This window comes from Mesorhizobium sp. B2-5-4 (assembly GCF_006441095.1).
Lineage (GTDB): Bacteria > Pseudomonadota > Alphaproteobacteria > Rhizobiales > Rhizobiaceae > Mesorhizobium > Mesorhizobium salmacidum.
This window is the reverse complement of the sequence record NZ_VFUR01000011.1, coordinates 1-56,227: the sequence shown is the minus strand read 5'-3', so window position 1 is coordinate 56,227 and position 56,227 is coordinate 1. Positions and strand designations below refer to the sequence as shown.

The window sequence follows — 56,227 nt, the reverse complement described above, 5'->3', positions numbered from 1 at the left end:
AGGGCCCGGCGGTTGCCAGGCTCCGCGGCAATACCGGGCGGCCGGTGGTCTTCGTCGACGACCAACCGGCCAATCTGGCGTCGGTGCGGGAATCTGTCGCCGACGCAAATCTTTTCCATCTGATGGCCGACAATTCGCTGCGCGCGTTCCTGCCGTCGGTCCCGGACGATGTCATCGTCGTCCAGGATTGGCACCAAGCCGCGCCGAAGATCGCGACCGCGCTGGGATTTCAGGCGCTTTGACGCACTCCCGCGCGGAAAACCGCTTTACACTTTTCCTGGAATTGGTCGAGGGCTGAAACCTCAAGGATTGAGCTTAGCCCCTGCCCCGCCGTTAGCGCTGCCGCTATTGTCGCCGCCGCCGCTCTCGTCGTCCGAGCCGTCACCGTCGACACTGTCGTCCACCGCTGGGTCAGCAGGCTTCAGCATGACGCCGTTGACGGCGACCGAGCCGTCGGCCTTGGTGTTGATGATCCATTCCAGCTTGCCGTCCGGCAGCGTCTTGGCAAAACCCTTCGCCATGAGAGCGACAGGCACGTACTGCCCGACCTCCGGCTCCGCCTTCGCTGCTTCCTGCAGATGTTCCATGATCTTGTCAAAGCCGGCGACGTCGACAGTGAGATTTGCGTCAGGTTTCTGGCCGAAGCTTGTCATCTCGCCTTCCAGCGCGATTTCCATGTCCTTGTTCTTCACGGTGCTGTGGCCGATGACGACCTTCGGCGTCTTGGCAAGGAAGTCGGCTTTGAGCTGGTCGCCGAACTCGGCCGGCAGCGGCGGATTCTGATTGAGGTCAAAGGCTTCGATCGCCTTCTTCGCCATGCTGTCGAGATCGATGTTGGCGCCGCCGAAGTTCAGGTCGATATCGGTGGGCAGCAGCGCCACGCTCCAGCTCGGCAAGAGCTGCTGCGGCACGGCCAGCCCCGAAGCCTTGATGCCATAGCTGACCTTGCCGTTCTGGGCGACCCCGTCGGAACCGAACGCTATGCCGAACTGGGTTGCCCCGAACGTGCCGATCGGGCTGTCGACCGCGAAATCCTTGAAGCCATAGGTTCCGTCGATACGCTCCCACACGGGAAGTGCTGCAAGCAGAAGCGACTTGAGCTGCGCCTGGTTCGCCTTCAGCGTCTTCTCGTCCTGATTGGCCACGGCAAACGCCAGGAGGTCGAGCAGAGGCTTGGTCTGCACACCCTTGCCGCCGGCGTTCACAGAAAATTCCGGCGACTTCACGGTAACGGGAAAATTCAGCCCGCTCTCGGGATCATTGAATTTTATCGCTTCGACGAAGTTCGAAATCTTTTGCGACGTCGTGAAATCGACGCCGCCATTGGCCGCCTTGGTCGCGGAAAGCGTCACGGTGCCGGCACCAGCGCTCGCCTCCATCTGCTGCTTGCTATCCTGCGACGACATCGTCATCCCGGCAATTGAGCTCGTGGCGCTGGTGAAGGCTGCCAGCTTGGGGTCATAAACGCCGCTGCCCTTGCCGTCCTTGATCGAAAACCGCGTGCTTTGCTTTCCCTGGGGGCCGTTGAATTCAAAGGACGCGCTCTGCGAAAAATCCATCGAGACATCCCAGGACCCATCACTGCGCGGCTTGACCAGCAGGGCGTAGGGCGCAAAGTCGAATTTCATCAGCTTCTGGTCGGGAAAGCTGCTGGCAAGCGCCTTGAAATCGAACACGATCTTGTAGGCGTCGCCTTCGGCCGAAACCTTCAGGATACCCTTATCGAGCGCCTGTTTGCCGACATAGCGGGATAGGTCATCGGACAATTGCTTGGCGCCCTGGCTGTCGACGGTCTGGCCGAAAGCAGGCGCACTGAGCAGCAGCGCGGTAAAGGCAATTGGCAACATACGGTTCACGGGAATTCTCCGTTCGGTCGAAGGCAAAATTCGTTTCGTATCTCTGGTAGGGAAATACCATCACGACTGCAAGACGATGACGGCCAGGCATTCGGCTTCAACACCAACCGCGAATGGTTCGTCGACCAGCCGCGCAATCTGGCACCGCTGCAGAATAAAGGACTCAGTTTCGTCCCGCTCCCTTATTTCCTCATGAGCAAAATCACTTTGCCGTAGAAAATACTATGCAACTGCAAGCTGAAGTTTTCCTACAATGTCAGCCGCATCAGCGGCCGGCCGGCCTTGCGCTCCACAAGCCTCTCGAACCCGGCCTTCTCGAAGACCCCAGATGAGCCGACAAACAGGCCGATCGAACGCGAATCGCGGGACAGGTCGATCGGGCAGGCCTCGACAAGCCGCGCGCCGTTCCTGCGGGCAAAATCGATGCCGCCTTCGACGAGGCGGTGCGTGATGCCCCTGCCGCGCGCCTTGGCGCGGATGAAAAAGCAGGAGATCGCCCAGACGGCCGGATCGGAAGCGTCGGCGGGATCGATCGGCGCCGAGCCCCTGCCCTTGTTGTTCCATTCGGGCACGTCGGCGCGTGGCCCGATCTGCATCCAGCCAACCGCCTTGCCATCCTCGAAAGACAGCAGGCCGGGCGGCGGGCCGGCCTCGATGCGCGCCTTGATGTGGTCCTTGTTGCGTTCACGGCTGCTCTCGCGCCGCGCCGCCGGCGCCAGCCGGAAATGCGTGCACCAGCAGCCATAACAGGCGCCCTGCTTGCCAAAAAGGTCCTCGAACTCAGGCCAGAGCTCAGGCGCCAGCGGCACTACCGTCGTGCTCATGCGTTCTCCCCAGGCCAGGCTTGTCGCTGGCCTTGCGCTGTCGTACCATTGCTTCTGTTCTCTATATGTTCGCAGCGATGGCGGCTCCTGTCAACAATCCCGATCACGGTTTTTGTCGTGACTGCCTGATGTTTCAGCGCGATGAAACGCGCCGCTGCGAACGCTGCGGCAGCCCTCGCCTTGCCCGCCATCCCGAGCTTTACCGGCTGCATCTGGCCCATATCGATTGCGATGCGTTCTACGCGGCGATCGAAAAGCGCGACAACCCGGCGCTCAAGGACAAGCCGTTGATCATCGGCGGCGGCAAGCGCGGCGTCGTCTCCACCGCCTGTTATATCGCACGCATCCGCGGCGTGCGCTCCGCCATGCCGATGTTCAAAGCGCTCGAGGCCTGCCCCGAGGCGGTCGTGATCGCGCCCAACATGGAAAAGTACGTGGCCGTCGGCCGCGAGGTGCGCGCCATGATGCAGGCCTTGACGCCGCTGGTCGAGCCGCTGTCGATCGATGAGGCATTCCTCGATCTCGCCGGCACCGAGCGGCTGCATGGCCTGCCGCCGGCGGTGGTGCTGGCGCGCTTCGCGCTGGCCGTGGAGAAGGAGATCGGCATCACCGTTTCATCAGGCCTGTCCTATTGCAAGTTCCTCGCCAAGATCGCGTCCGACTTCCGCAAGCCGCGCGGCTTCTCCGTCATTGGCGAGGCCGAAGCGGTCGGCTTTCTGGCAACGCAGCCGGTGACCATGATCTGGGGTGTCGGCAAGGCGTTCAACGCCACGCTCGAACAGGATGGCATCCGCACCATCGGCCAGCTTCAGAAGATGGAACGCGGCGAACTGATGCGCCGCTATGGGGTGATGGGCGAACGGCTCTACCGGCTTTCGCGCGGTGAGGATGTCCGCCGCGTCGACCCCGACCAGGACGCCAAGAGCGTATCGGCCGAAACCACTTTCGACACCGACATCGCCTCGCTGGAAGAGCTGGTCTCCGTGCTGAGGGGCCTTTCGGAGAAAGTCTCGGCGCGGCTGAAGAAGTCAGGCATTGCCGGGCGCACCGTCGTGCTGAAGCTGAAGACCCAGGATTTCAAGCTGCGCACGCGCAACCGCCAACTCGGCGACCCGACCCGGCTCGCCGACCGCATCTTTTCGACTGGCGTGGAACTTCTTCGCAAGGAGACGGACGGAACGAAATTTCGATTGCTCGGCATCGGTGTCAGCGACCTCTCCGATGACGACAAGGCCGACCCGCCGGATCTGGTCGATGTCCAGTCGCGCAAGCGCGCCATGGCCGAAGGCGCCATCGATGCGTTGCGCGACAAGTTCGGGCGCAAGGCTGTGCAAACCGGCTACACCTTCGGCAAGGGCCGCGACGCCCATCCACCGGAGCCGCTTGAAGATTGAACCCGATCAGCTGCGCCGAAGATCGATGCGGCTGGTCACAACGCTCTTGCCGGTTTGGGGATCACGGTCGACCACCGTCAAAACAATGCCGTCCGCCCCGTTTTTTTGTACGGTAAGCTGCGCGGTGCGATCGCCATTGACCTCCTTGGCCCAGCGAATGGCGAGGTTTATCGCATTGCCGGAACGGCTTCCGTTCAGCTGCGCCGGTCCGGTTCGCGATCCCACATAGACGCCGCTGTATTTGCCGCCGCTGACCTTCAGACGAGCGCTGATGGCGCGTGTCACCACGATCAGGCCGCGGCAGTTGCCGTCGAGCGACAGCGAGGTTGAGGTCGCATTCGACTTGAAGCTGCAGGAAACACTGACGTTCGGCACATCCGTGGTTACCTGAACAGTGCCCTTGCCAGCGAAATTGCCCTTGAACGACTGGAGAAATTTGGTCTCGTCGGCATGAGCCGCGCTCGCAGCAATCACCAGGCAGCCAGCAAGCGCCACTTGCGCGAATCGTCTCATGAAACCCTCCTTGTCGACACGGGAATGCGCGTTTGCACAGCACGGATACTAGGGGGCTCAACGCCCCTAGCCGTATCGGGTTCCGCCCGCAGCATGACTGCTCCCAAAACCTTCGCCGCGACTGGCCCAGAAGAATACATGGACTAGCGATTGCTCCGACAGCCACGGCCTGCGACATAGCGGACATGGCACCCACCCCGTCGATCCCCAAGGCCGCGTTCTGGATGGCGCTGTCGATCACGTCGTTCCTGGCTATGTCCGTCGCCGGCCGCGCCACCACGGCCGAACTCAATGTCTTCCAGGTGCTGGAACTGCGTTCGGTCATCGGCTTCTTCATTCTGCTGCCGCTGGTGATGGCGACAGGTGGGCTTGCCGCGATGCGCACGCAGCGGCCGCTGGCCCATATCGCGCGCAATGTCGTCCACTATAGCGGCCAGGCTGCCTGGCTCTACGCGTTGACGCTCATTCCGCTGGCGGTGCTGATCTCGATCGAATTCACCACGCCGATCTGGACGGCGATCCTGGCGGTCACGTTTCTCGGCGAAAGGCTGAGCCGGCCACGGCTCGCGGCGATCGTGCTTGGGCTGATCGGCGTGGTCGTCGTCGTGCGTCCAGGCGTCGGCTCGGCCGATGCGGGCCATCTGGTCGTGCTGGGCGCGGCGGTCTGTTTCGGCGTTTCGCTGGTGCTGGTCAAGTCGCTGACGCGCACGGACAGCGTCGTGCGGATCATCTTCTGGATGCTGGTCATCCAGTCCGTGGTCGGCCTTGTTCCGGCTCTCTACGAATGGCGCAACCCTTCGCTTGCACTCTGGCCTTGGATCATCCTGATCGGTTTCACCGGCATGTCGTCCCATTTCTGCCTCGCCCGCGCCCTGGCCTATGCCGACGCGACCGTGATCTCGCCGATGGATTTCCTGCGCGTACCGCTGTCGGCATTGATCGGCTGGCTGCTCTATCAGGAGCAGATCGACGCGTTCACCGCCGGCGGCGCATTGCTGATCCTGATGGGCAATTTGCTCAACTTGCAGCGCAAAGCTGTAAAGCCGGCCGAGGTCGCGGCGTCATAGCACTGCCGGTCAGTTCCCTTCGTCTGGAATATTGAGGACATGGCCGCATGCCTTGCAGTGCACGGCGTCCGGCTCATGCCGCCGCAACCCGCATTGCGGACAGGGAAAGAACACCTTGGCCGGCCGAAAGATCGCCTGCGCCAGCCTGACGAACAGCGATATGCCGATGATCATGGTCACGATCGCCGTCAGCTTGCCGGCGATGCCCGGCAGCACGATGTCGCCGAAGCCGGTTGTCGTCACGGTCGCGACGGTGAAGTAAAGCGCGTCGATGTAGTTTTCCAGTCCGGCACCGTTGCGGAAAAAGAACGTGTAAACGAAGCCCGTGATGACAAAGAGAAAGGTCAACAGGTTGATGACCGCGTGGCTTGCCTCGCGCCAGGGCCGCAGGCCACGCATCTCGAAATGCCGCCAGATCGAACCGCTGCGCGACAGCGACCACAGCCGCAGAATTCGCAGAAAGCCGAGACTTGCGAGCGCCGCCGGCATCAGCAGCGTCAGAAGGATGAAGGCATCCACCCAGAAGGTCGGCTGCTTCATCAGGCGCAGCATGTCGTTGGAGGCCAGCAGCCTGGCAATCAGATCGGCGGCGACCAGAGCCGCCACGGCATAGTCCAGCCACAGAAACGAGGCCGACTGCTGGATGACCGGCGTGGCGATGAAAAAGGCGATGATGGCGAGGTCGATGATGACGGCCACCAGCTGGAACCGGAACGCGGCCGGCGAGCGCCCATGATAGAGCCTGCGCAGCATGTCGCGTAGACGCGCCGTCGCGGAAAGATCCTGCGATGCGCGCGTCCCCTTGGCCTTCATGCCGGCATGAGCGGCAGGTGCCGGCCCGCGGGTTGCCGCCTGGCAAGCGCGCAGATCACACCAGCTCCACTTCGACCACGCCCGGCACGGCGCGCATCGCCGAGGCGATCTGCGGCGAGACACGGTAGCCGCCATTCAGGGCAATCTCGACCTCGCCCTGCGCCTCTTCCTTGATCACGATAATGCTGACCTGGCTTTCCCCGCGCTGGGTTAGCTGGGATTGGATGATCGAGGCAGGCCCCTCGTTCCTGACGAAAATGCGCAGAGCTTTCTGGATGCGGCTTGCTTCGTCCTCCAGCGATTGGACGGAGTTGATGCGCAGGTTGACACCCTCGGGCCTGTCCTCCGCCGCGACAGTGATGACAACCGAGCGGCCCGCTTCGAGGAGATCGCGATACTGGGCCAATCCTTCTGAAAACAACACGGCCTCGTACTGGCCGGAGGTGTCGGAAAAGGCAACCACGCCCATCTTGTTGCCGGTGCGCGTCTTGCGCTCCTGCTTGCTGGTGACGGTGCCGGCAAGCCGGCCGGCGGAAGCGCCGCGCTTGACGGCAGCGGAGAACTCCCCCCAGTTCTGCACCCGCATCTTCTGCAGCGCCGCCTTGTACTCGTCGAGCGGATGCGCCGAGAGATAGAAGCCGACGACCTGGAATTCGCGGTGCAGGCGGTCGGCGGCGAGCCACGGATCGGTCGCCGGCAAATTGAGCGCCTGCGACTGGGCGCCGAGCGAGGCGCCGAAGATATCGGCCTGACCCGAAACGGCGTTCTGCTGGGCGAGCGACGCAAGCCCCATCATCCGCTCGACGCCAGCCAACATCTGGGCGCGATCGTGGCCGAAGCAGTCGAGCGCACCGGCCATGATCAGGCTTTCGAAAACCCGCTTGCCGACGATCTTCGGGTCGACCCTCTCGCAGAAATCGGCCAGGCTCTTGAACGGCTTTTCGCCGCGAACGGCTACAATGTGCTCCACGGCGGCATCGCCCACGCCCTTGAGCGCGGCCATCGAGTAATAGATGCGGTTCTCGCCGACCTCGAAGGCACGGAAACTCGTCATCACCGACGGCGCCAGGACTTCGATGCCGAGGCGCAGCGCATCCTGGCGGAAGTCGGCGAGCTTGTCGGTGTTGCCCATGTCGAGCGTCATCGACGCCGCCAGGAACTCGACCGGATAATGCGCCTTGAGATAGGCGGTCTGGTAGGAGACGACGGCGTAGGCGGCGGCGTGCGACTTGTTGAAACCATAGTCGGCGAACTTGGCCAGCAGGTCGAAAATGAAGTCGGCCTGCGGCTTTGCCACGCCGCGCTCGACCGCGCCGGAGACAAAGCGTTCACGCTGCTTGTCCATCTCGGCGCGGATCTTCTTGCCCATGGCGCGGCGCAGAAGGTCGGCTTCACCAAGCGAATAGCCGGACAGCTCCTGCGCGATCTGCATCACCTGTTCCTGGTAGACGATGACGCCTTGCGTCTCCTTTACCAGATGGTCGATCTTGGGATGGATCGAGGCCATCTCCTCCTCGCCATGCTTTCTGGCGTTGTAGGTCGGGATGTTTTCCATCGGGCCCGGCCGGTAGAGCGCGACCAGCGCGATGATGTCCTCGATGCAGTCCGGCCGCATGCCGATCAGCGCCTTGCGCATGCCAGCACTTTCCACCTGGAACACGCCAACCACCTCGCCGCGCGACAGCATGGCGTAGGTCTCGGGATCGTCGAGAGGAATCGTCGCGAGGTCGATGTCGATGCCGCGGCGGCGGATCAACTTCACCGCCGTCTCCAGCACCGTCAGCGTCTTCAGGCCGAGGAAGTCGAACTTCACGAGTCCGGCCTGCTCGACATATTTCATGTTGAACTGAGTGACCGGCATATCCGAGCGCGGATCACGGTACATCGGCACCAGTTCCGACAAAGGTCGGTCGCCAATAACGATGCCGGCGGCGTGTGTGGAGGCATGGCGGTAGAGGCCCTCCAGCTTTTGCGCCATGTCCAGCAGTGTCTGGACGATCGGCTCCTTCTCGGCCTCCTCGGCAAAGCGTGGCTCGTTGGCGATGGCGTCGGCGAGTTTGACCGGATTGGCCGGGTTCTGCGGCACCATTTTCGACAGCTTGTCGACCTGGCCATAGGGCATCTGCAGCACGCGGCCGACGTCGCGCAGCACGGCGCGCGCCTGCAGCGTACCGAAGGTGATGATCTGGCCGACCTGGTCGCGGCCATATTTCTGCTGGACGTAGCGGATCACCTCTTCGCGACGATCCTGGCAGAAGTCGATGTCGAAGTCGGGCATCGACACGCGATCCGGGTTGAGAAAGCGTTCGAACAGAAGCGAGAAACGCAGCGGATCGATGTCGGTGATGGTCGTCGAATAGGCGACCAGCGACCCGGCGCCCGAACCACGCCCCGGCCCGACCGGAATGCCTTGCGCCTTGGCCCATTTGATGAAGTCGGCAACGATCAGGAAGTAGCCGGGGAATTTCATCTTCTCGATGATACCAAGCTCGAATTCGAGCCGCTCACGATACTGCTCGACCGTGTAGCCCGGTGTAGGTCCGTGCAGGGCAAGCCGTGCATCGAGCCCTTCGCGCGCCTGGCGGGCCAGCTCCTCGGCCTCGGCCTTTTCGGCCGCGTCTTTGTCGGAGGCATCGCCGCCGGTGAAACGCGGCAGGATCGGGCTGCGCGTTTTCGGATAATAGGAGCAGCGCAACGCGATCTCGACCGTGTTGTCGATCGCTTCCGGCAGGTCGGCGAACAATTTCGCCATGTCGGCCTGGCTGCGCAGGAAATTGTCCGGCGACAGCCGGCGGCGGGTGTCGACGGCGACGACCGAACCCTCGGCTATGGCGATCAACGCATCATGCGCCTCATACTCATCGCGCGAAGAGAAGAAGGCCTCGTTGGTGGCAACCAGCGGCAATTCATGGGAATAGGCGAGATCGACCGAAGATTTCTCGATCATCCGGTCGTAGCCTGAAACCCGGTCCAGCTCGACATAGAGGCGGTCGCCGAACATCGTCTTGAGAGTGACTAGTCGCGCCTCGGCAAGATCGCGGCGATCTTCCTTCAGGGCTATGCCGATCGGGCCGCGCGGCCCGCCACTGAGACAAATCAGGCCGTCACATTGGCCGTCCATCATTTCGGTGGTCAGGTGCACCGCTTCGCCGGGCGGCGTTTCGAGATAAACGCGGCTGACCAGCCGGACGAGATTGGAATAGCCGGCTTCAGTGGCCGCGAGCAGCACGACCGGCCGCATATCGGGGCCTTGCCTACGGCGGTCCCGCTGGCCATCGCTGTTCTCGCCCGAGAAGGCGAGCGCGATCTGGCAGCCGATGATCGGCTGGATGCCGTCCTTCACCGCCTTTTGCGCGAATTCCAGCGCACCAAACAGATTGTTGGTGTCGGTGACGGCGATGGCCGGCGCCTCGTCTTTCACCGCGTGGCCAACGATCTTGCCAAGCTGAAGCGCGCCCTCCAGCAGCGAATAGGCCGAGTGCACGCGCAAATGGACGAACGGCCGCGCCGGCACCTCCGGCCGCGCGGCCGCGATCGCGGCTTCGCGCTTCAGGGGATCGCGTGGAAGTCTGTCATCCGCCATGGTTTGTCGCGCTGTCCGTAAGACTTGAGTCGATGGAGATATATCGTCCGGGACCGGGCGATACCAGTCCAGCACAAACGACTACTGACCACAGGCTTCCAGCCGCTCAGGCGAACTCCATGATCACAGCGTCGACAGCCAGGCTATCGCCGGGCTTGGCGTTGAGTTTCGCCACGACCAGATCGCGCTCGGCGCGCAGCACGTTTTCCATCTTCATTGCCTCGACCACGGCCAAGGTCTCGCCGGCCTTGACCTCCTGGCCTTCGGCAACGGCTATCGACACGACAAGCCCCGGCATCGGGCAGAGCAGAAGTTTCGACGTATCCGGCGCCACTTTGTCCGGCATCAGCCGTTCCAATTCGGCGGTGCGCGGCAGCATGGCGCGCGCGGTCACCGACATGCCTTTCCAGGCGATGCGAAGGCCATTGGCGACAGGCCGGATCTGGGCCGCAACCCTGCGCTTGCCGACCGTGCCGCGCCAGATGAGGTCACCCGGCCGCCAGTCGGACGAAACGGTCAGTGCCTTGCAGCCATCGATGGACAGGTCGATTTCCATCGGGATGGAAATCATGCCTTCAATGATAGAAACCGGCAGATAATCTTCGCCGATCTTCACCACCCAATCGCGCTTGAGCGCTCCCGAATGCGGCGCCAGCCGCCCGCCCAGCCGGTCGAGACGGTCGCGGCGCAGCAGTTCCACCGCGGTGACGATCGATGCCAGAACGGCCCGTTCCTCGCTGTTTGGCACGACGGGGGCAAAACCGTCGGGATATTCCTCCGCGATGAAGCCGGTCGATATCTCCCCTTGCCGCCAGCGCGGATGCTGCATCAGAGCCGCCAGGAACGGTATGTTGTGCTCGATACCGTCGACGACAAAGCTGTCCAGCGCTTCCGACATGGCATCTATGGCCTCGAGCCGCGTCGGCGCCCAGGTGCACAGCTTGGCGAGCATCGGATCGTAGAACATCGAGATTTCCGAGCCTTCGGTGACACCGGTGTCGTTGCGGATGACGATGTCGCCGAACTGTCCTTCCTCCGGCGGCCGGTAGCGCGTCAGCCGGCCGATCGACGGCAGGAAATTGCGATAGGGATCCTCGGCGTAGAGCCGGCTTTCCACCGCCCAACCATTCAGCTTCACGTCACTCTGCTTGATGGCGAGTTTCTCGCCGGCGGCGACGCGGATCATCTGCTCGACCAGATCGATGCCGGTGACGAGCTCGGTCACCGGATGTTCGACCTGCAATCGTGTATTCATTTCAAGGAAATAGAAGTTCTTGTCCTTGTCCACGATGAATTCGACGGTGCCGGCGCTCTGGTAATCGACGGCCCTGGCCAGCGCCACCGACTGCTCGCCCATCGCCTTGCGCGTCTCGGCATCGAGGAATGGCGACGGCGCCTCTTCCGCCACCTTCTGGTTGCGGCGCTGGATCGAGCATTCGCGTTCGCCGAGATAGAGCGCATTGCCGTGCGCGTCGGCCAGCACCTGGATCTCGATATGACGCGGGTCGACGACGAACTTTTCGATGAAGACGCGATCGTCGCCGAAGGAACTCTTGGCTTCCGAGCGCGCCCGGTCAAACCCGTCGCGCACTTCCGACCTATCCCAGGCGATGCGCATGCCTTTGCCGCCACCACCGGCCGAGGCCTTGATCATCACGGGATAGCCGATTTCGCCGGCGATCTTTTCGGCATGGTCGGCATTTTCGATGATGCCAAGCCAGCCCGGAACCGTCGAAACCTCAGCGGCGTTGGCGAACTTCTTCGATTCGATCTTGTCGCCCATCGCCTTGATCGCCTTGGGCTTCGGGCCGATGAAGACGACGCCTTCCGCTTCCAGTGCTTCGCAGAACGCGGCTCGCTCGGACAGGAAGCCATAGCCCGGATGTACGGCCTGGGCGCCGGTCGCCTTGCAGGCGGCGATGATCTTTTCAGGAACGAGATAACTCTGCGCGGCGGGCGACGGCCCGATATGCACCGCCTCGTCGGCCATTTCGACATGCACGGCATCGCGATCGGCATCGGAATAGACGGCGACCGTGGCGATGCCCATCTTGCGCGCCGTCCTGATGACGCGGCAGGCGATCTCGCCACGATTGGCGATCAGGATCTTGGTGAACATGCGGGTAGAATTCCCCTCCGGCAGACGGTTCAGTTCTATGGACTATGTCGCCAGGTCTCAAGTACCGCGGTGGACGACATGACGGGCGCCCCTCCCGACGCGCCGTCGCGCTCCCTGCCGAGCCGGGCTGGTTGTCGAGCGGTGTGCTATCTGCGCCAACAAAGCCGCGATTTCGTCTCATCTGACTGTTGAAGAGCGGGCCAAAACCTGAAAGCCTGCGCAAAAACCGCCTTTGGAGGAATGCCCGATGAAAACCCGCGCCGCTGTTGCTGTCGCCGCCGGAAAGCCGCTGGAGATCATGGAGGTCGACCTCGAGGGACCGCGCGAGGGCGAGGTGCTGGTCGAGATCAAGGCGACCGGCATCTGCCACACAGACGAGTTCACGCTGTCGGGCGCCGATCCCGAAGGCATCTTCCCGGCCATTCTCGGCCATGAGGGCGCCGGCGTCGTGGTCGATGTCGGCAAGGGCGTCACCTCGGTCAAGAAGGGCGACCACGTCATCCCGCTCTACACGCCGGAATGCCGGCAGTGTCCGTCCTGCCTGTCGCGCAAGACGAACCTGTGCACCGCTATCCGTGCCACGCAAGGCCAGGGCCTGATGCCGGACGGCACGTCGCGCTTCTCGATCGGCAAGGACAAGATCTTTCATTACATGGGCTGCTCGACCTTCTCCAACTTCACCGTGCTGCCGGAGATCGCGGTCGCGAAGGTCAATCCGGACGCGCCTTTCGACAAGATCTGCTACATCGGCTGCGGCGTCACCACCGGCATCGGTGCGGTCATCAACACCGCCAAGGTAGAGCAAGGTGCGACATCAGTGGTCTTCGGCCTCGGCGGTATCGGCCTCAATGTCATCCAGGGCCTGAAGCTTGCCGGCGCCGACATGATCATCGGTGTCGACCTGAACAACGACAAGAAGGAATGGGGCGAGCGATTCGGCATGACGCATTTCGTCAATCCGAAGGAGATCGACGGCGACATCGTCCCTCACCTCGTCAACATGACCAAGCGCGGTGCCGACCAGATCGGCGGCGCCGACTACACGTTCGACTGCACCGGCAACACCAAGGTGATGCGCCAGGCGCTGGAAGCTTCGCATCGCGGTTGGGGCAAGTCGGTCGTCATCGGCGTCGCCGGCGCCGGCCAGGAGATTTCGACACGGCCGTTCCAGTTGGTCACCGGTCGCAGCTGGATGGGCACCGCCTTCGGCGGCGCACGCGGCCGCACCGACGTGCCCAGGATCGTCGACTGGTACATGGACGGCAAGATCCAGATCGACCCGATGATCACCCACACGCTGAAGCTCGAGGACATCAACAGGGGATTCGACCTCATGCATGAGGGCAAGTCGATCCGGAGTGTCGTGGTTTACTGAAGACGGCCACACGCCGCCGGCCATCCGGCCAGCGACCCCTGTGGTGAAACATGGGAGGAAAGAAAAAATGGCGGAGAAACTGCATCCGAAAATCGACAATGGGCTGCCCAGGGAAAGCGCGAGCTTTGCCGGCGGCACGCTGGTCTGCGCCTGCACCAGCAAGCCGGTCAAGGTGAAGGTCAAGGGCCAGATCGCCCACAACCACGCCTGCGGCTGCACCAAATGCTGGAAGCCCGAAGGCGCTATATTCTCGGTGGTAGCGGTTGCCGGTACCGGCGATGTCACGGTCACCGAGAACGGCGACAAGCTGAAGGTGGTCGACCCCTCAGCGCTGATCCAACGTCATGCCTGCACCCAATGCGGCGTCCACATGCATGGACCGGTCGAGCGCGATCATCCGTTCAAGGGCCTGTCCTTCATTCACCCCGAGCGCTTCGAGGAAGACGGCTGGTCGCCTCCAGGCTTCACCGCCTTTGTCTCGTCGATCATCGAATCGGGTGTCGACCCGAGCCGCATGGACGGCATTCGCGGCAGGCTGAAGACAATCGGCCTGGAGCCCTACGATTGCCTCAACCCTGGCCTGATGGATTACATTGCCACCTGGACGGCGAAGAAGTCCGGCGCCTTGCCGGCCTGATCACCATAAGATTTTCAGGCAGGGGCCGGATACATTTCCGGCCCCTGCTCGTTTCTGGAGAGACAATGCCCTCACCCGCCATCTACGTCGACGCCGACGCTTGCCCGGTCAAGGCCGAGGTAGAAAAGGTCGCCGAACGCCTTGGCGTCGTCGTCACTTACGTCTCCAATGGGGGCCTGCGTCCGTCGCGCGACCCGATGATCCGCAATGTCGTGGTCTCCAAGAGCGCCGACGCCGCCGATGACTGGATCGTCGAGAACGCCAAGCCCAACGACATCGTGGTGACGGCGGACATTCCGCTTGCCGCACGTACGGTGGCGCTCGGCGCCCATGTGCTGGGACCGACCGGGCGGCCATTCACGCCCGAGACGATCGGCATGGCGGTGGCGATGCGCGACCTCAAGCAGCACCTGCGCGAGACTGGCGAGAGCAAGGGCTACAATGCCAGCTTCGCGCCGCAGGATCGCTCCCGGTTTCTCGGCGAACTCGACCGTATCTTGCGGCGGGCGCTGAAATCCGTCACACCGGAGTAGCAACCACGCGCCATCCAGGTGGAGACCGCCATGGCCGCCGAAACCCCGATCGAGAAACCGATGCAGCGCCATATGCTGTTCGCGGTGTCGGCCTGTATCGGTGCGTTTGCGCTGCTTGTGGCGTTGCTCCTGCACGCCCCGCTCGCCTATTCGATCGGCGCCAACGCATTTTTTGCTGCTTACGTCGTTCTTGTCGTCAGTCAGATGCCCAAGTTCACCGGCAAATATCTCAGCAAGAACGCACGCGCCACCGACCAGCCGGTTCTGGTCATCTTCGCGGTGACCCTCACTGTTGTCGGCGTTGCGCTTATCTCGCTGTTCCTGCTGATCAATCGGAAGGATGGGGATCACCCGATCGAACTCGGATTCGCACTGCTGTCGATCCCGCTCGGCTGGTTTACCATCCATGCCATGGCGGCGCTCCATTATGCCCATGTCTACTGGATGGACGGCGACGCGGTCGACATCGGCACCAACAAGAAGATCCCGGTCGGTGGCCTGCTGTTCCCGGGCGACAGACGCCCGGAGGGCTGGGATTTCCTCTACTTCTCGACCGTCATCGGCATGACGGCACAGACCGCCGACACCAACATCTCGACGACGCATATGCGTTGTGTCGTGCTTGTCCACTCGATCCTGTCGTTCTTCTTCAACACGGTCATCGTCGCCGCGGCCGTCAATCTCGCCGTCAGCCTGGGCGGTCCGTCCGTAATAAATCCGTGATCGGATGAAACATCGGTTTGGATCGCGACGTATCAAGAGGACAATGAACACGTAGGACAAGCCGCAAGGCCGGGAGACCAGACAAGATGGAATCGGTTGCCAGAAGCCAATCCGAAATTGGACCGGGTCTCCCCGCTTCAAAAGAGAAACCATTGATCTACCGGCAGTCGAGCTGGACGCGGCTGACACACTGGCTCTGGGCCATCTCCTTGTTTTTCATGCTGCTTTCCGGCCTGCAGATTTTCAATGCCCGGCCTCAGCTCTACATCGGCAAGCAATCCGGCTTCGCCTACAACAACACCGTTTTCGCCATAGGCGCCGAAAACACCAATGCCGGGCCGCGCGGTTACACCGAAATCTTCGGGCACCGTTTCGACACGACAGGCGTACTCGGCTGGTCGGGTCCGGCAGGTAACGAGACGGCGCGCGGTTTCCCATCCTGGGCGACGATCCCCTCCTACTATGATCTCGGCACCGCCCGCGTTATCCATTTCTTCTTTGCCTGGATACTGACGACGACATTGATCGTCTGGCTGGTCGCCAGCCTGATCAACGGCCACATCCGCCGCGATCTGGCGCCGCGCCTGGATGACCTCAAACGCTTGCCGCGGGACATCGCCAATCACGCCAGGCTGAAATTCCACCACACGCGCGAATACAACACGCTGCAGAAAATGGCCTATGGCGGCGTTATGTTCGTGCTCTTGCCGCTGATGATCATCACCGGCCTCGCCATGTCGCCGAGCATGAATTCGGTGCTGCCGTTCCTCAATGAATTGCTCGGCGGACGGCAGACCGCCCGCACCATCCATTTCACCGTCATGGTTCTGCTGGTCGCCTTCTTCATCATTCACATCCTGATGATTGTGGCCGCCGGGCCAATCAACGAACTGCGTTCGATCATCACCGGCTGGTACCGCACCGATCCTCCCGTGCATGACGACAAAACGCCCGAGAGGAGTGCCTGAAATGACGAAATTTCAGATCAGCCGCCGGAAATTCCTGACCGCAGCCAGCCTCGGCGCTTCCGGCGTCATGCTGTCGGGCTGTGACGCCTTCGACAGTCAGCTCAGCATCGGCAGCGGCCTGCGCAGTTTCCTCGAAAATGCCAACGGCCTGACCCACAGGGCACAGCGGTTGCTCGGCGGCGGCAATTCGCTGGCGCCGGAATTCACCGAGGCAGATATCCGCCAGTCGCAACGGCCGAACGGCGTGACCGCGCCCGATGACGACACCTACAAGAACCTGCTCGCCAACAACTTCTCCGACTGGCGTCTGGAGGTTTCAGGCCTCGTGGAAAAGCCGCTGTCGCTTACCCGCGAGCAACTGATGAACATGCCGAGCCGCTCCCAGATCACCCGTCACGACTGCGTCGAAGGCTGGAGTTGCATCGCCAAGTGGACCGGCACGCCGCTGGCGCTGGTGCTCGACCAGGCGGTGGTCAAGCCGCAGGCGCGCTATGTCATGTTCCATTGCCTCGACACGATCGACCGCAGCCTGTCGGGCGACGTCAAATACTACGGCACCATCGACCTGATCGATGCCCGCCATCCGCAAACGATCCTCGCCTATGGCGTGAACGGCAAGCCGCTGCCGGTCGAGAACGGCGCGCCGCTGCGTGTCCGCGTCGAGCGCCAGCTCGGCTACAAGATGCCGAAATATCTCTACAAGATCGAACTGGTCGACGGCTTCGCCAATGTCGGCGGTGGCCGCGGCGGCTATTGGGAGGACAATGGCTACGACTGGTATGGCGGCATCTGATGGTCCCCGCATACAGGCCGAGCACGACCTGTCGCCCGTCGAATTGAGTTCGCTCGAGGAACGTCTCCATCGCGACAATCGGCGTGTAACGGACCGCGACGATGACCGAAGGCTGACCTTTGTCATCCGCGATGATGCGGGACACGCGATCGGAGTTGCCGCCGGCTATTCCTGGGCGGGCGCGTCCGAGCTCACGTTGATGTGGATTGACGAGGCTCACCGCGGTCGCGGCTCCATTTCAATATCATTCTTTGCAGAACGATAGCAGCGGACGGTGCGGCTTAGGCTACCTTGTCGAGCAACGGCTTCAGCGCCGGGTGGATTTCCGGCGAAGCATGCTTGATCAGGGTCAGCAATGCGCGCTCATTCTCGTACAAAGGCCGGTCCGCCCCGATATGCTCGATTAGCCATCCGGCTTCACCAGCATCGATCGTCTCGGCCCGACGGGCCAGCGCCTCGGCTGCCCTGTTCTTGGCTTCCCATTCGGTCTCTACGTCGTCAGGAGACCGGTAGGCCTCTATGATGCCGGCAAGGCCGCCGGAGACCATGCGGCTGAAAAAACCGCCGATTTCCGGATCGGCATGATCGAGGAAGGTTTCCTGGCGCAGTGCCACCTCGCGGGTCGGGGCCTCGTAACCGGCCGAGCACATGACGAAATTGGCGATCGCCTTGACGAACAGGTCATTCCAGGACGGATCGTTGTTGGCCTGGGCCGTCCACTCGTTGATCCTGAACAGCACCTCGGCCTCGGCCCGGGTGATGGCGATGTTGCCGTCGCCGCCATGGGCATGGAGGATGCGGCGCAGAAGCTCGACTTCGGCCCTGGCGATCAATCCGGGCACCAGCGCACCGCCGAGCATCAGCGGTCCCTTGCCGTCAACGACGGCGTGGGCGACCTGCTCCAGCGCATAGACGCAAAGCCGGCTCGGCGAGGATTTCGCCTCTTCCAGCACATGGACCAGCAATTCGAGTTCGGTCCGGCTGTCGACCAAGCCGTCGCGCGAAATCGTGCGGACCAGCCAGTCGGCATTCTCCTGCGAAATGTAGTCCGAGGGCTTTTCCTGATGGACGATGTAGTCGGTGACCGCCTCGACGAAGAACGGTGCCCATTCAGCGCATTTGTCCCGAGCCGTCTGGTCGAGCGCGAACAAGGCCCCGGCTTCACCCCGAGTCACCACCCCGTCGGCGAACACGTCGCGGCGCAGCATCACGACATCCTCTGAAGCGATGCGGTTCTTCGAAGTCAGCCCCGCCACCGCAGCGCTCATGATCAATTCGCCCATCTGTCGTCCCCGTCCGCCCCAACGCGTCACATTGGCCTGCTATATCAGGAGTATCTTGAAAAACCGGCAAACGGCGTGGTTAGCGAAGACTTGTCAGAACGATGTCGCTGGGAGGTGACAAGGTGTCGCCGACGGGCTATGGATGGCGCGTCGAGGGCTCAGGGTTTGAGTCCTACCTGTTTGCGGGAGAGAGCAGCGAGAGCTGCCGCCGAAGGGGAAATCGCCCGAAATCTCTCAGGCAAAAGAACCGTAGACGGGAAAGACACTCTGGAAAGTCGGGGCTTGCCCCCGCGCCGAAGGTGTAAGCGCCGCTGACAGAGTTCCGGCTGCGCGAGTCTCTCAGGCTTCAGACAGAGGGGCACGGACTGGTCGCCATTCGCGGCCGATTGCGTGCGACTCTGGAGACAACATGACGGGCGACGATAGACACCTTCCCCTCGAAGATATCCATGCAGCGGCCGGTGCGCGCTTCGGCGCCTTTGCCGGCTGGTCGATGCCGCTGACCTATCCGGCCGGCGTCATGAAGGAGCATCTTCACACCCGCGAACATGCGGGCCTGTTCGACATCTCGCACATGAAGCTGTTCGAGGTCAGCGGGCCAGACGCCATCGCGCTGCTCGACCGCGCCTGCCCGCTAGACGCCGGCGCGCTCGAAATTTCGCAATCCAAGCTGACCTTCTTCCTCAATGAGGTGGGCGGCATTCTGGATGATCTGATCGTCACCCGGCTCGGCGATACGAGGTTCATGGTGGTCGCCAACGCCGGCAACGCCGTCGCCGACGAAAAGCATTTGCGCGCGCTGGCAGCCGATTTCGATATAAAGGTCGAGCCTCTCGACCGCGTCTTCCTGGCCATCCAGGGTCCGGAAGCCTGGGCGGCACTGTCCCGCGCCGGCCTTGAGACGGGCTCGCTGCTGTTCATGCATGGCATCGAGCCGCGAAAGAACTGGTTCATGAGCCGGTCCGGTTACACCGGCGAAGACGGTTTCGAGATCGGCCTGCCGCAGGCCGATGCAAGAGAACTCGTCGCCAAGCTGCTCGAGGACGAGCGTGTGCTCTGGATCGGCCTTGCCGCGCGCGACAGCCTGCGGCTGGAGGCAGGCCTCTGCCTGCACGGTCAAGACATCACGCCGGAAACCGACCCGGCCGCGGCGGCGCTTATGTGGGCAATCCCGAAAGAGATCCGAGCCTCAGGCACCTTCATCGGCGCCGATGCCTTGCGCGCCGTCGTGGAACGAGGCCCGGCGCAAAAGCGCGTCGGGCTGAAACCTCAGGGTCGCCAGCCGGTGCGTGCCGGCGCTTCTCTGTTTGACACCGACGGCAACCCCGTCGGCCATGTCACATCGGGCGGCTTCGGCCCCTCGGCCGGCCATCCGGTCGCCATGGGCTATGTCGCCACCCCGCTGGCCAAGCCCGGAACGCGGGTCTTCGCCGACGTGCGCGGCACGAAGATCCCGATCGATGTCAGTTCCCTGCCCTTCACTCCTCATCGCTACCGCAAAGGATAGACCCCCATGGCAAAGATCTATTTCACCGCCGATCACGAATGGCTCAGCGTCGAGGGCGGCATCGCCACGGTCGGCATCACCGACTACGCGCAGGAGCAGCTCGGCGATCTCGTCTTCGTGGAACTGCCGGAAACGGGAAAGAAGCTCGCCAAGGGCGATACCGCCGTCGTGGTCGAATCCGTCAAGGCGGCCTCCGACGTCTACGCGCCGGTCGATGGCGAGATCACCGAGGCCAACAGCACGCTGTCGTCCGACCCATCGCTGGTCAACTCGGCGGCAACCGGCGCCGGTTGGCTGTGGAAGATGAAGCTCGCCGACGAAAGCCAGCTCGCCAGCCTCATGGATGAGACCGCCTACAAAGCCCATATCGCCTGACATCAGGAATTTACTGACATGACCGCAGCACCCTACCCCTTCTCGGCCCGCCACATCGGGCCCGGCCTTGCCGACGTCAGAGCCATGCTCGCCGTCCTCGGTGTTACCTCGGTCGAGACGCTGATCAGCCAGGCCGTGCCGAGATCGATCCGCCTCGACCAGCCGCTGGCCCTGCCGGACCCGGCCAGCGAAGCCGAAGCGCTCGCCGAATTGTCGACGATCATGGCAAGGAATACCGTGCTGAAGAGTTTTATCGGTGCCGGTTACCACGGCGTCCACGTGCCGCCGGTCATCCAGCGCAATCTGTTCGAGAATCCGGCCTGGTACACCGCCTACACGCCCTACCAAGCCGAGATCAGCCAGGGCCGGCTCGAAATGCTGTTCAATTTCCAGACGCTGGTCACGGAACTGACCGGCCTGCCGGTGGCATCGGCTTCATTGCTCGACGAGGCGACAGCGGTCGCCGAAGCGGTCGGCATCGCGCTACGCCACCACCGCGACAAGCGCACCAAGGTGGCACTCGCCGGCACGCCGCACCCGCAGACGCTGGATGTGGTGCGCACCCGCGCCGAGCCGCTCGGCATCGAGATCGACGGCGAGACGATCGACGACAACACCGCAGCCCTGCTCGTCTCCTGGCCGGACACTTTTGGCGTCTATGGCGACCACAAGGCGGCGATCGAAAAAGCGCGCGCCACCGGCGCCATTATCGTCTTCATCGCCGACCCGCTTGGCCTGACGCTGACCGACGCGCCGGCGAAACTCGGCGCCGATATTGCCGTCGGCCCGATGCAGCGCTTCGGCGTGCCGATGGGCTTTGGCGGCCCACACGCCGCCTATTGCGCCGTCTCCGACAAGCTGACACGGCTGATGCCCGGCCGCCTGGTCGGTCAGTCGACCGACAGCAAGGGCCGTCCCGGTTATCGCCTCGCCTTGCAGACACGCGAACAGCACATCCGCCGCGACAAGGCGACGTCCAACATCTGCACCGCGCAGGCGCTGCTTGCCAATATGGCGACCGCATACGCCATCTGGCATGGCCCGGCGGGCCTGCAGGCGATCGCCGGGCGCATCCATGCGCTGGCCAACCGCCTGGCGAGCGGCCTCAAGGCCGCGGGTGTATCGGTGCTCGGCTCCAGCCGTTTCGATACGGTGACGGTGGAGGTCAAAGGCAAGGCCGCCCGGATCGCCGCCGCCGCCGAAAAGACCGGCCGGCTGCTGCGTGTGCTCGACGCCGACCAGGTCGGCATCAGTTTCGACGAGACCTCGACCGATGCCGACCTCGATGCGATCGTGGCTCTGTTCGACGCCAAGGCTGCTTCTTCCGCCGACAGCACGGTGCCCGGCAAGCCGCGCGGCAAGGAGTTTTTGACCCAGCCGGTCTTCCATGAGAACAAGTCGGAAACCGAGATGATGCGTTTCCTGCGCCGGCTGGCCGACAAGGACCTGGCGCTCGACCGCGCCATGATCCCGCTGGGCTCCTGCACCATGAAGCTCAACGCCGCGGCGGAAATGATGCCGGTGAGCTGGCCGGAAATCGCCAATTTGCATCCCTTCGCGCCATCAGCGCATTCGGCCGGCTACCGCGCCATGATCGGCGAACTGGAGGGTTGGCTGTCGGAGATCACCGGCTTCGACGCCGTGACGTTGCAGCCCAATGCCGGCAGCCAGGGCGAATATGCCGGGCTGCTCGCCATCCGCGCCTATCACCGCTCGCGCGGTGAGGGTCATCGCACCGTCTGCCTGATCCCCTCCTCCGCGCATGGCACCAATCCGGCGAGTGCCGCGATGGCCGGCATGAGCGTCGTCGTCGTGCGCTGCCTGGAAGACGGCAACATCGACATGGACGATATGCGCGCCAAGGCCAACGAGCATTCCAGGAATCTCGCGGCGCTGATGTTCACCTATCCATCCACGCATGGGGTCTACGAGGAAGGCGCGCGCCACCTCTGCGCGCTCATCCATGAGCATGGCGGCCAGGTCTATTTCGACGGCGCCAACCTCAATGCCCTGGTCGGACTTGCCCGTCCCGGCGACATCGGCGCCGACGTTTGCCACATGAACCTGCACAAGACCTTCTGCATCCCGCATGGCGGCGGCGGACCGGGCGTTGGTCCGATCGGCGTCAGGGCGCATCTGAAACCCCATCTGCCCGGCCATGTCACCGAAGGCTCGGCGCATGCCGTGGCAGCCGCTCCCTTCGGCAGCGCTTCCATCCTGCCGATCACCTGGATGTACATCCGCATGATGGGCGCTTCCGGCCTGAAGCAGGCGACCGAGACGGCGATCGTGTCCGCCAATTACGTGGCGACGCGGCTCGCGCCGCACTTCCCGCTGCTTTACAAGGGCAGGAGCGATCGTGTCGCCCATGAATGCATTCTCGATACCCGCGTGCTCAAGGAGAGCGCCGGCATCAGCGTCGAGGACATCGCCAAGCGCCTGATCGACTATGGTTTCCATGCGCCGACCATGTCGTTTCCGGTCGCCGGCACGCTTATGGTCGAACCGACCGAGTCCGAGCCCAAGCGCGAGTTGGACCGCTTCTGCGAGGCCATGATCGCCATTGCCGGCGAGGCGGCGAAAGTGGCCAAAGGCGAATGGCCTTTGGCCGACAATCCGCTGGTCAACGCCCCGCATACATCGGCTGAGGCGCTGGCCGGTCAATGGAGCCACCCTTACTCGCGCCTCGAGGCGGCCTATCCCGCCGGCGACGCCGACACAGCGGCAAAGTACTGGCCGCCGGTATCGCGCATCGACAATGTCGCGGGAGACCGCAACCTGGTCTGCTCCTGCCCGCCGCTGTCGGACTATCTGGGTGCGGCCGAATAGCTACGCGGAGCGCAAGGCCGATTTGACCGGGTCGGCCTTGTCCATGCCTTTGCGGCTGATGACGCAATTTCGCCCCGCACGCTTGGCGGCATAGAGCATGGAGTCGGCCCTGGCCAGCACCTCGTCGAGGGTGCTGCCGTCGGCTTCGCCGAATCCAATCCCGCCGCTGACCGTGCTGCGCAAGGGACCGAGCGGGGTGGGCACGATTTCCGTGCCGAAGGCGACGCCGATCTTGCTGGCAAGATCATAGGCGCGCTCTTCCGTCATCCTCGACATGACGATCGCGAACTCCTCGCCGCCCAAGCGAAAGGCGTCAACCCCGGTCCTGGCATATTTCCTGATGACGGCGGCGAAGCGGCAAAGGACCTGATCCCCGACCGGATGTCCATAGATGTCGTTCGTCCGCTTGAAGTGATCAAGGTCAAACATGACGATCGCCATGAACGGGCCGAAGGTGCGCTCGCCATAAAGCGACGTCAGACCGCGACGGTTCATCAGTCCGGTCAACGGGTCGGTCATGGTCTCGGCCTTGAGCTCGATCTGCGCCTGCAAATGATGGAGCGAAAGCGTCAATGCGCCGAGGCCGGTCATACAGGCCACCGCCACGACCGAGTTGAGGCGTTCGGCCCAATTGTCGGGCGCGACGCCGAGCGTCCACTGCCCTTTGGTCATCAGAACCACGCCGCAGAGGGCAAACGACAGCGCACAGGTGCCGCTCAGGAACGACACCACCAGGAGGATGCGGCGATCATGACTGCCGTTGATCCAGAACATGGCTCCGATCGTCGAGAGCAGCGCGGTGACCGTCGCGTAGGTGATCACGAAACCGATACCGTCAAGGCCCATGAAGGTCACGGCCGCACAGATAGCCATGGCGGCAAATGTCGGAGCAATCGCACGCCTGTGGTCCGGCACACCGAGATATTGCATGGCCGAAATGCAGATAATCAGAAAACCCAGGCTGAGCAGCGCCAGCGCGACCTGGCAAAGCAGCGGATCTGGCTCCCTGGTATAATGCCAGAACAGGATCACATGCGCGACGAGCACGAGAATGCCGCATGCCACCGTCAGCACGAATCTGGCCCGCGGCGCGGTGGCCCAGATCGCTAACATGGTGACACTGAGACAGACGCCCGACAGCGCGGCTGCGAGGAGGAGCGAACTGAAATCCAGCATATCGGGCGGGGGCCTCTCGAGCATCGGCGGTTGCGCCGCATCCTAGGTCAGCGGCAGCCCTCGGACATGTTTTTCAGGCGATCTCTCGACCCAACCTGCGGATACGGTTTACAAAGCGTCGATGCCACCTGTCCCGAAACCGCATCCCTGGCCGGCGCGAGGATCAAACGGCATCAGCCCTTGTTGAGCAAGGCGAGATTGGCGTCGACGACGGCGGGGTCGGCCATGCCGGCCTTCGCCTCCAGCAGCAGCGCCCTGGCCTTCTTCTTGTTGCCGCGCAAAAGTTGCGAATAGCCCATGTTGTTGACGATCTGCGGTTTGCGGCCGGCGACCTTCACAAGCTGGCCATAGGCGCGGTCGGCGAAGTCGAAGCGGCCGAGTTCGTCATAGGAAGCGGCAAGCCCCATCCAAGCCTCGGCATTGTCGGCCTTCAGTTCGACGGCCTTGCGGAAATGCGCTTCGGCAAGACCATAGTTAGCATCGCGAAACTGTGCCTTGCCTTGCGCCAGGTCGGATGTGTCGACATCCTTCGCTGCCGGCCGGATCGCGGTGGTCTTGGTCGTGTCGACGTTATTGTTCGTCGTGCACCCGGTGATCATCAGGACGGCCGCCATCGTGACCACTGCCGCAAATTTTATCTGACGCATACCCTGCCCCGTCACCCGATTTGCCGGGTCGTTCTTCAGGGAAAGACACTACAGCACAGCGATTAAGCTTCGGTGCCGAAATGCGCCCAAGTTTTGGCTTCCGGCACACCAGCCATTAACCATCGCCAGCGGCGTTCTCACGGCTCCAGGGCCTTGAGCGTCGCCGGAAGCTGATAGCGGTTGCCGTCATAGCGCAGCCGGTAAGTCCGCTTCACGGACTTGCCGGGGTGGGATTGGCACTCGCCATTCTTGTCGGGAGCGGGTTCGTCGGTATTCATTCGCGCGGTCACGGTGATATCGTGATAGCCCTGATGGCTCGCCCGGCTCATCGCCAGGCTGACCTGGCTAGAATGAAAGGATCCGGCGCAATTGGAATCGCCTTCGCCGCCAAAGCCGGCCACGTCGAGGCCATCGAGCACCATCCGGAGCGCATCGCCCTCGAGTGCATAGAGTCGCAGGTCGGTTTCCCTGAAGGGATTGGCCTGCGAATGAGTTGCCATGTCGATGCGCAGGCCGAAGGCGGTGATTTTGGGCGCCAGCTGATAGCGGCCTGTATCGAATCCGATGCCGCGGATGGCGATGGCATCATCGTTCATCAGCCCGGGCTGGAGCAGGCGCTGGCGCACCTGCTGGTTGTTCCTGTCGACGACCAGAAGCTCGATATCGCCTATATGCATGTCGTCGACGGATTGGGCGCTGTCGATCAGCGGTACCGCGACCAACAGCAGTTGGTCATGGGCGGGCCAGATCTTGCAGACCAGCCTTGGCGTGTCGTAGCCCGGAGGCGTCAGGGCGATGCTGGTGTGAGGTTCGAGCGTGAACGAGGCGCCGTCAGCGCTCTTGCGGGCCTTGGGATAGGCCTGCTGCACCAAGGCGGCAGCATTGCCGCAATCGCCGGCCGCGGCCTGGGCCGGCGGCAAGCTGGCCGCGGCGAGGCCCAGCAAGAGGGTGGGCAACAGTATTCGCATGGACTTCTCGTTTATTCGCGGACTTTGCGGGTCCGATGTATCACTTCGACGGATGTTTGCATGCCTGATTACGTCGACGCGGCGCCCTTTAGTGACCCGTCATTTTGACGATGATGGGAATGACAGCGATCATCAGAACCACCGGCAGGATGCAGACCACGACCGGCACGGACATCTTTGCCGGCAAGGCATGCGCCTTCTCCTCGGCCAGCGACATGCGCTTGTGGCGCATTTCATCGGAAAACACCCTGAGCGCGCCCGACAGGCTGGTGCCTAGTTCCTTCGACTGCTGCAGGAGCGTGGCAAAGGAGCGTACCTCGTCGAGGCTGAGGCGATCGGCGAGCGCCTTCAGCGCGTCGTCGAGGCTGCGCCCCGCCCGAAGCTCGAGCGATACGAGCTGCAGGTTCTGGCTGAGCGAAGGATAGGTCCTGGCGAGTTCTTTCGAAACGCGCTCGACGCCCGCTTCCATGCTCATGCCGGCATCGGAGCAGACGATCATCAGATCCATGAAATCGGGGAAGCCGTTGCGGTATTCGCGCATCTTTTCCCGCACCTTCTGGGTCAGTACCAGGCCCGGCAGGAAATAGCCGGCAGCGCCCGACAGGATGATGAAGGTCCACCGGCTGGTCATGGTCGCGTCCGGGCTGGCCATCCACCGGTTGAGCACGAAGACGGCGAACGTCGTGCCGATCATTGCCGTGAACCGGATGAGGAAGAACATGCCGACGGCGCGCGGCTCCATGTAGCCGGCCTGGATGAGCTTCAAACGCAGGCGGGCAACATTTTCCGGGTCGCTCTTGGCGTAGAATTCCTGCGCCCTCTTCACCGCTTTTTCGCGCACGACGCCGCTGTTCTTCTTCTGCGCGGGTTCGGGCTTGGCCACCACCGGACCGTGGTCGACCTTGAGCCGGCGCATGACCTCGTTGCGGTCGCCCCTCGCCGCCACCATCGGCCAGGCGACCGCCGCGGCTCCCACGGCCAGCAACAGCATGGCGACCGGCATCAGCGACGTCGGCGCGAGGGAGGCGAGGAATTCGATGACGCCTTGCATGTCAGAACCTGAAGTTCGACATCTTGAACATGATCAGATTACCCAGCATCAGCCAGCTAACCGATCCGCCGATCATGTACCATGTCTTCGGAACGCCCCAGACGTCGCTGTAATATCCCGGCATCATGGCCATGATCGCGGTGAACAGCAGCGCCGGCACGGCCGTCAAAATGTAGGCCGACAGGCGGCCCTCGCTCGAAATGGCCCGCACCTTGCGGCGCAACTTGCCGCGTTCGCGGATCGTCGTCGACAGCCCATCGAGGATTTCGCGCAGATTGCCGCCCGAGCTGGTCTGGATCGAGACGGCGGTGACGAACAGCGGCAAATCCTCGTGGCCGACCCGGTCGAAAAGCGAGTTCAGCGCCGAGACAAGGTCGGAGCCATAGGTGACTTCGTCGGCAATGACGCCGAATTCCGTGCCGATCGGATCGGGCATCTCGCGCGACACCATGGCAATGGCCACCGGCACCGGGTGACCGGCCTTGAGGCCGCGCGTGATCAGTTCCAGTGCCTCGGGCAGTTGGATGCCGAAACGCTTGAGCCGGCGCTTGCGCATGGAGCGCATCGCCATGATCGGCAGCAGCGGCATCAGCACGACAACCAGGATGAGCCCCATCAACAGCGGCAAGCCGCGCGAGATGGCGAACAGGGCCACGGCCATCGCCACGCCGCAGGTGATCATCAGGAATTTCGAGAGCGGCATGACCATGCCCGACTGCGTGCGCAGGGCACGGAACCGGCCGGGCGAGAACAGCGACGTTCCCGCGTCGAGACCGCGCTCCTTGCGCAGCTGGATCAGCACCTGTTCCTGGCTGATCTTGTTTTCCTGCAGCTTCATACGCCGGTTGATGGCGGTTCGCTTGTCGCTACGACCGGCATAGAGCAGGTAGACCGCTTCGGCGACCATGATGCCGGTCAATGCGGCCCCGGCATAGACGACATAGATCGCGCTGAACCCATCGAACACCCCGGCTACTCCTGCGGCCGGCCGGGTTCGAAATAACGTCCGGGAAACTCGATGCCCATCGCGCGCAGATCTTCCAGAAAACGCGGTCGTATGCCGGTCGCCTCGTAGTAGCCAAGGATCTTGCCATCAGCCTCCATGCCGGTGCGCACGAAGCGGAAGATCTCCTGCATCTGGATGACATCGCCTTCCATGCCGGTCACCTCGGCGACGCTCGTCACTTTGCGCTTGCCGTCGGAAAGCCGGGTCAGTTGGACGATGATGTCGATGGCGCTTGCGATCTGGCTGCGGATCGACTGCACCGTCATTGGCATGCCGGTCATGCCAAGCATCTGCTCCAGGCGCGAAATACAATCACGTGGCGTGTTGGCGTGGATGGTCGCCATCGAGCCTTCGTGGCCGGTGTTCATCGCCTGCAGCATGTCGAAGGCTTCCTCGCCGCGGCACTCGCCGAGGATGACCCGGTCGGGACGCATGCGCAGCGCGTTCTTGACCAGGTCGCGCTGTTTGAGCTCGCCATGGCCTTCGATGTTGGCGGGGCGTGTTTCCATGCGCGCGACGTGCGGCTGCTGCAATTGAAGCTCCGCCGCGTCCTCGATGGTGATCAGCCGCTCGTCTTCCGGAATGAAGGCCGACAGTGCGTTGAGCATCGTCGTCTTGCCGGTGCCGGTACCGCCCGAAATGATTGTCGTCTTGCGGGCATGCACGGCCGCCGCCAGCACTTCGGCCATGTTCTGTGTGATGGCGCCGAATTCGACCAGCCTGTGCAGGCCAAGTTTGTTCTTGGAGAACTTGCGGATCGACACCAGCGGGCCATCGACGGCCACCGGGCGGATGGCTGCGTTGAAGCGCGAGCCGTCCAGCATGCGAGCGTCGACCATCGGCTGCGATTCGTCGACCCGGCGGCCGACGGCGGCCACGATCTTGTTGACGATTCTGAGCAGATGCGCCTCGTCTTTGAACGGGATATGGACCTGCTGCAGCTTGCCCTTCTTTTCGACGAAACAGTTCTGATGACCGTTGATCAGGATATCGTTGATGTCGGGATCCTTGAGCAGCGGCTCGAGCGGGCCGAGGCCGACCATCTCGTCGACGATATCGTCGACCAGCGCGTCGAGTTCGGCGGTGTTGATCGCCATCCGCTCCTGGCGGGTCTTTTCCGACACGAAATCATGCACTTGCCGGCGCATCTCATCCTTAGGCAAGCGCTCCAGCGCGACCAGATTGATCTCCTCGAGCAGCATCCGGTGGATGCGCACGCGGGCATCGAGCACCTTGTTGGCATTCTTTGCCGGTGCTGCTTCCGGTTTCGCTGGCAAAGCCTTTCGGCTGGTCGGGATGACGACGGCATGATGCGCGACCGGTGTTGATTCCGCCGGACGCTGCGGGCGCGCGTCACGGTTCTGCAGGGTTGAGAAACGGCTGGTCATCCAGCTTTCCTTTTCAAGAGGCCCCTACCGAAACCGAACAGTGACTTCGACTTGCTCGCCGTCGCCACTGCCTCTTCCGGGAGGATGATCTTCTTCAGGTCGTTGACGACATTGGCATTGGGATCGATCTCGTGCAGCGGCACGCCGCGATCGACCGCCTCGCGCACCAGCCGGTAGTTGTTGGAGATGCCGCCGACAAAATGCTCGCCAAGGATTTCCTGGACATCCGCCTGCTTGATGCCGTTGTCGAACATCTTCTGCTCGAAACGGTTGACGATCACGTTCGGCTTCACTTCCTTGCCCGCGGTCTCGTAGACGGCCTGGATCAGCCGCTGCGTATGGCGCAGGCACGGCACCGTCATTTCGGCAACGATGTAGAGCTTGTTGGAACCGAGCAGCACCGTTTCCGTCCACGGAAACCAGGTGCGCGGCATGTCGATGACGACATTGTCGAAATAGGCCGAAACGAGGTCCAGCATGCGCACCACGACATCGGTCTTGAACGAGCGCATTTCAGCCGGATGCGTCGGCGCCGCCAGCACGCAAAGTCCGCTGGCGTGCTTGGACAGCATCACATCGAGCAATTGCCGGTCGAGGCGCTCGGGCTGGTTCTCGATCTCGGTGATGTCGAAACGCGGCTCCAGATCGAGATATTCGGCGCAGGCACCTTGCTGGAAATTGAGGTCGACCACACAGGTCGAGGCGCCGCGCGTCACCGAATGATGCAGCTGGAACGCGGTCTGCAGCGCCAGCGTCGTGGTGCCGACGCCGCCGGCGGCGGGCATGAAGGTATAGATCTGCGATTCGGTGTTTTCCTCGCGCCCGGGCCCCTGCAACGCTCGCACGACCGAACGCACGAGGTCGGCCGTGGTGATCGGCTTGACCAGGAAGTCGGCGACCTTGAGCTGCACCAGGATGCGCACGGCGGCGGCGTTGAACTCCTGGGTGACCACGACCACCGGTGCCTTGCCCTCGAGCCGGCGCATGACGCGCTGCAGGGACTCGATTTCTTCCAGTTTCGCCGCATCCATGTCGACGATAACGACGCCGAACTCGGCTTCCTGGACCTCGCCGCGCAGCTCGGTGACGTTCTTCTCAACCGTCATGAGCTGGATGATCTCGGAGGCGGCAAAGGCGGTCTTCGTGTCCTGCGCGAAGGTCCGGTCTGTCGATACGAGCAGGATCTTCTTGGTGCTGTTTGCCATTCTCGCCGCCTGTGAGGTCGATCGCCGTCTGGATCAGTTGCCGGTGGTGGTTTGCGCTGCCTTGGCGCCGGCCGCCTGATCGGGTGTGACCGGTTCGGCGGTTCCGCGCTTGGCGGGCACGAGAAGCCTCGTGTTCTGGACCCCATACTTCCACGGGTCCACCATCTGCATGACGGTGTTGGCCGCCTGCGCCTCACCGGCGACTGACGTCACGCCTTCGCTGCGCAGATAGTCGTCGCTGGTGCAGCCGCTTGCCAAACCGGCAAGAAGCAGGGCGATGCTCGATCTCAGGACCAGACGCATGATTTCAGTCCTTCGGCAGGTCGAGGAAATGACCGACTTTAGTCGCGGAAGCGCCCCGCACGGCGCTGCCGTCAGCCAGCGCCAGCGCACGGTTGGTGTCCGACGCCTTCACCTCCTCGGTGTTGTTGAGGAAATAGTCGACGTTGCTGGCGGGCTGCGTGCCATCGGTCGGCACAGCCAATTTCTTCGACGGGTCGACCGGCTTGACCAGATAGGGTGTGACGATGATGACCAGGTCGGTCTCGCGCCGCTGATAGGATTTCGACGAGAACAGCGACCCCAGCACCGGCATCTTGCCGAGACCGGGAATGCGCGACGTGGTGATGTCGTTCTGGGATTGCAGCAGCCCGGCGATCATGAAGCTCTGGCCGTTCTTCAGGTCGACCGAGGTCTTGGCGCGGCGCACGATGAACCCCGGCACCGAAATGTTGCCGATATTGTAGGACGCCGAAGCGTCGATCGAGGAGACTTCCGGCGCGATGTCGAGGCTGACCAAGCCGTCCTTCAGCACGGTCGGCGTAAAGTCCAGGCTGACGCCGTATTTCTTGTAGCTGACGGAGATCTTGCCATTGTCCTCGGAAACCGGGATCGGGAATTCGCCGCCGGCAAGAAAGCTCGCCGTTTCGCCGGATCGGGCAATCAGGTTCGGTTCGGCCAGCCTTCGGGCAAGGCCGCGCTCCTCCAACGCCTTGATGGCGATGTCGATCGAGACGCCATTGGACAGCAGCCGGCCAATGATCTCGCCAGTCCCCGCCGCCGGCACCGAGCCCGGATCGAGAGAGACATCGCGACCGCCGAAGCCGTAGGCGAAATTGGCGCTGTATTTCGCGCCCAGGTCCTGCCCGGCCTGGCGGTTGATCTCGACGAAGCGGACATTGAGCTGGACCTGCTGCGACGAGGAGATATTGACCGAATTGATCACCTCCTCATTGCCGGAGAAGCGGGTGGCGATCTTGTTGGCCTTTTCGGCGGCGACCGCGTCATCCGCCTCGCCCGACAGCACCACGCGGCCATTGGCCGAGCCGACCTTGATCTTGGCGTCCGGCACGCTGGCACGGATGGTGCTCGCCAATTGGTCGGTGTCGAGCGTCACTTCGATATCTACGGTGCCGACGAGCTGCTTCTTCTCGTCGAACAGCGCAATGCCGGTGGTGCCGAGATTGTTGCCCAGCACATAGAAGGATTTGTCGGTCAGCGGGTTGACGTTGGCGATCTCCGGATCGCCGATGACGATCTGATAGAAGGCCGCGCTCGTCATGATCGTCTTGGGCTTGCCCTTCGCGACCTTGATCGAGGCATTCCTGGTCGACGAGACATAGACGATGTCGTTGTCCGCCCTGGCCGCGCCAACGAAGGCGAGCATGCCGCTAGCGGCCAGTGAAGCCGCCATGGCCAAGGCGCGCACGAAACGCAACAGATTCGTCATTCGATATAGGGTGTGCATCACCATGATCCCGTCCCGCCCGGTCCCCACCGGTCTTTACTTCTGGTCCCGCGAAGGGACTTGGTATTCCTCGGCCTGCGTGCCGCGCGTCACGATGACCGTCTTGAATTTCGGCTTCTCCGGCTCCTTGGCGATGGCATCGAACAAGGAGCCGGCGGCGGCCTGGGCATTGGAAGCCACGGATCCGCCGAAGGACGAGATGGTGGTGACGCCGTTCTTGCCGTCGCCGCCTTCGCTGGCGGAGCGCAGCGACAGCGACAGCGTGCCTACCGTGCGGGCAAGCGCCACTTTCTGCGCGCCTTCGGTCGTCACCTCGAGGGTCACGGAATTGGCCACCTGCGGCGTCGTCTGGCGCTCGTCGGCGCCCTGCCCGACGCTCAGCACCTTGGCGTCGGCAACGACGATCTCCGAGGTGATGGTCGAGCCGGCCGCGCCTTGCGCGTTCTTGGCGACTTCCTGGATTTCGCCGGCATCGCGGGTGAGCACGACATCGACCCGGTCGCCCGGCGTGACGAAGCCACCGACCCCAGCGATCTCGTCGGTGCGGATGGTGACCGCCCGCATTCCGGGCGTCAGCATATTGGACAGCGTCGCGCGACCGTTCGGTCCCGACAGCTTGGAGAGCAGCAACGGCTCATTGACCTCGATCGGCGACAGCACGACCCGGCCCCCTTCGCCGAGCAATCCATCGATGGTGGCAAAGGCCCCCTGCGGCAGGGACTCCTGCGGCCACGGAATTTCGCTGAGCTTGGCGCGGTCGAGCTCCATGCCATAACGCAACGGCGCATTGGCCACCACGATGGTCTTGAACTCTATTTTGGGTGCTGGAGCGGAGATCGACGCCGTTTTCTCCTGGGCATCGGCCTTGGCCTGGCTCTTGACCCAGAAATCCGCGGCAAAGATCGAGATCGCGCCGAAAACGGCGGCGATGCCGATCATCGTTATGGCCTTGCCCCTCACGCCGAAACCCCTGATGCCCGTCGTTTCTTGTTATGTTGGGCTCACGCTAGTCCGCATTGGTAAAGAATCGGGAATCTTGTGCGGTGGCATTCGACCGATTTCCGCCTGCTTGGTTATCGAATGGTTTTAGAGTAAGAGGGGTTAAATCCCCGAACGTAACAGGAACCTCCGTCGCCTGGCGCCGAAAAGCGTGGCAGTATCGACGGGTGATTCGCAGCACCGGACCCTATGGTTGGCATGGACGACAACAACGATCTCTTCGGCAATGTGGGCAAGCAGCAGCAACCGGTTCGCACGCCGGCGCGCCCGGCCGACCCGCTGGTGCAAGCGGCCGCCAGGCGCCCGGCCGCTGCCAAGGATGGCAGCGAGGGGTACAGCGCCGCCGACATCGAGGTGCTCGAAGGCCTGGAGCCGGTGCGCCGGCGGCCGGGCATGTACATTGGCGGCACAGACGACAAGGCGATGCACCATCTGTTCGCCGAGGTCATCGACAATTCGATGGACGAAGCGGTTGCCGGCCACGCCACCTTCATCGATGTCGAGCTTTCAGCCGATGGTTATCTCACTGTCACCGACAATGGCCGCGGCATCCCGGTTGATCCACATCCGAAATTCAAGAAGCCCGCGCTCGAAGTGATCATGACGACGCTGCATTCGGGCGGCAAGTTCGATTCCAAGGTCTATGAGACATCAGGTGGCCTGCACGGCGTCGGCGTTTCCGTCGTCAACGCCCTGTCGGATCATCTCGAAGTCGAAGTCGCGCGCGGCCGCCAGCTTTATCGCCAACGCTTTTCACGTGGCATTCCGATAAGCGGTCTGGAGCACCTGGGCGAGGTGCACAACCGCCGCGGCACCAGGACGCGTTTCCACCCCGACGAGCAGATTTTCGGCAAAGGCGCGGCATTCGAGCCGGCGCGTCTCTACCGCATGACGCGTTCGAAGGCCTATCTGTTCGGCGGCGTCGAAATCCGCTGGACCTGCGATCCCTCCCTGATCAAGGAAAAGGATCAGACACCGGCCAAGGCGGAATTCCATTTCCCCGGCGGCCTCAAGGATTATCTGAAAGCGTCGCTCGGCGACGAATTCCAGGTGACGCGCGAAATCTTCGCCGGCAAGAGCGATAAGCAAGGCGGCCATGGCTCGCTCGAATGGGCGGTGACCTGGTTCGGCGGCGACGGCTTCATCAATTCCTACTGCAACACCATCCCGACCGGTGAAGGCGGCACCCACGAGGCCGGCTTCCGCAACGTGCTGACGCGCGGCCTGCGCGCCTATGCCGACCTCGTCGGCAACAAACGCGCTTCGATCGTCACCTCGGAAGACGTCATGATCTCGGCCGCCGGCATGCTGTCGGTGTTCATCCGCGAGCCGGAATTCGTCGGCCAGACCAAGGACAGGCTGGCGACGATCGAAGCGATACGCATCGTCGAGACCGCGATCCGTGACCCGTTCGACCATTGGCTGGCCGACAATCCGCAGGAAGCCTCGAAGCTGCTCGACTGGGTGATCGCGCGCGCCGATGAGCGGGTGCGCCGCCGCCAGGAAAAAGAGGTGTCGCGCAAGAGCGCTGTGCGCAAGCTGCGCTTGCCGGGGAAGCTCGCCGATTGCACGCAGAACGCGGCGGCAGGTGCTGAACTCTTCATTGTCGAAGGCGATTCCGCGGGCGGCTCGGCAAAGCAGGCGCGCGACCGCGCCAGCCAGGCCGTCTTGCCGCTGCGCGGAAAAATCCTCAACGTCGCCAGCGCCGGCAATGACAAGCTGGCCGCCAACCAGCAGATATCGGACCTGATCCAGGCGCTCGGCTGCGGCACGCGGTCAAAGTACCGTGACGAGGATTTGCGCTACGACCGCGTGATCATCATGACCGACGCCGACGTCGACGGCGCCCACATCGCTTCGCTGCTGATCACCTTTTTCTACCAGGAGATGCCGGCGCTGGTACGCGGCGGCCATCTCTACCTGGCGGTGCCGCCGCTTTACTCGATCAGGCAAGGCGGCAAGGTCGCCTACGCCCGCGACGACGCGCACAAGGACGAGCTTCTGCGCACCGAATTCACCGGGCGCGGCAAGGTCGAGCTCGGCCGCTTCAAGGGCCTGGGCGAGATGATGGCTGCGCAGCTCAAGGAAACCACTATGGACCCGAGAAAGCGCACGTTGCTCAGGGTCGATGTGAACGAAATCGATTCTGCCACCAAGGACAGGGTCGATGAGCTGATGGGCACCAAGCCCGAAGCTCGCTTCCGCTTCATCCAGGAACGCGCCGAATTCGCCGAGACGGAAGTGCTGGATATCTAGCCGCTGGCGAATTTAGCTTGCGTTCCTGACATGGAGACCAGCATGTGACCTGGGCGCGGCTGAAAACCTATTTCGAGACGAGCCTGGCCGGGCTGACGCAACCGACGCGCTCCGACTGGATTTTCGCCCTGCGCACCGTTTTAGCCGGCATGATCGCGCTTCTCGCCGCCTATGCGCTGAAGCTCGACCATCCGCAATGGGCGATGATGACGGTGTTCATCGTCGCCCAGCCGGTTGCCGGCATGGTGCTGGCGAAAGGCTTTTACCGGCTGCTCGGCACACTTGCCGGGGGTATCGCGGCAATCGGCATCACCACGGCGTTCGGCACCGGCCCCTGGATTCTGGTGACGGTGCTTGCCGTCTGGATTGGCATTTGCACCTTCGTCTCGTCGCTGCTGCGCAATCCCGAGGCCTATGGCGCCGCCCTTGCCGGCTACACCGCCATGATCATCGGCCTGCCCGCTTTCGGACAGCCGCATGTGGTCGTTGACCTCGCGGTCGCGCGTTGTGCCGAGATCGTGCTCGGCATCGTTTGCGCCGGCCTCACCAGCCGGCTGATCCTGCCAAAACTGGCCAGCGACGCCATTATCTCGCGGCTGAAACGCTGCATTCTCGACCTCGCCACTTACGCCGGCGGTGCGTTCTCCGGCGGAGACCGGGCAACCCTCATCGGCCTGCACCGGAAGCTTGTCGCCGACACCCAGACGCTTGGCGAAATGCGCGCCTATGCCAGGCTCGAAGCGGCGAGCTTCGCGCCGCGCGCGCATCCGGTGCGACGCACCATCGGACAGCTGCTCTCGGCCCTTTCGGCGGCGCGCGCGCTCTATTCGCATGCCGCTCCGAAAAACGCAGCCCTCATCCCGGTGCGCTCGGAGTTGCAAGCCCTTGTCAGCGAACTGGCAGCCAAGCCGGGAGCGCTGGACGACACCTCGCCCTGGTTGGCACGACTCGACGCGATCTCGATCAGAGCACGGCAAATACCCGATGCTTCGACCGAACAGGGTGAGGACAGGGTCGGCACCATCACCCGCCTCACCATCGCGGCCGATTTTGCCGAGGCGCTGAAACAGGTGCTTCGTGGCCTCGACGCTTTGCGCGCGCCCGTCAGTCGCCGACGAGGTCCCGGCAGCCGGCAGCCGGCCTTGGTGGTGCATCGCGACTATCCCGGTGCCGCGCGCAACGCCATCCGCGCGGCCCTTGCCACGTTGCTGGTCGCGGCTTTCTGGCTGACGACGAAGTGGTCGGAAGCGGCCGGCACCGTCATCCTCGTTGCCGTCGTGTCGAGCCTGTTTGCCGCTCGCCCCGACCCCGTGCAGGTATCCTGGGGTTTCTTCAAGGGAACGCTGCTCGCTTTGCCATTCGCCTTTCTCGTCGGTCAGATCGCGCTTCCCGCTCTGCCCGGCTTCGGCTGGTTCATGCTGTTCGTCGTGCCCATCATGGTGCCGGCGGCACTCGCCATGGCCAATCCGCGCTATGTCGGGGTGGCGACGGCCTTCGCCATCAACTTCCTGGCCTTCCTCAGCCCGCACCAGGCAATGACCTATGATCCCGGCCCCTTCTTCGCCGGCTCGGCATCGATCCTGGTCGGCATCCTGCTGGCAATCGGCGTCTTCATCGTCGTGTTGCCGGCGGACCCATGGCTGGCCGCCGACCGCATCGTGCGAGCCATGCGCGAGGATCTGGCGCGGCTTTGCCTGCATGAGCGCTTGCCGAGGCGTTCGGCCTTCGAGAGCCTCGCTTATGACCGGGTCAATCAGTTGATGCCGCTGGTGCAGAATTCCGGCAGGAAGGGTGAGGCGGTGCTGGGCGGCGGCGTCGCCTCCGTCACGGTCGGCCTAGAAATCCTGCGGCTGCGCACTGCGAGCCAAAACCATGCCATCCCATCGGAAACGACGCTTTCAATCGCTAACTTCCTGAGGGGATTGGCGCGCGAGCTGCTTTTCCGTGCCTCCGGCGATCCGCAAACAGCGACCATTGCCGTCGCCCGGCAGTACGCGGCAGGCATCGCCCAGCGAGACGCCACCGGCGACATGCTGCAAGTCGCGGCGTCCCTGCGCATTATCGCCGCGGCAATGGAGGATTTCCCGGATTTCTTCGCGAGGGATAAAACCTAGGCTGCGGCGATCGCCAGCGCATGGCCGCGTGCGTTCTCGCGCAGAGCATCAAGGTGGATCGACTTGACCAGGGCGGCGAGATCGCCTTCGGCGGATTGCCCGCCCAATTCCTTGAGCATCAGCCAGCTGACTTCCTGAACACCGGCGACGCGCTTACCGTTGGCAACCTCGCGCCAGATCTTCAGCGCACGCAGGATGACCGCATGCGTGGCGGCAGCCAGGCCTGCGCTGCGAAACAGCGCCTGCAGGGCCACATCGTGCCCGCCGGCCAGTAGCGCCCTCACCCGTGCTTCGGACTGCTGGCTGAGCGCGACCAGCGCTGAGCCGAAGAAATCGACCTTGCCATGCGCGATGGTGCGGATCAGGAAGCTCGCGGTGAGGTCGCCGCGCAGCCTGAGATGCTCGATCAGCGCCGCGTGCTCTTCCTGGCGCGTGCCTTCGATCAGCGTCACCGAGGCCTTGACGCAGGCGTCCCGCATGACGCGGTCGGCTCGCGCGGCTCCCATCAATGCCAGGACCAGCGGCGATGTCTTCAATGTCTCGCCGAGCTTGACGAGCAGCATATGCCGGCAGTCGGCAGGCAGGCGCGCGTCGGATATCAGCGCCTCGCGCACCAGAGGCAGATGGCCATGGCGTTCAGCCATGCGGCGGAAGCTGAGGGAGGCAATGTCGGCGCCGGTGTTGGCCAAAAGCACGGCGCAGGCCTCCGCCTCGCCGATCTCGGCGATGGCCGCCGCCAGCGCCATAGAGACGAGCGGCCGGTCGGCGATCAGTTTCTGCGTTGCCCTCTGGCTCCCCGCCACACGGTTGATCAGATCGGCGTCGGTGAGCAGCGGCGAGCGCGCCAGCACGACCCCGGCGACTTCCGGCTGGTCGGAGGCTAGCACGCTGATGATCTGCAGCGGCGCGTGGTGGCTCATCGAGAGCGCCTCGGCCATCGCCAGCCGCACCTTTGACGAGGCGTCGTCGAGTAGCAGCGTCAGCGCCGCCTCGGCGGCGCAGCGGTCCTCGAACGGCAATTCGGAATTGACATAGGCCCGGGCCAGCGCACTGGCGGCGGCGGCGCGCTCCGACACCCTGGCCGTGCAAATCCATCTCAAAAAATGCGAAACAACCATGCCGCCTGCTTACGCCCCTTGCCAGAACGTTCCTGGCCCCGTGGTGACGGTAGGCAGAAATGGTTTACGAACGGTTCACCATGTTCATTAACTGGCTTGCGAGCCTGGAAAGCAGCGCCTATCAACCCTTTGCAGCAGAGGAGCAGGACATGGCCGGGCTTTATCTCCAGGAGTTCGTCGTCGGCCACGTCTTCCAGCACACGCTGCGCAAGACCGTCACCGAAAGCGACAACATGCTGTTCTCGGTGATGACACTGAACCCGCAACCACTGCATATCGACTTCGACTTCGCCGCCAAGAGCGAGTGGGGCAGGCCGCTGGTCAACTCGCTGTTCACGCTCGGCTTGATGATCGGCATCTCGGTCAACGACATCACCGTCGGCACCACTGTCGCCAATCTCGGCATGAAGGAAACCGTGTTTCCGCACCCGGTATTTCATGGCGACACCATCCGCGTCGAAACAACGGTGATTTCGGTGCGCGAATCCAGGTCGAAACCCGATCGCGGCATCGTCGAATTCGAGCATCGCGCCTATAATCAGCATGGCGACCTCGTCGCCAAATGCATGAGACAGGCGATGATGCTGAAGAAGGCGGCCTGATGCGTTCGCTGCTGTTCGTTCCCGGCGATTCCGAACGGAAGCTCGAAAGGGGTTTTGGCACCGGCGCTGACGTGGTCATCGTCGATCTCGAGGATTCCGTCGCGCCGCAGAACAAGGCGCCGGCGCGCGAGATCGCGGCGCGCTTCATCCTTGAACGCAGGGGGCAAACCAACTCGGCGATCTATGTCAGGGTCAACGATCTATCGACCGGACTGACGGATGACGACCTGGCGGCGCTCGTCGCAGCGAGGCCCGACGGCATCATGCTGCCCAAGTCGAACAGCGGCCAGGATGTGCAGCAGCTCGCGGCCAAGCTCAGGGTCCGGGAGGCCGAGAACGATCTGCCCGACGGTTCGATAAAAATCCTGCCGATCATCACCGAAACGCCGGCGGGTGTGCTGGCGGCGGCGACCTATGCGGGGACAAGCGCGCGGCTTGCTGGTCTCACCTGGGGCGCGGAAGACCTGTCGGCCGCGATCGGCGCGCGTGCGGCCCGCGACGATCACGGCGCCTACACCGATCTCTTCCGTCACGCCCGCCTGACGACCATCCTCGCGGCGGGGGCTGCGGAGGTCGCTGCGATCGACACCGTGTTTCCGAATTTTCGCGACATGGCGGCCTTCGCCGCGGAATGCGCCGAGGCCGAGCGTGACGGCTTCACCGGCAAAATGGCGATCCATCCCGATCAGGTGCCCGTTATCAACGCCGTCTTTACGCCCTCGGCCGAGGCGGTGAGACAGTCGGCGGCCATCGTCGCGGCGTTCGAGGCAGCCGGAAATCCTGGCGTCGTCGGCATCGACGGCAAGATGTTCGACCGACCGCACCTGCGGCTGGCCGAACGCCTTTTGGCACGCGCGAGGGCGGCCGGGACATCCGCCTGACCACTACCAGACCAGCGGAATCAGGCGATAGCGAACTTGGGCCGCATAGTCATCGTAGCCGCGCAGACCGGTGCGAAGCGTTTTCTCTTCGATGAAAGTGCGAATGGCCAGGAGAACGACGAAGACGAGCACCGATGCCAGGCCCCACCAGGAGCCAAGCAGCAGAGCCGTGCCGGCGAAGAAGAGGATAGCGCCGGCATACCTCGGATGGCGGACGTAGCTGTAAGGGCCTGTGGTGATCACGCGCTGTCCGCGCTCCTCCTGGATTTTGACGACCGGTGCCGCGAAGCTGTTTACCACCATCGTAAGGTAACGGATCCAGATACTGAGTAGCACCACCGCGGCGCCAATCACCTGCACCCAGACCGGAACCGCAGACCAGCCGAAACGGAAGTCGAATCCCATGAATATCTGCCAGCCAAGGATGGCAAGCAGAAGTATGGACAGCAGGATCTTGTCGGCCGCCGTCTGATTCTTCTGGATGGGAGAGCTCAGCCGCTCGTTCATCAGGCCGGGATCACGGCGGGCCAGCACCACGCCCAGGGTGAGACTGAGCCCCACCATCATCACCAGATAGACCCACGCCCCGGGCCAGTACAGCGTGCCGGCCGACAGGAACAGCAAGGCACCCATGACGCCGAACCAGAGGAATGTCTGCAAGATCAATTTCGAGATCATGATCGCCCTTTCACGGTATGCCTCCGCCGGCTGCCAGACAATAGACCAGTAGTCTACTATACCGACCGATGGTCTATAATTCAAGCTGACCGCTGACACCCCACTGGACGGGGATGGTGATCGCGTGCAGAAAGTTCGTCATGCCCCGTGTCATCAAACATCCCGAACTCAGGCGAGAAGAACTGCTGGACCATGCTCAGGCCTTGTTCCTGACGCGAGGCTACGACAAAGCGAGCCTCAACGATGTGATTGCGTCCGCCGGCATCTCGAAGGGGGCTTTCTATCACTACTTCGCTTCCAAGGAGGCTCTTCTGGAAGCACTGGCCGAGCGCTTCGCGAGACAAGCACTGGCCGGGGTCGAGGGCATACTCGGCGATCCCGGGCTCGACCCGCTCGCTTGCCTGAACGCGTTGCTCGCGCACTCGCGCCAGGCCAAGATAGAGACCGCACCGGAGGCCTGGACTCTTTTCGAGACGATGTTCCGGCCTGAGAACCTAGTGCTCTTCCATCGCATCAATCTGGCCGCCAACGCATCGTTTTCGCCCCTGCTGGTCAAGATCATCCGGCAAGGAGTCGAAGACGGCACCTTCACGACATTCGATCCGGAGAGCGTCGCCGACATCGTCATGCAGTTCGGCATCGCCACCCATGGCGTCATTGCGAAGGCAATCTCCGGCGGCAGCGACGCCGATATGGAGGTTGCGATCGAAACACTGGAGAAACGCGTCAGGCTCTACGGGATCGCCCTCGACCGCATACTCGGCCTCCCTGACGGAAGCATTCAGATCGGAGAGCCTGGTTATGTGCGCGCCGTCATGACAGCCCGACGGAAGGCAGAATCCAGCAAGGTGCGGTGATTTGCCAGGTCCCGAGCCTACTCCTTGCCCCAGCGCGGCCGGCGCATCGAAAAGACCTCGTTGACGCTGGCATAGTCCATGTAGCCGAGACGAGCGACATTGCCGGCCTTGGTGATGTCGAACAAGCCGTCTTTCAGGAAAGCATCGTCGATATGCACGCCGATCACCTCACCGGCAACGACGACGGCGCTTGTCGCAGATCCGTCCAGCGCCTTTGGGCGAAACACTTCCGTCACCCGGCATTCGAGCGCCGCGGGTGCCGCCGCCACGCGCGGCGGCCTGACGAGACGCGAGGGCGCCATGGCGAGATCGGCATAGACGAATTCGTTGACGCCACGCGGCGCGTCGACGGACGTATAATTCATCTTCTCCGCAAGGTCGCGGCCGACGAGATTGGCGACGAACTCGCCGCTTTCCTGGGCAAACGAGGCACTGTCCTTCTCGCCCTCGGAGGAAAACCAGACGATAAAAGGCCGGGTCGAGACCGCGTTGAAGAAAGAATAAGGTGCGAGGTTGATCTCGCCTGCCCCGTTCAGCGTCGAGATCCAGCCGATCGGACGCGGTGCCACGATCGCCTTCGAAGGATCGTGCGGCAGTCCATGCCCCTTCGCCGGTTCGTAAAACATTCAGCCCGCCCAAGGCCCGGCGTAATCGGCATAGAGTTTTGCCGAATCGGGCCGTGGCCGCTCCGGCGCCGGACCGGCATAGGAACCCATGTGGATAAAACCGACAACGCGCTCCTGCGGCGCCAGTCCAAGAATCGCCCTGCCCTCCGGCACGTCGGAATACCAGTTGCTGATCATGTTCGTGCCATAGCCCAGCGCATTGGCCGCGATCATCAGGTTCATCGCCGCCATGCCTCCGGACAGGAACATCTCCCATTGCGGGATTTTTGGGTTCTCCCTGGGGATTGACACGACACCGATCACCAGCGGCGCGCGCGAGAACCGCGCCAGTTCCTGGTTGCGACGGCCCTCGGGCAGCGGACCTTCGCGCTGCTCGGCCAAGGCCGCCAGCTTTTTACCGATCCCGATGCGGGTTTCGCCGCGATAGAGGATGAAGCGCCAGGGTTCGAGCCGTCCATGGTCGGGCACGCGTGAGGCGGCGGCAATCATCGTGGCGATATCGGCGTCGCTGGGCGCCGGCTCCTTGAGGTCGGGAATAGGCGCTGAATTTCGGGTCAGCAGGAAGTCGATGATCGGCGACGCCATGGGCGCAAGTCTCCTGGCACTCTGTTTTGAGCTGAAGCGCACCATCGGGAATTCGGGCGGCTCGGGCAAAGGCGCGCTAGCGCCGGGCTGAAGAGTCACGCATCGGACTCTTAAGCCTTGAAATTGCCACCGCCATGGGCTTCAACGCAAGGCATGTTTGAGGGGCGACTGCGTCTTTTCCTGATCCGGCTCTGCGCCGCGCTGTTCCTGCTGCCGGTCTCCATGGCTGTCGCGCAGGAAAAGGACGGCGTCAGCGACCTGAAACTTCCCGGAATTTCGAGCTATGCGACGCCGAAGAGCGAGACCCCGCTGGCGCTTGGCGGCGGTGGGGCCATCACCCTGTCGGCCCAGTTGACCACCAAAGGCACCGACATCACCCGCGGCCTCGTCTGGCGTGTCTTCAAGCCTGAAACCGTCAACGGCAAATTGCCGATGGTCGCCTCGGCGCATGGCGGCAGCGCCGTCTTCCAGCTCGAACCCGGCAGTTATCTGGTCCACGCCTCCTATGGCCGTGCCGGCGCCACCAAGCGCATCACCGTCGGCAAGGAAGCCAAGCGAGAAAGCCTGGTGCTTGATGCCGGCGGCCTGAAGCTCGACGCGGTTCTGTCCGGCGGCGTGCGCATTCCGCCGAAAAGACTGCGCTTTTCGATCTATGAGGGCACCGCCGACGCCAATGGCGATCGCGCGCTAGTCATTCCCGATGTCGAACCCAACAGCGTCGTGCGGCTCAATGCGGGCATCTACCACGTCGTCTCGACCTATGGCGCGGTCAACGCCGTCATCCGATCCGACATCCGTGTCGAGGCCGGCAAGCTGACCGAAGCCACCGTCGAGCATCACGCCGCCGAAATCACCATGAAGCTGGTGCGCGAGGCGGGTGGCGAAGCGATCGCCGACACCTCCTGGTCGCTGCTCAACGAATCCGGTGATCCGATCAAGGAAACCGTCGGCGCCTTCGCCTCGATGGTGCTGGCCGAAGGCGACTACACCATCATCGCCAAAAACCGCGACCGGATCTACCAGAAGGATTTCACGGTCGTTGGCGGGCAGAACCAGGAGATCGAGGTTCTCGCTACCGAAGCAGCGGCCATGGATCCGGAAGAAGGCGCGGACTAGCTTTCAGGCAGCCAGCTTTGTCCGCGCCGGAAGGAACGGGATGCGACGGCGCGGCAGGGCCGGAGCCAAGTCGAACACACCGCGATAAAGCCGGTCGAGCAACGCCTTGCGATCGCGCAACGGCTCCAGTTCGCTCCAGCTGAGTACATTGCCGACGCGCACCTCGATCGCCTTGCCGGACAGCCGCGCGAATTCACGGATGAGCAGCGAGGTACGCAAGGTCAGCGAGGCCTTGCCGACGAATTTAGCCACACGCCCGTCGCGCTCGGCCATGTTCATCGGACCACTGACCAGATGGAAAAGCCTGCCGTTCTGGCCGGAGAAATGCATGGGGACGACCGACGCCTTGGCTTCCTGGACGAGACGGGCCGGAAACATCTTCCATGGCAGATCGCGCGCGCGGCCAAAACCCTTGGGCGCGGTGGCGACGCCGCCAGCCGGAAACACAACGATGGTGACGCCCTCCTTCAGCAGCCGCACCGCTTCATGGCGCACCGCCATGTTGTTCTTCACCGCGTCCTTGGTCTCGGAAAAGTCGATCGGCAGCGAATAAGGCTCCATCTCGCGAATCCTGAGCAGATCCTTGTGGATCATCACTCGAAAAGGTCGCCCGAGTTGCTCTGCCAGTGACAGCACCGCGATGCCGTCGCCGATGCCGAACGGATGGTTGGCAACGATCACCAGCGGCGTGTCGGGCAATTGCGCTGGCGGCCATTGGTCGGGGCTTCGCACGCCCACATCGATGAGGTCCAGCATGCGGCTGAACACACGCTCACCGGTCGGCACAACCTGATGGCGCCAGAATTCATAGAGCGCGGCGAACCGGTCGCGGCCCGAAAGGCCTTCCACCGAATGAATGAACCAGCGCGCCAGAGCCGGCTGGTGCGGATTGGCGTAAGAAAGCTCGGGGAACGGTCGTTCGCGCGATTTCAGCTTGAGCATAAGGGCTCGTTACAACGTTGCCGTGACAGGGATATGAAAACGGCGGTGGAGCGATCCACCGCCATTCGATCGAGAACACTTCGAATCAAGCAGCGCGCTTGCGTCGGCGGTCAGGTGTGATCGCTTCTTCGGTCAGCCGTTCGATTGCTTCGGCAAGGCCAAGCGATTCCTGGTCTCGCGAACCGAGCCGGCGGATATTGACCGTCTGCTCCTCCGCCTCGCGTTTGCCGCAGACGAGGATGACCGGCACCTTGGCCAGGCTGTGCTCACGGACCTTGTAGTTGATCTTCTCGTTGCGCAGGTCGGCTTCCGCCAACAGCCCTGCGGCCTTCAGCTTCGCGACGACCTCGGTCGCGTAACTGTCGGCGTCCGAAGTGATCGTCGCCACCACCACCTGCAGCGGCGCGAACCACAGCGGGAAATGGCCGGAATAGTTCTCGATCAGTATGCCGAGGAAACGCTCCATCGAACCGCAGATGGCGCGGTGCACCATGACAGGCTGCTTCTTCTCCGAATCCGAGCCGATGTAGAATGCGCCAAAACGTTCCGGCAGGTTGAAGTCGACCTGCGTCGTGCCGCATTGCCATTCGCGGCCGATCGCATCCTTCAGCACATACTCGAACTTCGGCCCGTAGAAGGCGCCCTCGCCCGGGTTGATCGAGGTCTTGATGCGGTTGCCGGAGCGCGTCCTGATCGTCTCCAGCACGCTGCCCATGATCGCCTCGGCATGATCCCAGGCCTCGTCGGTGCCGACACGCTTTTCCGGCCGCGTCGACAATTTGACGCTGATTTCGTCGAAACCGAAATCGGCATAGGTCGACAGGATCAGGTCGTTGATACGCAAGCACTCGGAAGCCAGCTGTTCCTCGGTACAGAAGATATGCGCATCGTCCTGCGTGAAGCCGCGCACGCGCATCAGCCCGTGCAGCGCGCCCGACGGTTCATAGCGATGCACATTGCCGAATTCCGCAAGCTTTACGGGCAGATCGCGATAGGATTTCAGCCCATGCTTGAAAATCTGCACGTGACCGGGGCAGTTCATCGGCTTCAGCGCGAAGACGCGGTCATCGTCGGTTTCATCGCCTGCGACCGTCACCTTGAACATGGCGTCCCGGTACCAGCCCCAGTGGCCCGATGTCTCCCACAGGCTCTTGTCGAGCACCTGGGGTGCATTGACCTCCTGATAGCCCTGTTCGTCGAGCCGGCGGCGCATGTAGTTGACCAGGTTCTGGAACATCTTCCAGCCCTTGGCGTGCCAGAAGACGACGCCCGGCCCCTCTTCCTGGAAATGGAACAGGTCCATTTCGCGGCCAAGCTTGCGGTGGTCGCGCTTCTCGGCCTCCTCCAGCATCATCTGGTAGGCTTCGAGCTGCGCCTGGTCGGCCCAGGCCGTGCCATAGATGCGCGTCAGCATCGGATTGTTCGAGTCGCCGCGCCAATAGGCGCCGGCCACCTTCATCAGCTTGAAGGCGTTGCCGATCTGCCCGGTCGAGGCCATATGCGGACCCCGGCAAAGATCGAACCAGTCGCCCTGCGCATAGATCTTGAGATCCTGATCCTCGGGAATAGCGTCGATCAGTTCGAGCTTGTAGCGTTCGCCCTTGTCGGCGAAGACCTTTTTTGCCCTGTCGCGCGACCAGACCTCTTTGGTGAACGGCTTATTGCGCGCGATGATCTCGCGCATCTTCTTCTCGATCACCGGGAAATCGTCCGGGGTGAACGGCTCGTTGCGGGCAAAGTCGTAGTAGAATCCGTTCTCGATCACCGGCCCGATGGTCACCTGCGTTCCCGGCCATATCTCCTGAACGGCTTCCGCCAGCACGTGCGCGGTGTCATGACGGATGAGTTCCAGCGCACGCGGGTCTTCGCGGGTGATGATCTCTACCTTGCCGGATTTGCCCAGGGGATCACTGAGGTCGCGCACGGTGCCGTCGATGGCATAGGCCACGGCCTTCTTGGCCAGCGACTTCGAGATCGACTCGGCAAGCCCGGCACCGGTCATCGCTGCGTCGTAGTCGCGCACGGAGCCGTCGGGAAATGTCAGGGAAACGGAATTCAGCATATGTATCTCCTATCCAGTCCCGCAAACGAGCGCGGGTGGTAAAAATGCAGATATCAGCGGTTCGGGAGCTGCGACCTGCCAGAGTGCCGGAGGCGTCCGGCGGCGGCAGTCTTTTATGAGCAGATGCCGCCGCCGTAAAGCCCGGCTCACTAAATCAGCTGCGGCAGTTCCTTCAGGAACGCGGCCCGTGTCGCCAACCCCTTCGGCATGTCGGTCCGCTTCGTATCGACGACGAGCCGGGCGAACACGATCTGGCGGCCGTCTTTCCGCGCCCAGCCGACAAACCATCCGAGCGAGCGCTTGTCCTTACCGCCCTCGCCGAGCCGGGTGCTGCCGGTCTTGCCCTGAACGACCCAATCGCCGGCCTTGAAACTCGGGATGATGGCCCGTGTCATGTCATGCGCCTTGGCCGATACCGGCATCGTGCCGGCGAGCAGTTGCCGCAGGAAGGCAACCTGTTCAACCGGCGAGATCTCGAGCGAAGAGTTGACCCAGGAATGGGTGAGCCCGTCATTCTTGCCGGGATCGCCCGAAATGTCAGTGTTGCCGTAGTTGAACTTCGATACGTAGCCGGGAAATTTCTCAGCTCCGAGCCGACGCGTAATCTCCCGAGAATACCAGATGATGGAAACGCGTTCCCATATCACCGGATCGACGGTCTTCCGATCCCGCTTCACCGCGTTGAATTCGGGTTTGTAGTCCCAGCTTGGCGTGTGCTCGTCGCCCAGGATGCCGGCGTCGTAGCCGATCAGCGAAAGCGGCACCTTGAACGTCGAAGCCGGGCTGAAGCGCTGGTCACACACCCCTTCCTGGTAAAGCGTCTTGCCGGTTGCGGCATCGGCGATCAGCGTGCACTGCACATCCCTGAGCGGCGCTGACTGCGCGCGCATCGGAAATCCCAGCAGCCAGGCGAGCAGGAACAGGACTCCGGCAAAGATGAAAGGAAGACGGTCGACGTTGCGCATGGGATGCTCGCTCCAGGAGGGGTTCGCGAGCGGGCTTAGCGATGTCTCTTGTCTCGATTTTGTCTCAAATGCGCAGTTGTCGTGCAGGCTTGCGTTAACCCTACCGGATCGTAAACGGGCGCGGCGCGACCAGCGCCCTCATCCCTGGGCTTCGCCGCGCTTGCGGCCGATCCGCCAATATCGCCATGGCAAGAACCAGACGTAGCGGGACGCCAGCACCTCCGGCACGAGGTCGATGCCGTGCGTGCCGAATGGGCCGCAGCGCAGCACGCGGAACAACCCCATCCAGCCGCCGGCCCACAGGCCATGGCGAGCGATCGCCTCATGCGCGTATTCCGAACAGGTCGGCAGATGCCGGCAGGAATTGCCGACAAAGCCGGACAGCGTCAGCTGGTAAAGCCGCACCAGCGACGTGCCGAGCAAGCGGCCGGGCGTCTTGCGCCACGGGCCGGGCCAGTTGCGGCCGCGCCTCGACGCTCCGGCTGTATGCGCATGCCCGTGCTGGTCGCCCACTGCGATCTCCGCGTTTCCAGGTGATAGATGTGAGCTTCCGCCGAAGAACGCAATCCCGCTCGCCCTGCCGTCACGGGTGGTAACGGCGAAATGGTTGCCGGTCGGCCGGAGGTGCCCACCAGCCAGAGGGAGATCGCGGCCGCCAGCGGCGTTTCCGACGGCACCATCAAGTCGCAATTAGCGACGATCTTCGACAAGACGGGAACGGGCGACCAGCGGGAGCTTGAACTGCTGATACGCGAGTTGTCGTCACCGCTGCGCTCGCGCTGACCCTGGCCTTCATCCATCCCGCTTGCGGTTCCCCGAGCCTACTCCTCGGTCGGCATATGCAGGTACATCGACTGGATGCCGACCCTGCCCGGGCCGGTGAAGCGGTTGACGATGAAGTTCATATTGGCACCGAAGAAGCCGCTCGACAGCCGATCGATCTTGGTTTCCATCCTGACCGAGGCATCCTTGAACAGCCAGCCGCCGGGTTCGATGTCTATGGTTTCGCCTGGAGCGAGCGTCTTTTCAAACACGTTGCCATAGCCGTGCAGCCAGACGATGCCGTCACCGGTGTCGCCGCGAAACCGGTCGATAAAGAAGCCGCTTTGGCCGAACAGCATCGTCGCCAGGCCGCGTACGCGCTCGAACGTGTAGTCGACGTTGCCGGTGGCGGCCAGAAACTGGTGCTCGCGGACCTGGATCTCCTCGCCTCGCCGCAAGTGAATCGGCACGATGTGACCCGGCCCGTCACGGCTGAACGCGATGATGCCCGCTCCCGAGGCCTCGGTCACGAAGATCTGCATGCCGGCCATCATGCGCTTCAGCGCACCCTTCAGCGATTTCAGGCCGATGGTGATCGTGGAGTTTTTCCACAGCAGGATGTGGTGCTCGAAATAGACGGGCATCCGCGTCACGTCGACGGAAAGCACAGGCACCAGTTCGCCCGCTATGTGATAGGTGACGCCACCAAAGGTTTCGTCCGACACCTCAGTCGGCATCAGTTCCGGCAGAGTTGGCATGGCTCCCCCCAAAGCCGTCCTGCGCGCCGGTTTATTCCGGCTTCGCGCGGGTCGGCCTAAGCAGCTTTGGTGCCGGACGTCAGGGCCGTCAAACGAAAACAGCCCCCGGGTCGTGCGCTCGCGCGAAGGTGATCAGGTGCTCAGGCGGCAAGTACCCGTTCATAGATCAGCGCCGGGATGGCCGAGCCGGCGGAGCCGCAATTCTCGGTGCGCCCGGCCTGGACGAAGCCATTGGCCTGATAGAAGGCAACGGCGCGGGTGTTCTTCTCTTCCACTTCGAGCCGAATCCGGTGGGCCTCCGGAAAGCTCTCGATGATTTCGTCGAGGAGCATGCCCCCAATGCCTCGGCCCTGCAGCGAGGGAAGCACATAGAGCTGCCTGAGCATGACCACACCGCCGTCGCCGACGGCTTCGGCAAACGCCATGCCGCCAATGCGCTTGCCGTCATCGGCAACGAGGAACTCGCTGCTCGGCTTAGCCAGCCTCGCCTTCAATGAGGCGATGGAGTGCCATTCATTGGTGATCTCGGCGACCCGCCCGGCACCGTAAATCGCGTCATAGGTGGCATGCCAGGTCTCGACCAGCAACGCCCGTACGGCTGCGAGGTCGCGGTCTCCGGCGGTGCGGACGAACATACCTTTACTCGATACCCAGCTTGGCCTTGACGAGATCGTTGACGGCCTGCGGATTGGCCTTGCCGCCGGTCGCCTTCATCACCTGGCCGACGAACCAGCCGGCCATCGTCGGCTTGGCCCGTGCCTGTTCGACCTTGTCGGGATTGGCCGCGATCACCTCGTCGACCGCCTTCTCGATGGCCCCGGTGTCGGTGACCTGCTTCATGCCGCGGGTCTCGACCAGTTGGCGCGGATCGCCGCCCTCGTTCCAGACGATCTCGAACAGGTCCTTGGCGATCTTGCCGGAGATGGTGCCTTCCTTGATCAGGTCGATCACCGCACCGAGCTGGTCGGGCGAAACCGGAGCGGATTCAATGTCCTTGCCGGCCTTGTTGAGAGCGCCCAGCAGATCGTTGATGACCCAGTTGGCGGCGAGCTTGCCGTCGCGCCCGGCCGCCACCTTCTCGAAATAATCGGCGATCGGCTTTTCCGACACCAGGATCGCTGCGTCGTAGGTCGAGAGGCCGAGCGAGGAGATCAGCCGCATTTTCTTGTCATCGGGCAGTTCCGGCAATTCCTTGGCCAGGGCATCGACATAGGCCTGGTCGAATTCCAGCGGCAGAAGATCGGGATCGGGGAAATAGCGATAGTCGTGCGCCTCTTCCTTGGAGCGCATCGAGCGCGTCTCACCCTTGACGGCATCGAACAGCCGCGTTTCCTGATCGATCTTGCCGCCGTCCTCGATGATAGCGATCTGCCGGCGCGCCTCGTAGTCGATGGCTTGGCCAATAAAGCGGATCGAATTCATGTTCTTGATTTCGCAGCGGGTGCCGAATTCGCCACCTGGCCGGCGCACCGAGACATTGACGTCGGCACGCAGCGAGCCTTCGTCCATGTTGCCGTCGCAGGTGCCGAGATAGCGCATGATGGTCCGCAGCTTGGTCACATAGGCCTTTGCCTCGTCGCCGGAGCGCAGGTCGGGTTTCGATACGATCTCCATCAACGCCACGCCGGAGCGGTTGAGGTCGACATAGGACATGGTCGGATGCTGGTCGTGGATCGACTTGCCGGCATCCTGCTCCAGGTGCAGGCGCTCGATGCCGACCTCGATGTCCTCGAACTCGCCCTGGCGGTCGGGACCGACCGAGACGATGACCGTGCCCTCGCCGACGATCGGCTGTTTGAACTGCGAGATCTGGTAGCCTTGCGGCAGGTCCGGATAAAAATAGTTCTTCCGGTCGAAAACCGACTTGTGGTTGATCGCCGCCTTCAGCCCCAGGCCGGTACGGATCGCCTGCTTGACGCATTCCTCGTTGATGACAGGCAGCATGCCGGGCATGGCCGCATCGACCAGGCTGACATTGGCATTGGGAGCAGCACCGAAGGCGGTCGAGGCACCGGAGAAGAGCTTTGCCTCCGATATCACCTGCGCATGCACTTCAAGCCCGATGATGATTTCCCAGTCGCCGGTGGCGCCTGGTATCAGGCGTTTGGCGTCGGGCATGCGGGTATCGATGATGCTCATGGTAGCCTGCGAATTACGGTGACTCTGACGGAAGTTTCATGTTTGGGACGTGACTTTCACGTCTGGCGTGAAAGCCATTCGCTAGTGCAAACCGCCAAAAGAGACAAGCGCAAAGCCACGGCCGGGAGTTTTCTGGACGTCTCGGAGAGCGGATGTCCACTCACGCTCGGTCCCGGCGAGGCCCTGACCTCGTAGCGAGGCAGGGCAGAAAACCGAAAATTGAAATGCAAGAAAACGGTTTCGTCGTCGGACGCTACCGCGTCACAAGGCGCGGGCACGTCCGCTCCGAGCTCGACAACAGGTAGTCTTGGTCCCGCCGGCCGGCATTCGGCCGGCGGTTCCCGTCACCGCTCAGGCGGTGGCGATGTAGGCCCGGATTTCCGCGGCCTCGCGCTCGACGTCCTCGATGCGGCGCTTGACCACGTCGCCGATGGACACGATGCCGTCCAGCAAGCCGTCCTTTTCCACCGGCAGATGGCGGAAACGACCCCTGGTCATGATCTCCATCACCTCGTTGACGGTGTGGTTTTCATTGCAGATCTTCACCTTCGGCGTCATGGCCGAACGCACGGGGATATCGAGCGCGGCGCCGCCTTCCCTGGCAACTACGCGCACGATGTCGCGTTCCGACAGGATGCCGACGATCTTGCGATCGCCATTGGTGATGACCAGCGCCCCGATCCTGTGCTCGGAGAGGATTCGGATGGCTTCGCTCAGTTTTTCGTTCGGCCCGAGCGTCAATACGTCATGGCCTTTTTGCTCGAGAATGGCCTTAACCGTCATGGCGTCCTCCTCTATTTGCCAACCGGTTCCTGCCCTGACCGGCTTTCACATAAGAGTGAACATCGTGCGCCGTGATCGGTTGCATTTCAAGTCCGGTCGGAGGTCTCCCAGTCAGGTGCTTGCCATCCCCTGTCGAACCGGCGCAGGCCGAAAAAGCCCGCGAGAAAGCCGCCAATATGCGCCTCCCAGGCGATCTGGCCGTCGATGCCCGGCGCGAATCCGAGAAGGCCGGTGGCGAGATTGATGATCATCCACATGGCCAGGAAAATGACGACGCCGCGCGAACGCAGCACGATCGCGACCGGCAGAACCGGGCCGGCGAAACCAGCCTTGCCGGCCGAGCGGTCGGTGCGGAAACCAAAACGCGCCGCAGCCCCCATCATGCCCGATATGGCGCCCGATGCGCCGACCAGCGGCGCTTCTCCATACGGATGCATCGCCCAGAAGAGCGCCACCGAAGCCAGTCCGGTGGCGGCAAAGAACAACGCGAACCGGAGCGCGCCGAGACGATTGGCCAGCGGTGAGCCAAATGCGGCGAGCCAGACCATGTTGATGGCGATATGGGCAAAGCCGCCATGCATGAAGGCGTAAGTGAAAGGCCGGGTGAAAAGGAACCAGTCGAAGCCGTATTGGCCGGTATAGAGGACCGGAATGAAAGCCCCGTCATACAGCAGCGTCATCTGCTGGGCGTCGTTCAGCACATATTGCTGCAGCAGATAGACCATCGCGCAGATGCCGATCACCGCCAGCACGATCGGCGGCAGGTTGAACACCGGCTCACGCGCCGGTGGCGGCATGGTCTCGGCCGTTTCGGGCTCGGACGGATATTGCGGTTCGCTCATCTGCAATCGCACTCGATGCTGGTTCGGCCTGGGCTGGTTCGGTCTGGGTGGTTCGGTCTGGCCAGCATCTAGATCACCGCCGATGGAACCGCAAACAGCGAATCGTCCCGCTCCGAATCAGGGACGCGAATCAAAAAAGAAGCCGTCCAGGGTTTCCCCTGGACGGCCGGTCGAGCCCCCTGCTCCCCTAAAGCTTTTGACTGAAGTGCTGCCGATCGTCGCGAAACGACCGCTTCTGGAGTGGCTTTTGTGTGCCACACGGCTTGCCAGGGCGCAACGTAAACCAATTGTTAACCTTAACGGCCCCGACCCGTGAACAAGTGTTAACGACGCTGGCACGCTTCCTGCTCCCCAACGCATGTAGGTCATCGGAGGGCGCCCTTCTGTTCACCGATGGGACATCAGACGACAGAATGCGCGGAGCTTTTTAGTATGAACCAAAACGGATCGATCACGCTGTTCCACTATTGGAACCGCCTGCGTGACGGACGCCCCGCTCCGAAGCGATCGGAAGTCGAGCCGGCCGATATCAAGTCGCTGCTGGCCGATACGTTCATCCTGGAAAGGGACACGCGCGGGCAGCCGGTATTTCGTCTGGCCGGCACCAGGCTCTGCGCCTGCTACGGCCGCGAACTCAAGGGGTTCTCTTTCCCCTCGCTATGGCGCGAGAAGGATCAGCGGCTGGTTTCGCGGCTGATCCACGGGGTCTTCGACCAGAAATCCGTCGTGCTGATCAATTTCGAGGGCTTCAGCCGCAACGGCCGCTCCAACAAGTTCGAATTGCTCGCCTTGCCGCTCGATGGTGGCATTGAAAATCCGCGCTGCCTCGGCGTGATCAGCGCTGTTGAGAAGCCGTTCTGGCTGGGCGCCGATCCGATCACGGACGCCTTGATTGATTCCATACGCGTCATCGACCCGGAGAAAGAGCTGCTGAACAATCGCCCGGCGATCGACGTTCCCTCGCTCGTTCCCGACGAAATCGGGGCGCCTGACACGATCTCGGCGCTTGGGCGGGCGCGCCGCATTCGCCATCTCGTCGTCTTCGACGGCGGGCGCGAAGATAGTTGATGATCACACAGTCCCGCGGGCTCGTTTTTCCCCTTTGTTAACCCGCTTTGTTGTACTTCTCTGACGAAGTCCCTTGCATCGACGCGCGGGATGCCAAACGGGGTGTAGGCAGTCATGAGGTCAGCGGCGGTCGACTACGCGCCGTCCCAAGCTGAAAGGCGCAACTTTCAGCGCGTCCGGGTCAAGATATACGGACGATTCATGCTGGAGGACCGCACCGAGCACCCGTGCCAGGTCGTCGACATGTCGCCCGGCAACGTCGCGCTTCGTACCGACCGCATCGGCATGCCCGGCGAGAAAGTCATCGCCTATATCGACCATATCGGCCGCATCGAAGGTGTTTTGACACGCACGCTGCCGGACGGCTTCGCGATGACGGTGATTGCGTCCGACCGCAAGAAGGACAAGCTCGCGGCGCAGTTGACATGGCTTGCCAACAAACACGAGCTCGACCTGCCGGAAGACCGCCGTCACGAGCGCGTCTCGCCACGCAATCCGACCAGCGTGCTGCAGCTCACCGACGGCCGTCAGTATCAGTGCCGGATCATCGATCTGTCACTGTCCGGCGCCGCGATCGAGATCGACGTCAAACCGGCGATCGGAGTCCAGGTCATGCTCGGCACGATGCGCGGCCAGATCGTCCGGCATTTCGAAGACGGCGTCGCCATCGAATTCGCCGTCATCCAGCGCCCCGAAACGCTCGATTCCGAATTCAACACGCCGCGCGCCTGATCAGGCCGCAAAGCACGCCCATCAAGCCGGCCCTCGCGGCCGGCTTTTTGATTCCGGGGTGCGGCGATCGATATCCTCGGATGGCAGGTTCCATAGTTTCAGAAATGGTCCGCGCGAGGCTGAATTCGCAGAAAACCAGCCCAGCAATCCAAACAAATCAATACTCAACTGATTCAAATTTTATGCGTATTCTACTGGCGTTTTACTTAAAACCTACTTCTCTTTTTTGCGTCGAATAAATCCACATGTGGCAATGTCTCCTTCGAACGGGGAGACTGAATAATGAAAAAAGCGAGGGGCAAGCTGTTGCTGATGGCAATGGCGATGCAGCTTTCCGCCTGGGGATCAGCATATGCCGCGGGACCGGCCTATATGCATACCGGCGGACGCACCACGCAGCCTGTTGGCCATTATGAATTCTGCCAACGCATTCCTGGCGAATGCAACGAGAAGACCCCCAAGGGAGAGCCGGTCGACCTGACCCGGAAGCTATGGGCGACGATCGTCAGCATCAACAATTCGGTCAACACCCGCGTCAAGCCGCGCACCGACATGGAAAACTACGGTGTCGAGGAATACTGGGCCTACCCGGACAATGGCTATGGCGATTGCGAGGACTATGCGCTGGAAAAGCGCCGCGAGCTGATGGATGTGGGCGTGCCGGCCGGCGACCTTTTGATGACGGTTGCGCGCCAGCCGAACGGCGACGGCCACGCAGTGCTGACCGTGCGCACCAGCCTCGGCGAGTTCATCCTCGACAATCTGGAAACCAAGGTGCTGTCCTGGACGGACACCGACTACACCTATCTCAAGCGTCAATCGACGGAAAATTCCGGCGTTTGGGTGACGATCAACGACGGCCGTTCCGACGCGGTCGCCAGCGTCCGCTGAGGACGCCAACAAGGTCAGGCGCGTTGCACGACGCGCTCAACGAGAAACCCGGTCGAGTCCCCCCCCGCGCC

General features: G+C 62.8%; 52 protein-coding genes and 1 riboswitch (1 of these 53 cut by a window edge). Of the genes, 22 read left to right on the top strand and 30 right to left on the bottom strand.

The features are described 5' to 3' along the window. Nucleotides 1-242, top strand: partial view of a hypothetical protein gene (locus tag FJ492_RS15850; RefSeq protein WP_140503579.1) — the 3' portion only. Its footprint begins 421 nt before the window's first position; the window shows 242 of its 663 coding nt (coding positions 422-663); the start codon falls outside the window, past its left edge; it ends in the stop codon at nucleotides 240-242. 60 nt (nucleotides 243-302) lie between these two features. Here FJ492_RS15850 and FJ492_RS15845 read toward each other — a convergent pair whose 3' ends face one another. Next, on the bottom strand, nucleotides 303-1,847 hold the full coding sequence (locus FJ492_RS15845; RefSeq protein ID WP_246676038.1) for a hypothetical protein: 1,545 nt from the start codon (nucleotides 1,845-1,847) through the stop codon (nucleotides 303-305). 257 nt (nucleotides 1,848-2,104) lie between these two features. Continuing rightward, nucleotides 2,105-2,680: a GNAT family N-acetyltransferase gene (locus tag FJ492_RS15840; protein ID WP_140503576.1), complete on the bottom strand. Its 576-nt coding sequence runs from the start codon at nucleotides 2,678-2,680 to the stop codon at nucleotides 2,105-2,107. A 65-nt stretch (nucleotides 2,681-2,745) separates the two neighbouring features. Here FJ492_RS15840 and FJ492_RS15835 point away from each other — a divergent pair, with 65 nt between their 5' ends. Further along, a complete protein-coding gene (locus FJ492_RS15835) occupies nucleotides 2,746-4,074 on the top strand; it encodes a DNA polymerase IV (RefSeq protein ID WP_140711833.1) in 1,329 nt (442 codons plus the stop codon). Between the two features lie 6 nt (nucleotides 4,075-4,080). On the opposite strand, the gene FJ492_RS15830 is transcribed toward FJ492_RS15835, so the two are convergent. Then, nucleotides 4,081-4,587 carry a hypothetical protein gene (locus FJ492_RS15830; protein ID WP_140503573.1) on the bottom strand — a complete coding sequence of 169 codons (507 nt, stop codon included), beginning with the start codon at nucleotides 4,585-4,587 and terminating at the stop codon, nucleotides 4,081-4,083. Between the two features lie 185 nt (nucleotides 4,588-4,772). Here FJ492_RS15830 and FJ492_RS15825 point away from each other — a divergent pair, with 185 nt between their 5' ends. Continuing rightward, nucleotides 4,773-5,654, top strand: a complete 882-nt coding sequence (locus FJ492_RS15825) for a DMT family transporter (RefSeq protein ID WP_140750066.1) — start codon at nucleotides 4,773-4,775, stop codon at nucleotides 5,652-5,654. A gap of 9 nt (nucleotides 5,655-5,663) precedes the next feature. On the opposite strand, the gene FJ492_RS15820 is transcribed toward FJ492_RS15825, so the two are convergent. The 3 genes from FJ492_RS15820 to FJ492_RS15810 all read right to left on the bottom strand — a co-directional run bounded on the left by FJ492_RS15820 (nucleotide 5,664) and on the right by FJ492_RS15810 (nucleotide 12,169). Continuing rightward, nucleotides 5,664-6,467 (bottom strand): potassium channel family protein, encoded by an 804-nt coding sequence (locus FJ492_RS15820; protein ID WP_140750064.1) that lies wholly within the window; start codon nucleotides 6,465-6,467, stop codon nucleotides 5,664-5,666. A 55-nt stretch (nucleotides 6,468-6,522) separates the two neighbouring features. After that, nucleotides 6,523-10,050, bottom strand: coding sequence for a DNA polymerase III subunit alpha (gene dnaE / locus FJ492_RS15815; protein WP_140770823.1), 3,528 nt, complete (start codon nucleotides 10,048-10,050; stop codon nucleotides 6,523-6,525). 106 nt (nucleotides 10,051-10,156) lie between these two features. Beyond that, on the bottom strand, nucleotides 10,157-12,169 hold the full coding sequence (locus FJ492_RS15810) for an acetyl/propionyl/methylcrotonyl-CoA carboxylase subunit alpha (protein ID WP_140770821.1): 2,013 nt from the start codon (nucleotides 12,167-12,169) through the stop codon (nucleotides 10,157-10,159). A 247-nt stretch (nucleotides 12,170-12,416) separates the two neighbouring features. Between FJ492_RS15810 and FJ492_RS15805 the strand changes: the two genes are divergently transcribed. The 6 genes from FJ492_RS15805 (at nucleotide 12,417) to FJ492_RS15780 (ending at nucleotide 17,198) form a co-directional block, all read left to right on the top strand. After that, nucleotides 12,417-13,544 (top strand): S-(hydroxymethyl)glutathione dehydrogenase/class III alcohol dehydrogenase, encoded by a 1,128-nt coding sequence (locus FJ492_RS15805; protein WP_140770819.1) that lies wholly within the window; start codon nucleotides 12,417-12,419, stop codon nucleotides 13,542-13,544. 67 nt (nucleotides 13,545-13,611) lie between these two features. Beyond that, nucleotides 13,612-14,181, top strand: coding sequence for an S-(hydroxymethyl)glutathione synthase (gene gfa, locus FJ492_RS15800; protein ID WP_027144994.1), 570 nt, complete (start codon nucleotides 13,612-13,614; stop codon nucleotides 14,179-14,181). Nucleotides 14,182-14,246: 65 nt separating this feature from the next. Then, complete coding sequence (locus FJ492_RS15795; protein ID WP_140503563.1) at nucleotides 14,247-14,714, top strand: YaiI/YqxD family protein; 468 nt, start codon at nucleotides 14,247-14,249, stop codon at nucleotides 14,712-14,714. A 30-nt stretch (nucleotides 14,715-14,744) separates the two neighbouring features. After that, nucleotides 14,745-15,437, top strand: coding sequence for a DUF1345 domain-containing protein (locus FJ492_RS15790; RefSeq protein WP_140770817.1), 693 nt, complete (start codon nucleotides 14,745-14,747; stop codon nucleotides 15,435-15,437). An 86-nt stretch (nucleotides 15,438-15,523) separates the two neighbouring features. Continuing rightward, complete coding sequence (locus tag FJ492_RS15785; RefSeq protein ID WP_140770815.1) at nucleotides 15,524-16,405, top strand: cytochrome b/b6 domain-containing protein; 882 nt, start codon at nucleotides 15,524-15,526, stop codon at nucleotides 16,403-16,405. Between the two features lies 1 nt (nucleotide 16,406). Beyond that, nucleotides 16,407-17,198: a molybdopterin-binding protein gene (locus FJ492_RS15780; protein WP_140770813.1), complete on the top strand. Its 792-nt coding sequence runs from the start codon at nucleotides 16,407-16,409 to the stop codon at nucleotides 17,196-17,198. Nucleotides 17,199-17,479: 281 nt separating this feature from the next. Here the strand turns inward: FJ492_RS15780 and FJ492_RS15770 are convergent, their stop codons facing one another. Beyond that, the gene (locus tag FJ492_RS15770; RefSeq protein ID WP_140770809.1) at nucleotides 17,480-18,481 is read right to left on the bottom strand and encodes a hypothetical protein; all 1,002 of its coding nucleotides are present in this window, start codon (nucleotides 18,479-18,481) and stop codon (nucleotides 17,480-17,482) included. A 173-nt stretch (nucleotides 18,482-18,654) separates the two neighbouring features. Continuing rightward, nucleotides 18,655-18,741, top strand: a riboswitch (glycine riboswitch). A 149-nt stretch (nucleotides 18,742-18,890) separates the two neighbouring features. On the opposite strand from FJ492_RS15770, the gene gcvT reads away from it, so the two are divergent. Genes gcvT through gcvP form a run of 3 tightly spaced genes read left to right on the top strand, consistent with a single transcriptional unit; the run spans nucleotide 18,891 to nucleotide 23,192 of the window. Beyond that, nucleotides 18,891-19,988: a glycine cleavage system aminomethyltransferase GcvT gene (gene gcvT, locus FJ492_RS15765; RefSeq protein ID WP_140770807.1), complete on the top strand. Its 1,098-nt coding sequence runs from the start codon at nucleotides 18,891-18,893 to the stop codon at nucleotides 19,986-19,988. A gap of 6 nt (nucleotides 19,989-19,994) precedes the next feature. Then, nucleotides 19,995-20,363, top strand: coding sequence for a glycine cleavage system protein GcvH (gene gcvH, locus FJ492_RS15760; RefSeq protein ID WP_140752429.1), 369 nt, complete (start codon nucleotides 19,995-19,997; stop codon nucleotides 20,361-20,363). A gap of 18 nt (nucleotides 20,364-20,381) precedes the next feature. Continuing rightward, a complete protein-coding gene (gcvP, locus tag FJ492_RS15755) occupies nucleotides 20,382-23,192 on the top strand; it encodes an aminomethyl-transferring glycine dehydrogenase (RefSeq protein WP_140770805.1) in 2,811 nt (936 codons plus the stop codon). Here gcvP and FJ492_RS15750 read toward each other — a convergent pair whose 3' ends face one another. From FJ492_RS15750 to cpaB, 10 genes are all read right to left on the bottom strand, one after another. Then, a complete protein-coding gene (locus FJ492_RS15750) occupies nucleotides 23,193-24,392 on the bottom strand; it encodes a GGDEF domain-containing protein (protein ID WP_246676036.1) in 1,200 nt (399 codons plus the stop codon). Between the two features lie 149 nt (nucleotides 24,393-24,541). After that, nucleotides 24,542-25,015 carry a tetratricopeptide repeat protein gene (locus FJ492_RS15745; protein ID WP_140718242.1) on the bottom strand — a complete coding sequence of 158 codons (474 nt, stop codon included), beginning with the start codon at nucleotides 25,013-25,015 and terminating at the stop codon, nucleotides 24,542-24,544. Between the two features lie 137 nt (nucleotides 25,016-25,152). Beyond that, complete coding sequence (locus FJ492_RS15740) at nucleotides 25,153-25,983, bottom strand: hypothetical protein (RefSeq protein ID WP_181166666.1); 831 nt, start codon at nucleotides 25,981-25,983, stop codon at nucleotides 25,153-25,155. Between the two features lie 88 nt (nucleotides 25,984-26,071). Then, the gene (locus FJ492_RS15735) at nucleotides 26,072-27,034 is read right to left on the bottom strand and encodes a type II secretion system F family protein (RefSeq protein WP_140752424.1); all 963 of its coding nucleotides are present in this window, start codon (nucleotides 27,032-27,034) and stop codon (nucleotides 26,072-26,074) included. A gap of 1 nt (nucleotide 27,035) precedes the next feature. Continuing rightward, nucleotides 27,036-28,001 carry a type II secretion system F family protein gene (locus FJ492_RS15730; RefSeq protein ID WP_140770802.1) on the bottom strand — a complete coding sequence of 322 codons (966 nt, stop codon included), beginning with the start codon at nucleotides 27,999-28,001 and terminating at the stop codon, nucleotides 27,036-27,038. Between the two features lie 5 nt (nucleotides 28,002-28,006). Further along, nucleotides 28,007-29,428 (bottom strand): CpaF family protein, encoded by a 1,422-nt coding sequence (locus FJ492_RS15725; RefSeq protein ID WP_140718238.1) that lies wholly within the window; start codon nucleotides 29,426-29,428, stop codon nucleotides 28,007-28,009. Then, the gene (locus tag FJ492_RS15720; protein ID WP_140770800.1) at nucleotides 29,425-30,633 is read right to left on the bottom strand and encodes a response regulator; all 1,209 of its coding nucleotides are present in this window, start codon (nucleotides 30,631-30,633) and stop codon (nucleotides 29,425-29,427) included. Before FJ492_RS15720 ends, FJ492_RS15725 begins: the two co-directional genes overlap by 4 nt. 33 nt (nucleotides 30,634-30,666) lie before the next feature. After that, entirely contained in the window at nucleotides 30,667-30,936 is a 270-nt protein-coding gene (locus tag FJ492_RS15715; RefSeq protein WP_027145011.1) for a hypothetical protein, read from the bottom strand. Nucleotides 30,937-30,940: 4 nt separating this feature from the next. Next, a complete protein-coding gene (locus tag FJ492_RS15710) occupies nucleotides 30,941-32,326 on the bottom strand; it encodes a type II and III secretion system protein family protein (RefSeq protein ID WP_246672983.1) in 1,386 nt (461 codons plus the stop codon). A gap of 90 nt (nucleotides 32,327-32,416) precedes the next feature. Beyond that, nucleotides 32,417-33,340, bottom strand: coding sequence for a Flp pilus assembly protein CpaB (gene cpaB / locus FJ492_RS15705; RefSeq protein WP_246676035.1), 924 nt, complete (start codon nucleotides 33,338-33,340; stop codon nucleotides 32,417-32,419). Nucleotides 33,341-33,577: 237 nt separating this feature from the next. Between cpaB and parE the strand changes: the two genes are divergently transcribed. Together parE and FJ492_RS15695 are read left to right on the top strand one after the other, a co-directional pair. After that, nucleotides 33,578-35,635 (top strand): DNA topoisomerase IV subunit B, encoded by a 2,058-nt coding sequence (parE, locus tag FJ492_RS15700; RefSeq protein WP_140503540.1) that lies wholly within the window; start codon nucleotides 33,578-33,580, stop codon nucleotides 35,633-35,635. Between the two features lie 44 nt (nucleotides 35,636-35,679). Next, nucleotides 35,680-37,749, top strand: a complete 2,070-nt coding sequence (locus FJ492_RS15695) for an FUSC family protein (RefSeq protein ID WP_140770798.1) — start codon at nucleotides 35,680-35,682, stop codon at nucleotides 37,747-37,749. Here FJ492_RS15695 and FJ492_RS15690 read toward each other — a convergent pair. Beyond that, a complete protein-coding gene (locus FJ492_RS15690; RefSeq protein ID WP_140718228.1) occupies nucleotides 37,746-38,867 on the bottom strand; it encodes a DUF2336 domain-containing protein in 1,122 nt (373 codons plus the stop codon). The two genes, FJ492_RS15695 and FJ492_RS15690, sit on opposite strands and share 4 nt — an antisense overlap. Before the next feature lie 149 nt (nucleotides 38,868-39,016). Here FJ492_RS15690 and FJ492_RS15685 point away from each other — a divergent pair, with 149 nt between their 5' ends. Both FJ492_RS15685 and FJ492_RS15680 read left to right on the top strand, forming a co-directional pair. Beyond that, on the top strand, nucleotides 39,017-39,469 hold the full coding sequence (locus FJ492_RS15685; protein ID WP_140770929.1) for a MaoC family dehydratase: 453 nt from the start codon (nucleotides 39,017-39,019) through the stop codon (nucleotides 39,467-39,469). Beyond that, on the top strand, nucleotides 39,469-40,350 hold the full coding sequence (locus FJ492_RS15680) for a CoA ester lyase (protein WP_140770796.1): 882 nt from the start codon (nucleotides 39,469-39,471) through the stop codon (nucleotides 40,348-40,350). Before FJ492_RS15685 ends, FJ492_RS15680 begins: the two co-directional genes overlap by 1 nt. A gap of 3 nt (nucleotides 40,351-40,353) precedes the next feature. Here FJ492_RS15680 and FJ492_RS15675 read toward each other — a convergent pair whose 3' ends face one another. Next, nucleotides 40,354-41,028, bottom strand: a complete 675-nt coding sequence (locus FJ492_RS15675) for an isoprenylcysteine carboxylmethyltransferase family protein (protein ID WP_140770794.1) — start codon at nucleotides 41,026-41,028, stop codon at nucleotides 40,354-40,356. A gap of 140 nt (nucleotides 41,029-41,168) precedes the next feature. Here FJ492_RS15675 and FJ492_RS15670 point away from each other — a divergent pair, with 140 nt between their 5' ends. After that, the gene (locus tag FJ492_RS15670; RefSeq protein ID WP_140770792.1) at nucleotides 41,169-41,885 is read left to right on the top strand and encodes a TetR/AcrR family transcriptional regulator; all 717 of its coding nucleotides are present in this window, start codon (nucleotides 41,169-41,171) and stop codon (nucleotides 41,883-41,885) included. A 17-nt stretch (nucleotides 41,886-41,902) separates the two neighbouring features. Here the strand turns inward: FJ492_RS15670 and FJ492_RS15665 are convergent, their stop codons facing one another. Together FJ492_RS15665 and FJ492_RS15660 are read right to left on the bottom strand one after the other, a co-directional pair. Further along, nucleotides 41,903-42,511, bottom strand: coding sequence for a flavin reductase family protein (locus FJ492_RS15665; RefSeq protein WP_140503532.1), 609 nt, complete (start codon nucleotides 42,509-42,511; stop codon nucleotides 41,903-41,905). After that, on the bottom strand, nucleotides 42,512-43,096 hold the full coding sequence (locus tag FJ492_RS15660) for a nitroreductase (RefSeq protein ID WP_140770790.1): 585 nt from the start codon (nucleotides 43,094-43,096) through the stop codon (nucleotides 42,512-42,514). It abuts the gene before it with no gap. A 153-nt stretch (nucleotides 43,097-43,249) separates the two neighbouring features. On the opposite strand from FJ492_RS15660, the gene FJ492_RS15655 reads away from it, so the two are divergent. Next, on the top strand, nucleotides 43,250-44,212 hold the full coding sequence (locus tag FJ492_RS15655) for a hypothetical protein (protein ID WP_140718220.1): 963 nt from the start codon (nucleotides 43,250-43,252) through the stop codon (nucleotides 44,210-44,212). A 3-nt stretch (nucleotides 44,213-44,215) separates the two neighbouring features. Here the strand turns inward: FJ492_RS15655 and FJ492_RS15650 are convergent, their stop codons facing one another. From FJ492_RS15650 to yidD, 4 genes are all read right to left on the bottom strand, one after another. Continuing rightward, on the bottom strand, nucleotides 44,216-45,154 hold the full coding sequence (locus tag FJ492_RS15650) for a GNAT family N-acetyltransferase (RefSeq protein ID WP_140503526.1): 939 nt from the start codon (nucleotides 45,152-45,154) through the stop codon (nucleotides 44,216-44,218). Nucleotides 45,155-45,239: 85 nt separating this feature from the next. Beyond that, entirely contained in the window at nucleotides 45,240-47,216 is a 1,977-nt protein-coding gene (gene thrS, locus FJ492_RS15645; protein ID WP_140770788.1) for a threonine--tRNA ligase, read from the bottom strand. Nucleotides 47,217-47,365: 149 nt separating this feature from the next. Beyond that, nucleotides 47,366-48,181 (bottom strand): class D beta-lactamase, encoded by an 816-nt coding sequence (gene blaOXA, locus FJ492_RS15640; RefSeq protein WP_140770785.1) that lies wholly within the window; start codon nucleotides 48,179-48,181, stop codon nucleotides 47,366-47,368. Between the two features lie 138 nt (nucleotides 48,182-48,319). Continuing rightward, the gene (gene yidD / locus FJ492_RS15635) at nucleotides 48,320-48,694 is read right to left on the bottom strand and encodes a membrane protein insertion efficiency factor YidD (RefSeq protein WP_140718215.1); all 375 of its coding nucleotides are present in this window, start codon (nucleotides 48,692-48,694) and stop codon (nucleotides 48,320-48,322) included. Between the two features lie 111 nt (nucleotides 48,695-48,805). On the opposite strand from yidD, the gene FJ492_RS28770 reads away from it, so the two are divergent. Further along, nucleotides 48,806-48,964 carry a hypothetical protein gene (locus tag FJ492_RS28770; RefSeq protein WP_181166665.1) on the top strand — a complete coding sequence of 53 codons (159 nt, stop codon included), beginning with the start codon at nucleotides 48,806-48,808 and terminating at the stop codon, nucleotides 48,962-48,964. Nucleotides 48,965-49,002: 38 nt separating this feature from the next. Here the strand turns inward: FJ492_RS28770 and FJ492_RS15630 are convergent, their stop codons facing one another. From FJ492_RS15630 to FJ492_RS15610, 5 genes are all read right to left on the bottom strand, one after another. Continuing rightward, nucleotides 49,003-49,701: an AIM24 family protein gene (locus FJ492_RS15630; protein WP_140770783.1), complete on the bottom strand. Its 699-nt coding sequence runs from the start codon at nucleotides 49,699-49,701 to the stop codon at nucleotides 49,003-49,005. Between the two features lie 140 nt (nucleotides 49,702-49,841). After that, complete coding sequence (locus FJ492_RS15625) at nucleotides 49,842-50,336, bottom strand: GNAT family N-acetyltransferase (protein WP_140770781.1); 495 nt, start codon at nucleotides 50,334-50,336, stop codon at nucleotides 49,842-49,844. Nucleotides 50,337-50,340: 4 nt separating this feature from the next. Continuing rightward, entirely contained in the window at nucleotides 50,341-51,840 is a 1,500-nt protein-coding gene (gene gatB / locus FJ492_RS15620; protein ID WP_140503512.1) for an Asp-tRNA(Asn)/Glu-tRNA(Gln) amidotransferase subunit GatB, read from the bottom strand. A gap of 351 nt (nucleotides 51,841-52,191) precedes the next feature. After that, entirely contained in the window at nucleotides 52,192-52,623 is a 432-nt protein-coding gene (locus FJ492_RS15615; protein ID WP_027145030.1) for a CBS domain-containing protein, read from the bottom strand. 86 nt (nucleotides 52,624-52,709) lie between these two features. Next, the gene (locus FJ492_RS15610; protein WP_140770779.1) at nucleotides 52,710-53,465 is read right to left on the bottom strand and encodes a rhomboid family intramembrane serine protease; all 756 of its coding nucleotides are present in this window, start codon (nucleotides 53,463-53,465) and stop codon (nucleotides 52,710-52,712) included. 432 nt (nucleotides 53,466-53,897) lie between these two features. Here FJ492_RS15610 and FJ492_RS15605 point away from each other — a divergent pair, with 432 nt between their 5' ends. The 3 genes from FJ492_RS15605 (at nucleotide 53,898) to FJ492_RS15595 (ending at nucleotide 56,156) form a co-directional block, all read left to right on the top strand. Then, nucleotides 53,898-54,533, top strand: coding sequence for a PAS domain-containing protein (locus FJ492_RS15605; protein WP_027145032.1), 636 nt, complete (start codon nucleotides 53,898-53,900; stop codon nucleotides 54,531-54,533). A 114-nt stretch (nucleotides 54,534-54,647) separates the two neighbouring features. Beyond that, nucleotides 54,648-55,265, top strand: coding sequence for a PilZ domain-containing protein (locus tag FJ492_RS15600; RefSeq protein WP_015318053.1), 618 nt, complete (start codon nucleotides 54,648-54,650; stop codon nucleotides 55,263-55,265). A gap of 282 nt (nucleotides 55,266-55,547) precedes the next feature. Next, entirely contained in the window at nucleotides 55,548-56,156 is a 609-nt protein-coding gene (locus tag FJ492_RS15595) for a transglutaminase-like cysteine peptidase (protein ID WP_140503508.1), read from the top strand. Nucleotides 56,157-56,227 lie beyond the last annotated feature (71 nt).

Excerpts from the sequence above, each read along its gene's own strand:
- FJ492_RS15845 (WP_246676038.1), bottom strand. The coding sequence starts at position 1,847 with ATGTTGCCAATTGCCTTTACCGCGCTGCTGCTCAGTGCGCCTGCTTTC.
- FJ492_RS15840 (WP_140503576.1), bottom strand. The coding sequence starts at position 2,680 with ATGAGCACGACGGTAGTGCCGCTGGCGCCTGAGCTCTGGCCTGAGTTC.
- FJ492_RS15835 (WP_140711833.1), top strand. The coding sequence starts at position 2,746 with ATGTTCGCAGCGATGGCGGCTCCTGTCAACAATCCCGATCACGGTTTT.
- FJ492_RS15830 (WP_140503573.1), bottom strand. The coding sequence starts at position 4,587 with ATGAGACGATTCGCGCAAGTGGCGCTTGCTGGCTGCCTGGTGATTGCT.
- FJ492_RS15825 (WP_140750066.1), top strand. The coding sequence starts at position 4,773 with ATGGCACCCACCCCGTCGATCCCCAAGGCCGCGTTCTGGATGGCGCTG.
- FJ492_RS15820 (WP_140750064.1), bottom strand. The coding sequence starts at position 6,467 with ATGAAGGCCAAGGGGACGCGCGCATCGCAGGATCTTTCCGCGACGGCG.
- dnaE (WP_140770823.1), bottom strand. The coding sequence starts at position 10,050 with ATGGCGGATGACAGACTTCCACGCGATCCCCTGAAGCGCGAAGCCGCG.
- FJ492_RS15810 (WP_140770821.1), bottom strand. The coding sequence starts at position 12,169 with ATGTTCACCAAGATCCTGATCGCCAATCGTGGCGAGATCGCCTGCCGC.
- FJ492_RS15805 (WP_140770819.1), top strand. The coding sequence starts at position 12,417 with ATGAAAACCCGCGCCGCTGTTGCTGTCGCCGCCGGAAAGCCGCTGGAG.
- gfa (WP_027144994.1), top strand. The coding sequence starts at position 13,612 with ATGGCGGAGAAACTGCATCCGAAAATCGACAATGGGCTGCCCAGGGAA.
- FJ492_RS15795 (WP_140503563.1), top strand. The coding sequence starts at position 14,247 with ATGCCCTCACCCGCCATCTACGTCGACGCCGACGCTTGCCCGGTCAAG.
- FJ492_RS15790 (WP_140770817.1), top strand. The coding sequence starts at position 14,745 with ATGGCCGCCGAAACCCCGATCGAGAAACCGATGCAGCGCCATATGCTG.
- FJ492_RS15785 (WP_140770815.1), top strand. The coding sequence starts at position 15,524 with ATGGAATCGGTTGCCAGAAGCCAATCCGAAATTGGACCGGGTCTCCCC.
- FJ492_RS15780 (WP_140770813.1), top strand. The coding sequence starts at position 16,407 with ATGACGAAATTTCAGATCAGCCGCCGGAAATTCCTGACCGCAGCCAGC.
- FJ492_RS15770 (WP_140770809.1), bottom strand. The coding sequence starts at position 18,481 with ATGGGCGAATTGATCATGAGCGCTGCGGTGGCGGGGCTGACTTCGAAG.
- gcvT (WP_140770807.1), top strand. The coding sequence starts at position 18,891 with ATGACGGGCGACGATAGACACCTTCCCCTCGAAGATATCCATGCAGCG.
- gcvH (WP_140752429.1), top strand. The coding sequence starts at position 19,995 with ATGGCAAAGATCTATTTCACCGCCGATCACGAATGGCTCAGCGTCGAG.
- gcvP (WP_140770805.1), top strand. The coding sequence starts at position 20,382 with ATGACCGCAGCACCCTACCCCTTCTCGGCCCGCCACATCGGGCCCGGC.
- FJ492_RS15750 (WP_246676036.1), bottom strand. The coding sequence starts at position 24,392 with ATGCTCGAGAGGCCCCCGCCCGATATGCTGGATTTCAGTTCGCTCCTC.
- FJ492_RS15745 (WP_140718242.1), bottom strand. The coding sequence starts at position 25,015 with ATGCGTCAGATAAAATTTGCGGCAGTGGTCACGATGGCGGCCGTCCTG.
- FJ492_RS15740 (WP_181166666.1), bottom strand. The coding sequence starts at position 25,983 with ATGCGAATACTGTTGCCCACCCTCTTGCTGGGCCTCGCCGCGGCCAGC.
- FJ492_RS15735 (WP_140752424.1), bottom strand. The coding sequence starts at position 27,034 with ATGCAAGGCGTCATCGAATTCCTCGCCTCCCTCGCGCCGACGTCGCTG.
- FJ492_RS15725 (WP_140718238.1), bottom strand. The coding sequence starts at position 29,428 with ATGACCAGCCGTTTCTCAACCCTGCAGAACCGTGACGCGCGCCCGCAG.
- FJ492_RS15720 (WP_140770800.1), bottom strand. The coding sequence starts at position 30,633 with ATGGCAAACAGCACCAAGAAGATCCTGCTCGTATCGACAGACCGGACC.
- FJ492_RS15715 (WP_027145011.1), bottom strand. The coding sequence starts at position 30,936 with ATGCGTCTGGTCCTGAGATCGAGCATCGCCCTGCTTCTTGCCGGTTTG.
- FJ492_RS15710 (WP_246672983.1), bottom strand. The coding sequence starts at position 32,326 with ATGGCGGCTTCACTGGCCGCTAGCGGCATGCTCGCCTTCGTTGGCGCG.
- parE (WP_140503540.1), top strand. The coding sequence starts at position 33,578 with ATGGACGACAACAACGATCTCTTCGGCAATGTGGGCAAGCAGCAGCAA.
- FJ492_RS15690 (WP_140718228.1), bottom strand. The coding sequence starts at position 38,867 with ATGGTTGTTTCGCATTTTTTGAGATGGATTTGCACGGCCAGGGTGTCG.
- FJ492_RS15685 (WP_140770929.1), top strand. The coding sequence starts at position 39,017 with ATGGCCGGGCTTTATCTCCAGGAGTTCGTCGTCGGCCACGTCTTCCAG.
- FJ492_RS15680 (WP_140770796.1), top strand. The coding sequence starts at position 39,469 with ATGCGTTCGCTGCTGTTCGTTCCCGGCGATTCCGAACGGAAGCTCGAA.
- FJ492_RS15675 (WP_140770794.1), bottom strand. The coding sequence starts at position 41,028 with ATGATCTCGAAATTGATCTTGCAGACATTCCTCTGGTTCGGCGTCATG.
- FJ492_RS15670 (WP_140770792.1), top strand. The coding sequence starts at position 41,169 with ATGCCCCGTGTCATCAAACATCCCGAACTCAGGCGAGAAGAACTGCTG.
- FJ492_RS15665 (WP_140503532.1), bottom strand. The coding sequence starts at position 42,511 with ATGTTTTACGAACCGGCGAAGGGGCATGGACTGCCGCACGATCCTTCG.
- FJ492_RS15660 (WP_140770790.1), bottom strand. The coding sequence starts at position 43,096 with ATGGCGTCGCCGATCATCGACTTCCTGCTGACCCGAAATTCAGCGCCT.
- FJ492_RS15655 (WP_140718220.1), top strand. The coding sequence starts at position 43,250 with ATGTTTGAGGGGCGACTGCGTCTTTTCCTGATCCGGCTCTGCGCCGCG.
- FJ492_RS15650 (WP_140503526.1), bottom strand. The coding sequence starts at position 45,154 with ATGCTCAAGCTGAAATCGCGCGAACGACCGTTCCCCGAGCTTTCTTAC.
- thrS (WP_140770788.1), bottom strand. The coding sequence starts at position 47,216 with ATGCTGAATTCCGTTTCCCTGACATTTCCCGACGGCTCCGTGCGCGAC.
- blaOXA (WP_140770785.1), bottom strand. The coding sequence starts at position 48,181 with ATGCGCAACGTCGACCGTCTTCCTTTCATCTTTGCCGGAGTCCTGTTC.
- FJ492_RS15630 (WP_140770783.1), bottom strand. The coding sequence starts at position 49,701 with ATGCCAACTCTGCCGGAACTGATGCCGACTGAGGTGTCGGACGAAACC.
- FJ492_RS15625 (WP_140770781.1), bottom strand. The coding sequence starts at position 50,336 with ATGTTCGTCCGCACCGCCGGAGACCGCGACCTCGCAGCCGTACGGGCG.
- gatB (WP_140503512.1), bottom strand. The coding sequence starts at position 51,840 with ATGAGCATCATCGATACCCGCATGCCCGACGCCAAACGCCTGATACCA.
- FJ492_RS15615 (WP_027145030.1), bottom strand. The coding sequence starts at position 52,623 with ATGACGGTTAAGGCCATTCTCGAGCAAAAAGGCCATGACGTATTGACG.
- FJ492_RS15610 (WP_140770779.1), bottom strand. The coding sequence starts at position 53,465 with ATGAGCGAACCGCAATATCCGTCCGAGCCCGAAACGGCCGAGACCATG.
- FJ492_RS15605 (WP_027145032.1), top strand. The coding sequence starts at position 53,898 with ATGAACCAAAACGGATCGATCACGCTGTTCCACTATTGGAACCGCCTG.
- FJ492_RS15600 (WP_015318053.1), top strand. The coding sequence starts at position 54,648 with ATGAGGTCAGCGGCGGTCGACTACGCGCCGTCCCAAGCTGAAAGGCGC.
- FJ492_RS15595 (WP_140503508.1), top strand. The coding sequence starts at position 55,548 with ATGAAAAAAGCGAGGGGCAAGCTGTTGCTGATGGCAATGGCGATGCAG.